Annotated in this window: 38 protein-coding genes (1 of these 38 cut by a window edge); 4 read left to right on the plus strand and 34 right to left on the minus strand. The window is 45.4% G+C overall.

The annotated features are described in order from the left end of the window. The 26 genes in view from gmd to ACTHMC_RS00485 are tightly spaced (at most 46 nt apart) and all read right to left on the minus strand, a layout consistent with a single transcriptional unit that may run on beyond the window. A protein-coding gene (gene gmd, locus ACTHMC_RS00360; protein WP_440409850.1) for a GDP-mannose 4,6-dehydratase crosses the window boundary here: on the minus strand, window positions 1-635 show its 5' portion. It extends 481 nt beyond the left edge of the window; only the first 635 of its 1116 coding nucleotides appear in the window; it begins with the start codon at window positions 633-635; the stop codon falls past the left edge of the window. A gap of 4 nt (window positions 636-639) precedes the next feature. Then, window positions 640-1386, minus strand: coding sequence for a glycosyltransferase family 2 protein (locus ACTHMC_RS00365; RefSeq protein ID WP_440409852.1), 747 nt, complete (start codon window positions 1384-1386; stop codon window positions 640-642). A 2-nt stretch (window positions 1387-1388) separates the two neighbouring features. Further along, window positions 1389-1952: a WcaF family extracellular polysaccharide biosynthesis acetyltransferase gene (locus ACTHMC_RS00370; protein WP_440409854.1), complete on the minus strand. Its 564-nt coding sequence runs from the start codon at window positions 1950-1952 to the stop codon at window positions 1389-1391. Further along, on the minus strand, window positions 1949-3109 hold the full coding sequence (locus tag ACTHMC_RS00375; protein WP_440409856.1) for a glycosyltransferase: 1161 nt from the start codon (window positions 3107-3109) through the stop codon (window positions 1949-1951). Before ACTHMC_RS00375 ends, ACTHMC_RS00370 begins: the two co-directional genes overlap by 4 nt. Before the next feature lie 8 nt (window positions 3110-3117). Continuing rightward, complete coding sequence (asnB, locus tag ACTHMC_RS00380) at window positions 3118-4980, minus strand: asparagine synthase (glutamine-hydrolyzing) (protein WP_440409858.1); 1863 nt, start codon at window positions 4978-4980, stop codon at window positions 3118-3120. Between the two features lie 17 nt (window positions 4981-4997). Next, a complete protein-coding gene (locus ACTHMC_RS00385; protein ID WP_440409860.1) occupies window positions 4998-6140 on the minus strand; it encodes a glycosyltransferase family 9 protein in 1143 nt (380 codons plus the stop codon). Between the two features lie 33 nt (window positions 6141-6173). After that, window positions 6174-8513 carry a glycosyl hydrolase family 28-related protein gene (locus ACTHMC_RS00390; protein ID WP_440409862.1) on the minus strand — a complete coding sequence of 780 codons (2340 nt, stop codon included), beginning with the start codon at window positions 8511-8513 and terminating at the stop codon, window positions 6174-6176. Continuing rightward, window positions 8510-9973: a hypothetical protein gene (locus ACTHMC_RS00395; protein ID WP_440409864.1), complete on the minus strand. Its 1464-nt coding sequence runs from the start codon at window positions 9971-9973 to the stop codon at window positions 8510-8512. The genes ACTHMC_RS00390 and ACTHMC_RS00395 overlap by 4 nt, the downstream gene beginning before the upstream one ends. 3 nt (window positions 9974-9976) lie before the next feature. Then, a complete protein-coding gene (locus ACTHMC_RS00400) occupies window positions 9977-11134 on the minus strand; it encodes a glycosyltransferase family 4 protein (protein WP_440409866.1) in 1158 nt (385 codons plus the stop codon). A 24-nt stretch (window positions 11135-11158) separates the two neighbouring features. Next, window positions 11159-12133, minus strand: coding sequence for an NAD-dependent epimerase/dehydratase family protein (locus ACTHMC_RS00405; RefSeq protein ID WP_440409868.1), 975 nt, complete (start codon window positions 12131-12133; stop codon window positions 11159-11161). Further along, window positions 12111-13382, minus strand: a complete 1272-nt coding sequence (locus ACTHMC_RS00410; protein WP_440409870.1) for a glycosyltransferase — start codon at window positions 13380-13382, stop codon at window positions 12111-12113. Before ACTHMC_RS00410 ends, ACTHMC_RS00405 begins: the two co-directional genes overlap by 23 nt. Then, a complete protein-coding gene (locus tag ACTHMC_RS00415; protein ID WP_440409871.1) occupies window positions 13379-14611 on the minus strand; it encodes a glycosyltransferase in 1233 nt (410 codons plus the stop codon). Before ACTHMC_RS00415 ends, ACTHMC_RS00410 begins: the two co-directional genes overlap by 4 nt. 14 nt (window positions 14612-14625) lie before the next feature. After that, complete coding sequence (locus ACTHMC_RS00420; RefSeq protein WP_440409873.1) at window positions 14626-16005, minus strand: glycosyltransferase; 1380 nt, start codon at window positions 16003-16005, stop codon at window positions 14626-14628. Window positions 16006-16016: 11 nt separating this feature from the next. Further along, complete coding sequence (wecB, locus tag ACTHMC_RS00425; RefSeq protein WP_440409874.1) at window positions 16017-17081, minus strand: non-hydrolyzing UDP-N-acetylglucosamine 2-epimerase; 1065 nt, start codon at window positions 17079-17081, stop codon at window positions 16017-16019. Window positions 17082-17092: 11 nt separating this feature from the next. Further along, window positions 17093-18310 (minus strand): N-acetyl sugar amidotransferase, encoded by a 1218-nt coding sequence (locus tag ACTHMC_RS00430; protein ID WP_440409875.1) that lies wholly within the window; start codon window positions 18308-18310, stop codon window positions 17093-17095. A gap of 10 nt (window positions 18311-18320) precedes the next feature. Further along, window positions 18321-19352 (minus strand): Gfo/Idh/MocA family protein, encoded by a 1032-nt coding sequence (locus tag ACTHMC_RS00435; RefSeq protein WP_440409877.1) that lies wholly within the window; start codon window positions 19350-19352, stop codon window positions 18321-18323. Beyond that, the gene (locus tag ACTHMC_RS00440; RefSeq protein WP_440409878.1) at window positions 19342-19923 is read right to left on the minus strand and encodes an acyltransferase; all 582 of its coding nucleotides are present in this window, start codon (window positions 19921-19923) and stop codon (window positions 19342-19344) included. Before ACTHMC_RS00440 ends, ACTHMC_RS00435 begins: the two co-directional genes overlap by 11 nt. Window positions 19924-19961: 38 nt before the next feature. After that, window positions 19962-21041, minus strand: a complete 1080-nt coding sequence (gene wecB / locus ACTHMC_RS00445; RefSeq protein ID WP_440409879.1) for a non-hydrolyzing UDP-N-acetylglucosamine 2-epimerase — start codon at window positions 21039-21041, stop codon at window positions 19962-19964. A 12-nt stretch (window positions 21042-21053) separates the two neighbouring features. After that, window positions 21054-21845: an AglZ/HisF2 family acetamidino modification protein gene (locus ACTHMC_RS00450; RefSeq protein ID WP_440409880.1), complete on the minus strand. Its 792-nt coding sequence runs from the start codon at window positions 21843-21845 to the stop codon at window positions 21054-21056. Window positions 21846-21853: 8 nt separating this feature from the next. Next, a complete protein-coding gene (gene hisH / locus ACTHMC_RS00455) occupies window positions 21854-22462 on the minus strand; it encodes an imidazole glycerol phosphate synthase subunit HisH (RefSeq protein WP_440409882.1) in 609 nt (202 codons plus the stop codon). Continuing rightward, a complete protein-coding gene (locus ACTHMC_RS00460; protein ID WP_440409883.1) occupies window positions 22459-23586 on the minus strand; it encodes a glycosyltransferase family 4 protein in 1128 nt (375 codons plus the stop codon). The genes hisH and ACTHMC_RS00460 overlap by 4 nt, the downstream gene beginning before the upstream one ends. 28 nt (window positions 23587-23614) lie before the next feature. Continuing rightward, entirely contained in the window at window positions 23615-24271 is a 657-nt protein-coding gene (locus ACTHMC_RS00465) for a class I SAM-dependent methyltransferase (protein ID WP_440409884.1), read from the minus strand. Next, window positions 24255-25553 carry an oligosaccharide flippase family protein gene (locus ACTHMC_RS00470; protein WP_440409885.1) on the minus strand — a complete coding sequence of 433 codons (1299 nt, stop codon included), beginning with the start codon at window positions 25551-25553 and terminating at the stop codon, window positions 24255-24257. The genes ACTHMC_RS00465 and ACTHMC_RS00470 overlap by 17 nt, the downstream gene beginning before the upstream one ends. A 46-nt stretch (window positions 25554-25599) precedes the next feature. After that, window positions 25600-27990: a GumC family protein gene (locus tag ACTHMC_RS00475; RefSeq protein ID WP_440409887.1), complete on the minus strand. Its 2391-nt coding sequence runs from the start codon at window positions 27988-27990 to the stop codon at window positions 25600-25602. Between the two features lie 46 nt (window positions 27991-28036). Beyond that, window positions 28037-28849, minus strand: coding sequence for a polysaccharide biosynthesis/export family protein (locus tag ACTHMC_RS00480; protein WP_440409888.1), 813 nt, complete (start codon window positions 28847-28849; stop codon window positions 28037-28039). Window positions 28850-28875: 26 nt separating this feature from the next. Then, the gene (locus ACTHMC_RS00485; protein ID WP_440409889.1) at window positions 28876-29388 is read right to left on the minus strand and encodes a UpxY family transcription antiterminator; all 513 of its coding nucleotides are present in this window, start codon (window positions 29386-29388) and stop codon (window positions 28876-28878) included. Between the two features lie 549 nt (window positions 29389-29937). Between ACTHMC_RS00485 and ACTHMC_RS00490 the strand changes: the two genes are divergently transcribed. Beyond that, window positions 29938-31119: an acyltransferase family protein gene (locus tag ACTHMC_RS00490; RefSeq protein ID WP_440409891.1), complete on the plus strand. Its 1182-nt coding sequence runs from the start codon at window positions 29938-29940 to the stop codon at window positions 31117-31119. Between the two features lie 86 nt (window positions 31120-31205). Here ACTHMC_RS00490 and ACTHMC_RS00495 read toward each other — a convergent pair whose 3' ends face one another. Further along, window positions 31206-32636, minus strand: a complete 1431-nt coding sequence (locus ACTHMC_RS00495; protein WP_440409893.1) for an RtcB family protein — start codon at window positions 32634-32636, stop codon at window positions 31206-31208. 105 nt (window positions 32637-32741) lie between these two features. Further along, window positions 32742-32876 carry a hypothetical protein gene (locus ACTHMC_RS00500; protein WP_440409895.1) on the minus strand — a complete coding sequence of 45 codons (135 nt, stop codon included), beginning with the start codon at window positions 32874-32876 and terminating at the stop codon, window positions 32742-32744. A gap of 699 nt (window positions 32877-33575) precedes the next feature. Here ACTHMC_RS00500 and ACTHMC_RS00505 point away from each other — a divergent pair. Together ACTHMC_RS00505 and ACTHMC_RS00510 are read left to right on the plus strand one after the other, a co-directional pair. Next, on the plus strand, window positions 33576-35069 hold the full coding sequence (locus ACTHMC_RS00505) for a TonB-dependent receptor (protein ID WP_440409896.1): 1494 nt from the start codon (window positions 33576-33578) through the stop codon (window positions 35067-35069). Then, window positions 35070-36356, plus strand: a complete 1287-nt coding sequence (locus tag ACTHMC_RS00510; RefSeq protein WP_440409913.1) for a TonB-dependent receptor plug domain-containing protein — start codon at window positions 35070-35072, stop codon at window positions 36354-36356. A 266-nt stretch (window positions 36357-36622) separates the two neighbouring features. On the opposite strand, the gene ACTHMC_RS00515 is transcribed toward ACTHMC_RS00510, so the two are convergent. The 5 genes from ACTHMC_RS00515 to ACTHMC_RS00535 all read right to left on the minus strand — a co-directional run bounded on the left by ACTHMC_RS00515 (window position 36623) and on the right by ACTHMC_RS00535 (window position 40062). After that, entirely contained in the window at window positions 36623-36898 is a 276-nt protein-coding gene (locus ACTHMC_RS00515) for a hypothetical protein (protein ID WP_440409898.1), read from the minus strand. A gap of 520 nt (window positions 36899-37418) precedes the next feature. Next, window positions 37419-38093 (minus strand): response regulator, encoded by a 675-nt coding sequence (locus ACTHMC_RS00520; RefSeq protein WP_440409900.1) that lies wholly within the window; start codon window positions 38091-38093, stop codon window positions 37419-37421. A 10-nt stretch (window positions 38094-38103) separates the two neighbouring features. Beyond that, window positions 38104-38850: a sensor histidine kinase gene (locus ACTHMC_RS00525; RefSeq protein ID WP_440409902.1), complete on the minus strand. Its 747-nt coding sequence runs from the start codon at window positions 38848-38850 to the stop codon at window positions 38104-38106. Beyond that, complete coding sequence (locus ACTHMC_RS00530; protein ID WP_440409904.1) at window positions 38811-39473, minus strand: hypothetical protein; 663 nt, start codon at window positions 39471-39473, stop codon at window positions 38811-38813. The genes ACTHMC_RS00525 and ACTHMC_RS00530 overlap by 40 nt, the downstream gene beginning before the upstream one ends. A 73-nt stretch (window positions 39474-39546) precedes the next feature. After that, window positions 39547-40062, minus strand: a complete 516-nt coding sequence (locus ACTHMC_RS00535; RefSeq protein WP_440409906.1) for a hypothetical protein — start codon at window positions 40060-40062, stop codon at window positions 39547-39549. A gap of 187 nt (window positions 40063-40249) precedes the next feature. Between ACTHMC_RS00535 and ACTHMC_RS00540 the strand changes: the two genes are divergently transcribed. Further along, entirely contained in the window at window positions 40250-40513 is a 264-nt protein-coding gene (locus ACTHMC_RS00540) for a hypothetical protein (RefSeq protein WP_440409908.1), read from the plus strand. A gap of 17 nt (window positions 40514-40530) precedes the next feature. Here the strand turns inward: ACTHMC_RS00540 and ACTHMC_RS00545 are convergent. Further along, window positions 40531-41090: SPL family radical SAM protein (locus ACTHMC_RS00545; protein WP_440409909.1), on the minus strand; the 560-nt coding region annotated here is incomplete at its 5' end.

A 41090-nucleotide genomic window follows, 5' to 3' on the forward strand; every position in this document is an offset into this window, starting at 1 on the left:
AATCCGAGTGCGATGCGGGCTGCGCCTCTGGTGATCTTTCTGGTAACGAAGGTTTCACCACGCAGCGGGGATTCGTGATTGAAAAGGATACCGTTCACAGCGTACATGCCATAGGCTTCGCGGTAGTTGACGGTGATCCAGTATGCATACAGTTTGGCAACGGCATACGGAGAACGCGGATAAAAAGGTGTTTTCTCTGATTGCGGCACTTCCTGCACCAGGCCGTAAAGCTCTGATGTTGAAGCCTGGTATACCCTGGTTTTCTTTGAAAGACCAAGCAATCTAACGGCTTCCAGTATGCGAAGTGTGCCAATACCATCAGCATTGGCTGTATATTCAGGTGTTTCAAAGCTCACGTGCACGTGGCTCATCGCTGCCAGGTTATAGATCTCATCAGGCTGTGTTTCCTGGATGATACGGATGAGATTGGTGCTATCGGTAAGATCACCATAATGCAGTTTCAGCTGCACGTTCTTTTCGTGTGGGTCCTGGTAAAGATGATCGATCCGCTCGGTATTGAAGAGGGAACTTCTTCTCTTCACGCCATGCACCATATAACCTTTTTTAAGCAACAGGTCTGTAAGGTAGGCTCCATCCTGCCCTGTAATACCTGTGATCAGCGCGACTTTTGACATACGTTTATCTAATTATGAATTGGAATATTTTCCTTACCGGCTTCAGCCAGATAGTAAAAAAATAAGGTTTCAGTTGATTGAGTTCCCAGGCCTGGCGGTCTTCCCTGTTAGCCCGGAACCTGTTTTTCAATGTGGCATTGCTCATACCTCCGGCGCGCATTTTTACCAGCACGTGCGGGATATAGGCAGCCTTCATTTTATGTTTCAGCAGCACACGCAGCATCAGCTCGTAATCTGCTGCGGAGCGCAGTGAGGTATTGAACAGACCAGCCTGTTCATATACTTTTCTTCTTACAAAAAAGGCAGGATGCGGCGGCATCCATCCGTAATAAAAACTGTTGGGCCTGAAACGGCCTGCTTTCCATTTGCGGGTGATCTTGTCAGTATTCTGCTGTTGCACATAATGCAGATCACCATACACGGCATCCACGGCGGGATCCTCAAAAGCAGCCATTACCAGGCTCAGCACCTTCGGGCTGCAATAGAAATCATCGGAATTGAGGATGCCTATCACATCACCTGAAGCAAGGCCAACTCCTTTGTTCATCGCATCATAAATGCCTTTGTCTTTTTCAGACAACACCTTACTGACATGCGGGAATTCGGAAACGATGCTCAGGGTATTGTCTTTCGACAAACCATCTACTATGATATGTTCAACATTGCCATAATCCTGCCTGGCAATACATTCGAGTGTATCGCGCACAGTGGCTGCACTGTTGTATGTTGCTGTGATAATGGAAATGGTCATAACTATGATTCAATAACTCTTTGCCTGACGGCTACTGCCGGATTTCCCTGATAGATTGTATAGGCTTCCAGTCCTTTGGTGGCAACTGACATGGCAGCCAGCACGGAATGCGACTGGCAGTGTATGCCCGGGCAAACAAGTGATTGTGCTCCTATCCAAACGCCGTCTTCCAGCGTGATGGGTTTCACCATCAGGTCAAAAGTGGATTTGGAATAATCATGATTGCCGGTAAGCAGCATGGCGCCCTGCGAGAGGCAGACATGTGCTCCGATGGAAACGTCGGTCAGGTTGTCTATCCAAACTTTTTCTCCGATCCATGAATGATCGCCCACGGTCAGTTTCCAGGGGTATTTGATATTCACTCCGGGCTTTACCACCACTCCCTTACCTAATTTCGCGCCAAACCATCTGAGAAGAAGTTTTTTCAGTCCTGATGATGGATTAAAGGGGTTGATGAAAAACAGCACATTGATAAAATACCAGCACAGCTGTTTGATCCGCGAAGCGCCGATGGTTGGTTTGAACCAGTCATTATTATATACTCCGAGATTGGTAACTCCCTTCATTTAAAAAGCATATGGTATTTCACTGAATAGTCAAAAGTAGCGATAAAGCTGTTGGCAAATGCATGTGCGCCTGCCGACCATTCATTATATTCATCATGGTCCATTGTCAGAAACCGTTGGAGGCTATCGCGGAAAGTTTCAGGCTTGTTCAGGCTGATATCAAAGCCTGCTTTGTATTGTTCCAGGTTTCTCCAGGGCGTTTGATCGCTGATCAGGATGGGTCTTCCTGCTGATAGTGCCTCAAATACGGCATGGCCGAAATTCTCTCCCAGGGTTGGCAGCACAAATAAATGATATTTCCTGAGGGTTGTAAATACTTCTTTGTGTTGCAGGGGGCCTTTGAATTCAACTTTGAAGCCTACGGGCAGTTTTGAGGCCATTTCTTTACACCGGCCTGTGTAAACGGGATCATCGGGTTCCCCGTATACATCCAGTTCCAGCCTGGAAGAAGCAGGCAGCTGCATCAGTTGCTCCAGCACAAAATGAAGGTTTTTCTTAGGATGCACCCTGGAGATGAATATCATTTTCAATGTACCCGGTTCTTTGCGCGTTGGCAACCATGGTTGTTCATCCACATTGGGAATATTTTCAGCCACCTGCACACGGGTAGCGGGGAAATAAGTGATGATATCCTGTGCTTCCTGCTTATCAGTTGCATGGAACCGGATCTTTTTTGTGATCCCGCTCCACCGGAACAATTGAAGGAAGAATTTTTTCTTCAACGCTTTCTGTTGCAAGGCTCCTGCATGCAACATTCCTCTAGGGGCCAGCACCACGCGGTCCAGTTTCTTTTTGCCTTTCAACACCAGCAGCGGTACCAGGGTATAAGACCTGGAGAACATGCTGTTGAAATAAACGGTATCCGGTTGCACCTGGTCTACCAGGTTTTCAATCCGGTTTCTGTTGATGGAGCCGGGGCTGCCATACCAGATATGTACGTCCTGCTCAGGGTTTACCCATTGATCAACACTTATACCAGGGTATGCCTGCTGATCTCCCAGGTCCCTGTCTGAAGTAATGATGTAAAATGAGAACTGGTCCTTAAGGCACTTCACGATATTACGGCATGACTGGATTGGCCCGCCGGCTTTGTAGCCGGGGTCATACCAATCGCAGAAAATAAGTATACGGTGTTTGACAGCGTGTACGGAACTCACGTAGAGGGTTAGTTGATATTATTCCTTTCCAGCCAGTATTCGAGTACAACAAATAACCAGATATCGATCCATCTGCAGGAGGGGTCTCCTTTAAGAAAACCTTTCCAGAGCTTTTGAAGCCCTTCAGGCCTGATGATCTGGCGCTGGCTGATCCGGTTTATATAAGTTTCGCAAAATGATCTTAATTCTGTTCTCATCCATTTTTCCCAGGGGAAAACAAAACCCTGTTTGCGCCTGTGCACTATCTCATCGGGGATCATTCCATTCAGAGACTCCACCATCAGGCTCTTTGGATAAGTGGGGTATTTGACATGATCCGGCACTCTCAGCAGAAATTCGATCAGGTCATAATCAAAGAACGGCTCTCTGATTTCAAGTGATACGGCCATGCTCATCTGATCGATATCCTTCAGCAAAGTATTCTGTGTATACCCCATCAGATCCGCCACGGTTATCTGGCTAAGGAGCGGCAATGTACTTAACTCATCCCGGAGGTTGAGCAGCCTGTCACCGATCAGGCAATCATAGGAATGACTGAAGGAGGTGGTCTTGCTTAATTGTCCGGGCGTAAGGATACGCCTGCATTCGGGATAAAAGTAGCTGACGGAACAATCGGGAGCATCTATCAGCCTGGCCAGTCTTTCCATTTTACCGGAAGACGATAGTTTGAGAATACCTCCCAGTGTTTTCCTGATCCAGGTTGTTTTATTCCAGACCCCATCCAGTTTCTGGGCTTTCAGGAATTGTTTGAAGAATGGATAACCTGCAAACAATTCATCACCACCTACGCCTGACAGCGCTACTTTCACGCCTGCCTGTCTGATGGCTTTTGAAACGATCCATGTATTGATCCCGTCACCACTGGGCATATCCACACTGTTGAGCGCCTCAGGTAGCTGATCTAGCAGGTCCCTGGGTTTCAGTATGATGGGGTGATGAGAGGTATTGTATTTTTTAGCCACCATTGCAGCAAATGGTGATTCATCAAATGCTGCATCTTCGAGGCCGATGGTAAAGGTTTCTACCGGTACTGAAGTCAGCCGGGCCATGATGGCCACAACTGCTGCCGAGTCGATTCCTCCGGAGAGCAATGCTCCTACCTGAACATCGCTGACCAGTCTTTTCTCCACTGCTCTGAACAGCAGGTCATGTATATTCTTTTTGGTAAGCTGCAGGTCTGCATGATTGAAATCGCTTTTTGCCGGCATTGGTTCCCAGTATCTGAACTTACTGATCCGTCCTTTACGGATGATCATTACAGATCCGGCATCCAGTTGAAAAACTCCTTTTATGATCGAGATGGGAACACCAATGGATTGAAAAGAAAGGTATTCCCAGAGTGCTGCCTTGTTAAGTTCTCCCGGGATAAGTCCCGAGTTCATCATTGCCCTCACCTCCGATGCAAAAACCATGAAATTCTTTCCGAAATACAGGTAGAGCGGCTTGACCCCCACCCTGTCCCTCGCCATGAAAAGCTCCTTTTCCTCAGTGTCCCAGATGGCAAAGGCAAACATGCCTTTCAGGTAGTGTACACAATCGGCCTTCCAGGTTATATATGCAGCAAGGATCACTTCTGTATCCGAGCAGGTCTGAAAGTTGAAATGCGGTAAGGAACTCCTGAGTTCTTTGAAATTGTAGATCTCCCCGTTAAAAACAATCACATACCGATTGTCTGTTGTAATCATTGGCTGCGCTGCCTGCTGCGACAGGTCTATTATAGAAAGGCGCCGGTGACCCAGTTGAATGTGCTCATCACTAAAACTACCGTTTCCGTCAGGCCCACGGTGTTCCATGGCCGCTGACATTTTTTCTATTCTCCATTTTTCAGGGGTCTGGGGTTGGTAGTGGAGAATACCAGCAATTCCGCACATAAGCTTATGTTGGTTGGTTAAGGGGATAACATAGCTTTCATTTGGGTTATGATTAAAGATGGTTTGATCTGTTGCATACAGATATTATTGCTGCAGTTTTCACTTAAGCAAAGTGAGCAGTGTATTCCGTAGGATCTATTGATTATGTTTTCGGGGGATTCGGGAGGGAACCATTTACCGGGGAAATCCCTTGAGCTGAAAATCGCAATTACCGGAGTCTTAACTGCATATGTCAGATGCATTGGTCCGGTGTCGTTGCTTACTACAAGTTTACATCTTTTTATCAATGCAGCACTTTGCAGCGGTGTCAATTTTCCGCAGAAATTGAAAATATTTTCATGGCTTTGTAAACGATTTGTTATTGCATTGTCTTCCGGTCCGCCGATCAGCAGAATATTGTATTTTGAGATCCAGGCCTGTATCACTTCGTTGAAGTATTCAACCGGCCATCTGTTCTGAGGCCGCTTGGCGCCTACTACCACAGCGATGCAATCCCTGGAGTTCTGAATGGCTTCATTGAATGCAGCACTCACATATTCATCATCCTGCTTCGTGATATTAAGGGCATATTCCCGCTCATCCACCTGAATATCATAGTCAGCCAGCAGCAGGGCCAGGCGATGGGTTTCGTTGGGGAAAAGCACATATTTTTCCTGCACCTGCCTGAAAAAAGGAACGGTTGACAATCTCCATCCGAATCCGTATTTGCAGATGAGCCTGAAAAAGAACAGGTCACGCAGGAGCCTCTTGAACGAAGAGCCTGTCTGCGGAAGCTGGATAACCAGGTCATATTTCCTTTTTCGCAGAACAGCAACTACGTCTTTCTTTGGCAGGTTCAGGTAATTGATGATCTCATCGTAACAGGAGGGATCCATCAGTTGTTCAAGCGACACGAGATTGGATCCACCCTGATTTACAAGGATATCTATCCTGGCATTTGGATAGTGCTTCCTGATAGCCAGCAGAGAAGGCAGTGCACAGATATTATCTCCGAGAGATCCTGTGCGGAAAACCAGGATATGGCGGGGTGACGTCTGCTTTCTGAACAGTACTTTTTCAAGTAGCCGTAAAACAGCATTACAACCATTGAGCCAGGTAAATACAAATATCAATCTGATCCTGGCGCCAGTAGGTATCTTTTTGTCTCGAATCAGTTTCATGGAACAGGGAAGAATTTTGACACTGGCTGTTTATCAGGGCTGCATTGAATAGGCAGTACGGAGATTTCCGAACGTGATCCTGCTGAAATAAAGGTTGGTCACTCCTGCAGGTTTGGTGGTATAGTACCTGGGTAACCAGTCTTTGGTATAGTTTGTCATTTTCTGCATCAATGCCCTGGTTGCAGCAGCATTGGCAACTTCTTTAACTGCATATGATTTTCCGTCTTTGTCTTGCGCCACCACTCCGATCATGCTAAAGCGCTTGCTGGTGGTGGGCCCGGCATTCTGAATATCCGGAGCAAAATTCATATAAAGGTTCATCAGCAGAACGTTTCCTGTTATTTTCTTCATGTCAACTGACAGGGTATTATCTACGTATGCATTCATCAGCAGGAAATTGCCGCTGAAATCCTTCAATTTGAGAATGGGGTTGGTGCCCCTGTCGTTATGAAGAACCCCCAGCCTCGCACAATCTATCACGATATTTCCGTTTCCACTTGCCTGGAAAGGAACGCCTTCTTTGAGTGAACCTTCATACCATGTATCCTTCACGAAGTAACTGGCTTTATTGCTTACGTTGAAGAAACCGAACTGACCGCCGAAAAGATGTACGGAAGAAGTTGCTTTGCCATTAAGGTGTGCAGCGCTGCCCGTCACCAGATCCCGGTAAGCATAATATGAATTCGTTTTCTGTACGTAAGCATTCATCAGCTTGTTCACATGCAGGGAGTTTTTGGCGGTAGGTGCACGCATCTGGTCAATGAAGATATGCGCGTCTTTCTGATCGGCATTCTCCAGCAGTATACCGTTATAGATCTCATCCTTTCCGGTTTCCCATCCGATCTGAATTTCTGTTATGCTTGCTGCTGAAGGCCCCTTCACTTTGAAAAAGTAATTATCCCGTAATGCAGGGGTTCCTCTCAGAACGGAAGCCCTGAAAAAGCCATCTCCTACTATCTGCACATCACTTCCTGCAGGTATGATGATGGTATTTGAAATATTGTATTTCCCCGCCGGAATATGAACTACAGGGCGTTTGCCTTTCCAGCGGTTTCCAGACGCTTCATTGATGATGGCCTGAATCTGCACATCGGTGGCATTGGCAGGCACTTCAAATACCTGGCGCTTTACCCTGGGATTGAAAGGGAGAAGGATCTCCGCCTGGAATTTCTTTTCGTCCAGCCCGGAAGATTGTTTACCAAAGCCATAATCCCCTACTGTATAATCATAAGAGGCTGACTGCACTTTGTTGATCCGGTACGGTTGGGGCATGTCGAAAAAATTGCCGATAGAAAAGATCTTGTATCCGTCTTTATTACAGATACCGTTCCGGGAAACTACATTCACGGCAATCTGAATGTCCTTGTTTCTGATGCGGTGAAAATAATTGTTGACGAGGGTCAGGTATCCGAAGTCGGAATATTCCACAGAAGCGTAGAGCGTATTTTTCACCACATTTCCTTCAAGTACCCTTTTAAAAGGATTACAGCTAAAACTGTCATCCATATAAAAGCATGCGGAGCTGTCTGAGTAACAGCCACGTATAGACGAATAATAACCATGCGAGTTGTATACATCTGCTTTTAAGGACCCTTTGAACCAGGATCTGTAAACGTATGCATTGCCGTACTTTATGTCTACACCTTTATTACAACCGGTGAACCGGCAATTCCAGATCCAGTAGTTGAGTGCATTGTACCCCTGGATGCCTATACCTGCGACACTGCAATTGTAAAAGTGGCAATTCCGCACAGATACTTCGGAGCAGGTAGCATCTTTTTGCACTTTGCCAAAGCTTCCACCTGCAATGCCCCTGGCCAATCCATCGTTAAAAATACATTCAGATATCTCCATGCCCTGCGGAGCATAGGCTGTGGATGAATTGTAATCAGAGGCCCAATGTATTCCGATACCATGTATATTCCTCTTATTGTTCGATCTGAATTGCAATCTTGATATCCTGAAATACGAGGAACCGTCGGCGTATAATATTGTGCCCCCGTCTGTTCCATCGAACAGCAGGATAGTTGCTTCAGGGTCTTCACCAGTGATTATAATTCCAGCCTTCTTTGTAAGTTTCAATGGTTTGGTGATCCTGTAAGTGCCTTTAGGAAAGTATACAACAGAATAAGAAGTATGAGCATTGGCGTTTATACCAAAACGCTCGTCGGTAAGATTGTCCAGAACATTCTGTATAGCCTTGGTATCATCTGTTCGGCCATTTCCTGTAGCGCCTGATTTTGTTACATCGGACCAACTATCAAAGGGGCCGTTGAACTCTCCTCCCGGGATTTGCCGGGCAACAGCATCGGGCAATGAACAGCAAATCATTGTTACCAGCGCTATCAGTCTGAATATTGGATTAGTTTTCATAGTGTAGATGACAGCGACTGTTTATTCATTCCATAAACATCGTGTTTTTTGATTATTCCAGATGTCAGATATCTGTTGATGACAGGGTATAAAGTAAAGATCATGGCCAGGTTCATAATGAAGCCGTTCTTTATGTTTCCAAGGATCACGATGATATCAGATTCAAAATACCCGATATTATACACAAAGGTCATAGTGATTGCGTAAACCATGATCAGGTTGATCTTTATACTCATCAGGAAACGGTAATACCAACCCACCAGAATGACGATGATGATAATTGGAATCATCATTCCTATTGGCCCGAAATCAATATAAGCATCTCCGTAATAGCCGATAGCCATGGAGGTGCCTTTTGACATCCCGGCAATTCTGTAACCTGTATATTTCGAAGTTTTTACTGAGGCATCATGAATTCCTTTGTCCGGATCGAGAAAACGAGGTACGATTACGAACCGAAGAGAACTGAGCATCAGTTCCCCGTCTTCATAAGGGGTAAGTTCCGGAATCCTGTCAACCACTTTGGAAAGAAAAAACACATATTGTATGCGATGAGCCAAAGAATACAATCCTTTCTGGAAATCTTTTCCATTAAAAGCGCCTGCCAGGTCGAGGATTTTTTTCAGGGCATCAGAAGATTCTACCTGAACCTGTTGTGCTCTTGTTCCTTCATTTACATAAGTCCTGTATTTGGGTTTTACCGCTGACCAAAAGACCAGAAGCGTAAACAGCAGGATCAGCAAGGGGGATAATTTCAGGATGGTACTCAGTTTTACCTGCCTGATAAAGGACAGGTAGCAGATGAGGCATATTATGATCACATCCTTGAAAGAAGAGAAGTACGTGAGAAAGCCTGTAATGAATTCAAAAAGGAGAATCAGAAGGATCAGCGTCTTTTTCTCCCCTCTGATAAAAAGGAGAATTACCAACATGATGGTGAACAGCATCTTTATTTTGGTAACGGTCAGGATGACCTGCGTCACCTCCCCGAAATTGATTGCCAGTTTGAACAAAAGCGGATATAAAGCCGCACTGACCACATACAGTATGATGAGCCTGTTCATGTTGATCCTGGAAGCAGCTTCTTTCAACTGATCGAGTGTATATAACTTTTGTTTTGCCAGTACTGCCTTCACTACAAAGACCTGCAACAATATCCCTGTAAAGCAGAGGATGATTGTTTTTTCGACACTGTTATTTCTGAATACTATTTCAAAACGATTACCGATAATATCTGCATACCAGATCCCGGCCATAACCTGCACCCATTGGTAAACAAACCAGAAAAAGATCACTGTAGGCTGGTAGCGTGTCCAGGTTGACCTGATAATGATGAATAAGGTAAACATCCCGTACAACGCCAGTAACGGATACTGGGAAAAAAGGCATAAGGCGGCCAGTACCAGGAAGAAGGCAATAATTCCGCTGGAGAGTCCTATTTTCTTGATTCCGATATCCAATTGTTAGCTTTTGGGGAGTTTTTTCAGAAATACTGTTTCCATAGCATCTACCTGCCGGTCAATCGACCAGTCCTTTATTATTTCAAAAGACATGGAGCCCATGCGGGAAACGATGTTCTTATCTTTCAATTGTACGATGCATTGCTTGAGGGCTTCCATGTTACCCGACGGAAAAACAAATCCGTTTTCCGGTTTCACCAGGTCCTCTGCACATCCAACCTTATCGCTTACCAGGATGGCCCGTTGGGATGCCATGGATTCATTTACGGCAAGCCCCCAGGTTTCACCTTTGGACGGCAAACAATAAACATCACCGAGCTTGTAAACGGCGGGCATCATGCTTTGGTTCTGGAAAGGCATGAAATGAATATTTTCAGCGCCGCTTGCTTTTTCTTTAAGCTCGTTCTCCAGGTGCCCGTTTCCTACCATCAGCAAATGAACGGAAGGATCATTCAACTCCAGTACCGCATCCACCAGAAGGCCGGGGTTTTTGGTATCCTGAAACTTGCCTGCAAAAAGAATCGTGAGCGTATTATCTGTCAGGTTCAACTTCTGCCGGGTTTCAGAAACAAACGCCTGCTGTTCTGCATTAAGCGTACTGAACCTGTTATTGTCAATAGAATGCGGTGCAAAAAAAAGCTGATCCTCATTGAGGCCGAATTCCCTGAAATATTCCCTGCTCCTGCTCCCAACATATAATGCCATATCAACATTGCCGTAGATGAATTTCAGCAATTGCTTTTTCACAAAGAATTTCAAGCCCTGGCCTTTGTTGAGCAGTGTGGAATCGCCGCGGAATATCACCGGTATTTTCGATTTGAAATGCCTCATTACAGCCAGATGGCTGTAATAGTTCCAACCATAAACCAGAACCATATCAGGTTCCCAGGCTTTGATCTTTTTTACCAGGTCCGGATTTCTGATAGCATAAAAGCTTTTTCCGGTCCTGCCTTCATTGGAAATGAATTCATATTCATAACCATCCAGTAAAGGAATATCCCAGTTGAACTTGCGGCCAAACCCCTTATCAAATCCTGCAGCCTCCTGCTCCCAGGTATAGAATACTTTCAGCTGAATATTACCTCTGGCCGAAAGCAACTGGAAAACCGGAACATAGTATTGAATAGGATGTGTAATTACTATTGCAAGTCTTTTGCCCATACGATTCTTTAAAACTTATGCTGTTCAGAGGGTAGACTTGTACCAGTCAATAGTGAGCTGAATTCCTTTCTGCATATTCACTCTGGGAACCCAGCCCAGTCTTTGATGTATCTTTTCAATATCGATCATTCTTCTGCGGATATTGTCGATATCCCTTTCCGGAATATTCTCCACTTCAACTCCCGGCACCACCATCCTGATCAGATCAACCAGCCTGGTAACGGAAGTTTCCACGGATGTGCCTACATTGAATACATCTCCGTAAGCCATCGGATGAACCGCAGATAATATAGTTGCATCAACTGCATCTGTAATAAAGGTATAGTCCCTTGTTTGTTCCCCATCTCCGAAAATAGAAAGTGATTGCCCGGTCAACGCATTGTGAACAAACTTGCCGAGCACTCCGCAGTAAGGGTTTCTGGGTGACTGGCCATACCCGAACACATTGGAGTACCTGACAACGGACACAGGAATATTGTAGTTTCTGTTATAAATGAGAGTGTATTGCTCTCCCAGTAATTTGGTAGCAGCATAATTGCTCAATACTCTTGTGGGATCTTCTTCCCGTACCGGCAGGCGTGAAGAACTGCCGTACACGGAGCAGGATGAAGTGTATACGAATCGCTCCAGTGCAGGGCTTGGGTTATGCCTGAAGTACTCAAGTATCTGGAGTGTACTCTGCGCATTCACCTGCATATCGGCAAGGGGATTGGAGCTTGATGCTGCAATCTGGATACAGGCCAGGTGAAAAACATAATGAACATCTTTAAAAAGAGGGAAGAGACGGTCAGTATCCAACACACTGATCTTATGAAATGCTACTTTATCTCTTACAGAAGCGATTGCTTCCTCAGAACTGTTGATACAATCGTCAATTACAATCACATCGCACTCATAATCTTCAACCAGGCTCTTCACCAGGTTATGTCCAACGAAGCCCAGGCCCCCGGTAACCATTACCTTTTTCTTTCTTATTTTATCGTAGTGTTGTTTGATCATGTATTGATTTTTGAATTGATTCAACAAATTTTTGAGTCATGCCCCTTGCCGTTTGCTGTTGAAACGCGGGGTGATCTTCCGGTACCGGCTCGAAGTCTGGCAGCTCCTTTACCATTTGAAGGAATTTTTCCCTGGCTGCATCTGTTCTGTCTGCCGGCATATTGCCTTCCACAGCTGTATATTCAACCACGTATGGATAATTCAGTTCCCGCAGGAATGCAGCCGGGAAAGAGTCTTTTTGCAGGAAAGCAAAGAAAGGCCTCCCGGAGGCGATCATACCCATGAGCTTGGATGCAGCATAATAAGGGGTAAGATCTCCTATGATGAGCAATATGTCTGCTTCCATCGTAAGTTCGAGTGCACGTCTGTAAGTTACCCTGTCAGGTATTTCAGTAATAAAATCTTCCGCTTTTGCCTTTTCGATCAGCTGCCTGATGCGTGGTTGCGCCAATCCGCTGCCAGCATAGCTTGTTCCGATAAATTCAACTTTCAACGGTTCTTGTTTATTGGCCAGCACCAGCGCCTGCAACAATGCATCTGCCACAGGTTCCATGGATTCGGAGAGCGCTCCTATATAACGTACAAGCTTAGTTGCTTTTGGGGTTTCCGTTCCGGAAGCACGTACTGCCCTGTAATCTCCCAGTTCCACGCCATATGGAAGAGCGGCCATGTTTTTGTCTGCAATAACGGGATACCGTTCAATAAGGTCATTCAGTATGCCTTGGGAAACTGCAATGATCAGCGAACTTCTTTTCACCACAAACCCCTCGAGTGCTTTGGCCACGTACTGACTCATACGGGCTTTGAAGCCCGGCTTGACAGTCTTTCTCGCCCAGGGATCGATAAAATCTATTCCATATGGAATCCCTGTTTTCCTCTTTATGAAAGGCGCCACGATCATTGTATACCAGGCCGGAACCGGATACAGCACAAAATCCGCTTTATATTCCTTTGCAGTTTTTTTGATGGTGGAGTACAGATATGGCATCATTCTTAAACCGATATCACCAATCTTGAATTTTCTTGTTTTCCGCTGATCGAGGCATTTGGTGATCACCAGGTCAAACTTATTACCTGCAAGCTCAACCATCCATGGATCTGATGCTTCTTCCCGGTAATAATGGTCTACAGTTATTACCACAGGATTCCACCCAAGATCGCGGAAATGGGTTACAAGCAACCTTACACGCTGTGAAGGCGGCATTGCCGATGGCGGAAAATGCGGAGCAACGATCAGAACTGTTTTCAATTCCCTGTTTTTTTGCGGATCATTGAATCCCATACCGGCTCATAATCATATTCCCAGTACAATTCCTTGTCCCTGGCTTTTTTTGCTGCCTGTTTGAACTGACCCAGCAAGGCTCTGTCAGTGTTAAGCTCATCGAGCTTCTTCGCCATATCCTCACTGTTACCTGTTTCATAGATCAGGCCCACATTGAATTCCCTGATCGTTTCAACGTGGCCGGGAAGATCGGGAACCACTACAGCAAGACCTGCATTGATGGAATCGAACATTTTGTTTGAAGAAGTAAGTCGCTGGTTCATCTGTCCATCCAGTTCACCGGTAGCTCCAACATCATATCTGATCAGTGAAGCAATGATATGATCCGGATCAGCAGGCTTCAGTATCGTTACTTTATCTGAGATCTTCAGGTCTTTCAGAATTGTATTCATCTGTTCGAGGCGGGCAGGTGTAATGTTCCCCTGAATATATAAATGCACGGGAGTTTTACAAAAAGAAATGGCCTTCACCACCGTCTGCAGGCCCCTGATATTCTCAGGAACAATTGTAAGCCCATGCCATACGATGCGCAAAGTCTTGTCTTCCTGAGCAGTTCCATCCACATTATGTTTTGAGGGTGTGTTTCTCACCCTGATAACATCCCTGTCATCCTTCCTGAAATCCTCTTTCAGTTTTTCCCGCATCACATTGGTAGTGGCAATCACTATATCTATGTCTTTGGCATAAGCAGCTTCCGCAGCAATCACCCAATCCCTGGCAACCACTGATGAAAAGTGGTACTGACCCACAAAATATTCCTGGGAATCATACACGATCCTGGCGCCTGTTTTCTTTTTGATCTCCACCGCCAGAGGCAATGTGTCAACCAGGTGAATGATTATATAATCGAATTTTTCATTTTTCAGTGCGGATGGGAAAAGCACGTAGCCTTTGTTCAGTACATGTTTGAAGAACAGGCGGCTTCTGAATCTTTTGAACATCTCAAATCCAAAACGGCTAACCAGACTTGAATATAACCAGTTGAACCTGCTCCCCTGGCTCCTCTTGGAGATATCAACTTCAACCAATCTCCATTTGCGTGAACCCTTCACTCCTTCCTGGATCTCTTTGGTGGTCAGCCCTGTCAATGTATTGTACACAGTAACTTCCGCTCCTTTTCCATGAAGAAAATCAGCCGCCTTGAGCAAACGGGGGTTGTAGCTGATCTCCGAAGGGCTAATAAGAAGGACTTTCATAATTATAATAAATTTCAATGATTGTGTTCAGCGGTATTTTGTTGTTCACCGGCAATCACATCCTGCATAATCGCCCACAATTTAGTAACAGCCTGCGGGGTGCCGAATTGTTTTAAATATTGCATATCCAGATTGGCAGAGTACCCGTTCAGGCAAAGCTGCTCCAGTGTATCGGTTGCATTTTCTATCTGATCGGGATCAGCAATTACGCCCAATCCGCTCTTACGGAGAAACTCTTCCTGAATGCCCGGTGTAACAAGCCCAAGTACAGGTTTTCCTGAACGCATATAGGTAAATAGTTTTGAAGGAAGGCAATAATGATCCTTTCCCATAACCTTTTCTGATGTGCCCAGCAGAAGATCGAATCCCTTTTCCAGCTCCAATACTTTCTGCCTTGGTTGAAATCCATGCAGAATAACATTTTCAGTCAGGCCAGCATCTGCCGCCATTTCTTTTAACCATGGCTGCGACTCACCTATATGATGAAAGAATATCCTGGATTTCCATTCTGGTCTTTTTTCAAACAACCTTTTAAGTGTCTGGAAGAAGAAGTAAGGCGAACGGTACAACCAGTCCTCTTTAACCGGAGTGTACTGCAGCATGCGATGCCCCTTTTTACGGTACCATGGCTGCAGCATCATCTTTCTGGCTTCGGGCGAATAATAGAAAGCCCCGGTATACCCTATATGATAAGCTTCCTTATCGCCAAGCGGAGAAGCCTTTACAGTCAGCGTTTCTGGCAATTCCTCATTGGAGGAATTGAATATGATATTGAATTTCGTTCCGGCTATCGATGGATGTGTTTCCTGAAAGATCTTTCCCAGTTGAGGGGTAACAGTAACAATGGATGTTGCCTGTTTGAACGCCTTTCGTTCCTGTTTCTTTTTTGCGAGATAATGGAAATAGCTGCCTACAGGCCCCATGGATAGTTTGGCCCATGCATCGCGCATATCAAGAACGAGAGGCAGGTTGAATTTTTTGGAAATATCTTCGGCAAGCCCGGCAGCGCTGAAAGGAGGAGCAGTTGCATACAAAGCTTCCGGTTTATATTTTTCAATGATCTGCGGCAGTCTGTTGAACAGGTTATCTCTCCAGGCCATTCCAAATCTGTCACTGGTAGAAAAATAAGTATAGTAAAATCTCTTTAGTTTTCCATCAGTATACTGTGAGATATCCTTGATGGGAATCCGGATCACAGTTGCTTCTTCAGGGACCAGCTGCAATAAATGATCGTCGTAATTACCATGGAGTTTCCGGAAGGTTTCATCTATTTCAAAAGTCAATATAACCGGATGGATACCTTTTTCAGACAGCCCCCTGATAAACCTGAGAGGACGGAATACCCCACCTGCATTAAGCGGCGGGAATTCCATAACCAGAAATAATACAGTCATCATTCAATGATTCAGGAATAATAAATACTTCTGATGATGGAGGCAATTTGTTCAGAGGCGGAACCATCGCCATAGAGGGGGTGCCAGGAACTTGCCTCTACTTCTGCAGTATAGGCTGCAGCAATTTTTTCTGTATCTGCCCCGGTGAGGATATTCCAGTTATGGTGCATTGTTTCCACCCATTCTGTTTCGGTCCTCAAGGTGATGCAGGGCTTTTTCAACCAGTAAGCTTCTTTTTGTAAACCACCAGAATCTGTCAGTACTTTCCGGCAATGGCTCAATGCGCAGAGCATTTCAAAGTATGAGAGTGGATCTGTAATATGGAGGTTGGCAGGAATGGAAATTTTGCTGATTTTTTCTCTAAGGCGTGGATGCAGTGGCCAGAGCACAGGCGCATCAATTTTACCTACCGCGCTGAGGATACTCAGAAGGTTCTCTTCATTATCGGTATTGACAGGTCTGTGCAGTGTCAAAAGATTAAAGTCAGATCCTTTAAATGGCAGTATTGATTCCAGGCTCACTTTACCGGCTGAATATTCACTGAAGATTTTCACCGCATCAAACATCACATCCCCCACATCATACACATGTGTGGTGATGCCTTCCTTTGCCAGTTGCTCTTTCCCTTTATCGGAGGAGCAGAACAGCACGGAAGACAGATGATCTGTAACAATCCTGTTGATCTCTTCCGGCATTGCCCTGTTGAAGCTTCTTAGGCCGGCTTCCACATGTATGATGGGTAATTGCAGTTTGGAAGCAACTACGGATCCAGCCAGGGTGGAGTTGGTGTCTCCATAAAGCAGTAATGCTTTGGGGGCAGTGCCGAGCGACTGAAGATACACTTCCATCTTCTCGATCATTTTGGCCGTTTGTGCCCCGTGAGAGCCGGAGCCGGCTTCGAGGTTCACATCCCACTGCGGCAATCCCAGTTCATCCCAGAATACAGCACTCATCCTGTTGTCATAATGCTGACCTGTATGGATCACTTTCTCATTTATGCCAGCCTCCCTGAGTGCTTTGGATACTACTGCTGCTTTAACAAATTGCGGCCTTGCTCCAATAACCGTAACGATCATCTGTGGATGTTTTATTTTTTTCTAACCAGGGATACTACTGGCGAAGCCATTTTGATAATCGACCAGTATAACCTGCGTTGAGCAGCATCGGTGCCAAATTCATCGTGGTTCCTGTTAGGCTGATTGATGATATCAACGAATTCTTCCAGGCCGAAACCGAGCTTTTTGCTCACGTATTCAAGATCTTCCATTATCAGGGAAAAGTCATACGGTGGCATAGCCAGTTCTTCCAGCGCCTGTGCTTTTGTTATCTGACCGGAAAAAATAAGATTGGAAAGATGGGCCTTCCTTTTATCTATTCCGAATTTCACAGGCAACACGTATCCCTGATAGAATCTTGTGAAGATATTTTCATAGTGCTTGCCTCCATAGTCTTTCCAGTCCAGTTCCCTGGCAAGCAAATCCTTCACATCTTTTTTATTGTAATCCACATACTCCAGTAATTCTGTGATGCGGATCTTTTTATATCCTGAATAATACCCGAATTGCCACACACCAAGAGAAGGCAATTCTTTCAGGGATGCATTCTCAAAACGGCGGTGAATATTTTTCAGGTTTACAAGATCAAACTTATTGTAGTTCCATGCAGAAGGAAGCACAGCTTCTGTTACCGTGTTCTTTCCGCTGAGGATATGGCGTATGCCGAATTTCGCTGCTGTTTTATAAAGGGAGCCGAAGATCATATGATCCGCAGGCACGTCCATATCAAGCACGGAGGCGCGATAATAGGAACGCTGCAGCTTCTTCATCTCTTCCCAGTTCATCACTATGGTATACAGGTTGAAACCGAGCTTCTTTATGATATTCTCGATATTCTGCACAGCCAGTTCAAGGTTCCAGCCATAATCGAAATGCACCACCAGCGGACGAAGCCCCTGTTCTTTCGCCAGCCAGGCCAGGTATGAGCTGTCTGCCCCGCCGCTTAAACCCAGGATGCAGTCATATTCCTTTCCTTTGCCTTCAGCTTTGATCATGGCAATGGCAGCTTCCAGCTTCTTCCTGCCAGCTTCTCCGGTGAAAACATTATTTGCTTCAGCCCTTTTATATTGATGGTAGTAATTGGAGATCCCGTCCTTGTCAAAAGTGATATTGGGATCGGCAATGGTGTCCATTACACTCACACTGCACTGCTGATAAGGTCTGTTGCCATTGATAGCAGGATCCTTCTTCAGCATTTCCTCATCATACCTGCGCAGTTTTGATGAAATATTCTGTGTAACGTTGTTCATACGTGTAAGTTTATAGTTGGTTGGCTTTGTGCGCGTAAATCTTTTCAATGATCTCCACCACTTTCAGGCCTTCCAGCGCATTGGTAGTAATGGGCCCCCGGCCTTTGAGCACTTCGATAACATTTTCGAAGATGAAATGGTGGTTTGCAGCCGACCCTTTATAAGGCCCGTAATCATTGGGAGGATTGGATGGGGGTAGTTCAGGCATCACATAATCTTTGATATTGCATACCTGCACTTCATTCATATACTGACCACCTACTTTCACCGTACCATTTTCTCCGATGATAGTGATACTGCTTTCCAGATTCTCATTCCAAACGGAAGTGGAATAATTGATGGTTCCGATACCGCCGTTCACGAAGTCAAAATTCACGAAACCAGAGTCTTCAAATTGAGTGAGGTGTGCGTGATTGAAACTATTGAACCTTCCCCTGATATTTTCAATATCCCCGAAAAGCCAGAACATGATATCGATAAAGTGGGAGAACTGCGTGAAAAGAGTTCCACCATCCAGGTCTTTGGTGCCATGCCAGTTATTACCTGTATAGTACCTGCCATCCCTGTTCCAGTAACAGTTGATCTGAACCATATAGATATCTCCCATGATCTTTCTGCGGAGGATATCTTTCAGCCAGACTGAAGGAGGGGAATACCTGTTCTGCATCACGCAGAATACCTGCTTGTGATGATGAAGGGCTTCATAAATGATCCTTTCACAACCGGCTTTTGTAAGAGCCATAGGTTTTTCGATCACCACATGCTTTCCGGCCTTTAAACCTTTGAGGGCATGCTCTTCGTGCAAACCATTGGGAGTTGCGATACAAAGAACATCATAATCGAGGTCTGCATTGAGCAGGTCTTCTACTGAATTGAAAAAAGGGACGGATGAATAGGCGTCAAGTTTCAATTGTTCTTTCGGAGAAACATCAGCCAGGGCAACCAGCTGACATTCTGCATTATTGGAGATCATTGCAGCGTGACGCTTTCCGATATGTCCGCAGCCTACTACTGCAAATTTTATGTGGCCGTTATTGTTCATGGTCAAGTTTGATTACGGTATTATTTTTCAATTGGTATTGTTGATTTGTTTCAGGGCAAACGGCAATGCCATCTGCGTTGAATGCAAGACGATGGCCATATTCACTGATCCAGCCGGCCTGCCTGGCCGGATTGCCGATCACCAGTGCATATGCGGGAACAGCTTTAGTAACAACAGCTCCTGCTCCGATGAAGGAAAACTCACCGATCTCATGTCCACAGACAATGGTGGCATTGGCACCGATGCTGGCCCCTCTCCGTACGATTGTTTCCCTGTACTGGTCTTTCCTGGCGATGGCGCTCCTTGGATTGATCACATTGGTAAACACCATGGATGGACCCAGGAATACATCATCCTCACATTTAACACCAGTATAAATTGATACGTTGTTCTGCACTTTTACATTATTACCCAGCACTACAGAAGGCGATACCACTACATTCTGACCGAGGTTACAGTTCTCACCAATCACACAATTGGGCATCACATGACTGAAATGCCAGATTTTAGTTCCTTTTCCGATCGTGCATCCTTCATCGATCACTGCAGTAGGATGAGCATAAAATTCCATCAGCTGTCTCCTTGAGAGTTTATTGAATTGTTTTTCTTTCAGTTTTGCAACAAAAGGTCAATAATCTGTTGCGATGTAGTGCCATCCCCGAATGGGTTGGCGCCACTGGTCATGGCAAGATAAGCTGCATCATCTTCCAGCAATTGTACTGACCGGCTAACGATTCTGTCTACTTCAGTTCCTACCAGTTCTCCAAAGCCGTTCTCCACAACTTCCGGTCTTTCCGTTACATTCCGGAGAATGAGTACGGGCTTTTTGAACGAAGGACATTCTTCCTGAATACCGCCAGAGTCGGACCACACGAGGTATGCATCGTTCAGTTGGTTGATCAGTTCAAAATAGTTCATGGGAGGCGTCAGGGTCAGTTGCGGCAAATCTCCGAGCTCTCTGTACACTACCTCTTTAACGTTGGGATTGGGATGAACAGGCCAGACAAAGTCCAGTTCAGGATATTCCGCGGCCATCCTTTTAACTGCTGTACATATATTCAGAATACCTGCTCCATAATTCTCTCTACGGTGAGCGGTGATCAATACTTTCCTTCTGGCGGGCGTGGAATTGACCATTCCTTTTTTCTTAACCAGTTGCACCATATCTACTATAGTATTACCGGTAACAAATACACGGTCTGGCGAAACGCCCTCTCTGAGAAGGTTCTGGGCCGCCTGTGCAGTGGGTGCAAAATTGTATCTGGCAAAAATAGAGATTAGTCTCCTGTTGAATTCTTCGGGGAATGGCTCCTCCAGGTTATAGCTACGTAGCCCGGCCTCGATATGTCCCACAGGTATTTTGTTGTAGAAACAAACGGTACCTACCGTTGCTACGGTAGAAGTATCGCCCTGCACCAGCACAACGTCCGGTTTCTCTTCTTTCAGCACAGGGTCAATCTTTGCAGTAACGTTCAGCATAATATCTGTCAACGACTGATTATGCTGCATTATATTTAAATTATAATGTGGCCTGATATTGAAATATCCTTCTATCTCTTCTACCATTTCCCTATGCTGTCCTGTACTTATCAGCACTAATTCGATAGCAGGATTCTGCTGCATCTGAAGGATCAATGGCACCAGTTTGATGATCTCAGGCCTCGTTCCGTATACAACGCTTATTTTCATAGTTATTTTCTGTTAGGCCCTTAAGTTGTTATCACTGAGTTTATTATAAAACTTCTCTTTCAACTCAGTCTGTGAAGGGTAGGAAATAAGTACCGCATTATGTGGTCTTTGAAAAACGAACATACTTCCGGCAGCAACTGCAGACGCCTGTCCTTCGGTTACCGCCAGCCTGAAGTCATCGATATTACCAGCTCCTCCACAGGCAATCACGGGAATGTCCAACGCTGCACTTACCCGTTTGAGTATGTCCAGATCATATCCCTTGTAGGTTCCATCCTTTTCAATGGCATTCAGTAATATTTCCCCCGCGCCAAGTTCTTCACATCGCTGGGCAAATGCTACAGGGTCAAGGTCTGTTGAGTGTGATCCATTATTGGTGTACACTCTGTACTTTCCCCAAAAATTCTTTTTTACATCGATGCTTACAGTTATGCTCTGTCTGCCGAAACGATCGGCGATCTGAGTAATAAGTTCAGGCGTGCTTACCGCCGATTTATTGATGATTACTTTTTCTATTCCGTTGAACAGGATTTCACGCACTTCTTCGATCTGCGTGATACCTCCTCCATATGCAAGCGGCATGAAGGCTTCTCCTGCAATCTCCCTGATCCACTGGATATTCGGTTTCCTTCTTTCCCGGGTGGCGCCGATATCTATGATTGCGAGTTCATCCACTTCTTTTTCGTTGAAGATCTTCACCGCATTGATGGGATCTCCTACGTAACGGTAGTTTTTGAAGTTTTCGCTTTTTACCAAACCGTTATTATGCAAAAGCAGTACAGGGATGACGCGGGTTCTTTTCATAATTGGGGTCAGTAGTGGTTGGCAAAATTGCTATAGAGTTTCATTCCGAACTTATGGCTCTTTTCCGGGTGGAACTGTACTCCCATAATGTTATCTTTCTTAACAGAAGCCGTAAAAGGGTATCCATAATCAGCAGTAGCAGTCACATATTCAGGGCTGCACAGCACATGATAGGAATGCACAAAATAAAATCTTGGTTCAATGATATCGGCATATAACTTTTCACCTTCTGCGGGTACAATATCGGTCCATGCCATATGCGGTACTTTGAGGCCCTTGATTTCGGGCTGGCGGAAACGCACCACTTCTCCTGCTATCCATCCCAGCCCCGGCTCTTTCCCTTCTTCACTTTTCTCCATCAGCATCTGCACACCCACACAAACACCGAGAACGGGTGTTTGCTGCCGCAGTACTTTATGTTGAAGTGTGTCAAAAAAAGGAGCATTCCTGATCTGCTTCATGCAATAATCGAAATGGCCAACTCCTGGCAAAATCAGCTTCTCACAGGCTTCTATAAGAGTAGGATCTGAAGTGATGGTTGCTTTCACCCCGATTTTCTTTAGCATATTGCCAATGGAAGTGATATTACCAATGCCATAATCCAGGATTGCAATCATCTGAATATATTGATAAGATTTAATTCTTGGGTTACCACCTGGTCAATGCCGCATTTCTCCCTGATGGAAGACGAAGCAGTATGAGACAGCTGCCTGTATAAGGCTGGTTGCTGATATAACAATTCGAGTGAACGGGCTACTTCATTTGCCGAATTGGTCAGCAATCCATTATGCCTGTTCTGTACAAATTCGGGGATAGCTGTACAATCCGTTGTCACTGGCACCAGCCCGCTCGACATGGCTTCGCACATTGAAACGCCCTGCGCGTCCTGCCTGGTGGGACAAAGGAAAACGCCGTATTCTTTATGCACTTCCGGTATCTCTGCATTAGGAAGAAACACGTTATTCAATTTAACGTTCGGGAACTGCTTCAATGGAGCAGTCAGTGAATCGAAGTCCTTTCCTTTACCGTACAGCGCTATATCAAGTTCCTTGAAGAATGGTTTACCTGAAAGGGCCATTAAAGCATCCACTGCAATATCATTGGCGTATTTCCTGGAATTGAAAGACCGGATGAGCAGGATCTTTTTCCTGGCGTCTTCATTTTTTTCCCGGTAGTTGAACAGTGAGGCATTGATGGGATTCGGGATCACGGTATAGTTCTTCACCTTTGCAAAAAAAGCATCAGTTTCACAAATGCTTTTCATCCATTCTGAAACAAAAATAAAATGAACCCTTTTGTTCTGATTGGAATAGTTGACCATCTTCCTGAATCCAACCATTTGCCTGAAGTTCGCCCTTACAAGATGGCGAAGGCTCTTCAACAGGTCCAGTGGCTTATAATTAAAAAGCCTGCGATACCAGCCCAGGGCTTCGTATCCATGTACCCAGATCACTACAGGAATATTTATCTTCTTTATAAATTCTTCGAGCCCGCGATGATAAAAATGCAGGTAAACTATATCCGGGCTGAATGTCTCAAACTGGTTGAAAACATCCTTCAGCAACGGTGCATGTTTTACAGAAACGCCCTCATAATTGTAGTCGGGCTGTTCCCTGAAAAAAGAAACCACCTGCACTTCGGCTCCCTGCCTTATGTACTCTTTGACCCTCGTATGCACAAATACATCTCCGTACAAATTGGAAGGGGAAGGATAATCAGTGTCCAGAACGAGAATTTTCACTGCCGGAAATTTAAGAGTTTGCCTGCCTTTATTTTTTCAGTCTGAAGAAGTAAAAGTTTGCCATGCTACCGCTTTCATCAGCATAGTTGGCAGGCGAATATTCATTTTCCAACTCTTTAAAGAGTTCCCATTTAGGCGCCAGGCGTGCAACATCATCAGTGAACTTCCTGTGAAATTCGTGCGACATTTCATTGGCTGGCGGGATATGAACATTTGAGGAATAGACAATAACATATTGTTTACCGGAAGCAAAGAGGTTGATCAGGTATTGATCATATACTTTCTGTTCTACCAGGTGGTACAACACATCCAGTGATAAGGAAAGATCACATTTCAGAAAACCAAACTTATCAGAAAAACATTCCTGATCATAAAGGAAAAAACTCTTGGATGGGTCGTTTTTGAATTTTTCAATACACTGCTTGATGACCGTGGCGGATACGTCCAGTCCAACATAATTCGGATAGGTTGCCAGGCTGGCCTGGTGGCCATCGCCGCAACCGAATTCGATCACAGTATTGATCTGGTTCTCCTTCACGAATTCATTCAGGATGCGTGCTTTGAAATCCGCCAGTTTACCGTAAGACCCGCTTCCGGAATTCCCACCTTTCTGATAACGGGATTCCCAGTAGTTCTTTGAATCGAACTGGTAATTGCGGATCATCCTTTTAAGTTTTGACAGCATAGCTTTTATTGTTTGTGAATCTATAACTTAAGTAAAACGTGATAAAGTAAAGTGCTGAATAGGATACAGAATAAATGATCAGTGAAACCATGTACGGCAGATTGAACCATTTGGCTGCAAAGAAAATAAGCAGCACGGTAGAAAGCAATACAATGTCGGAGATCAGCCCTATCCATTGTTTATTTGCTATATAAGTTACATAGGTAAGTGGACTTACTACAAACTTGAACATGAACAGGATTCCCAGTATCTGGGAAAACTGCCCGGCTTCGGCCCATCTCTCCCCAAAGAAAAATCCGAAGAGTTGTGGTCCCAGCAGCATGATAACGGCAAAAGGAAAGATTGCCAGCTTCAGCAAAGTTTTAAACACCTTCATAAATACTGGCCTGCAGGTTCCAGTCTGGTGAAAATCCTGAGCGGCCTTCTGCCTGAACACCTCACCTACTGAGGTAGATAACAATTGGGCAGGCAGTCCGAGCATCCTGTTACTGAGATTGAAAAAGCCAACAGCAGCAGTACCTGCGGTATGACTGAGCATCAGGATTGGAATCTGGTTTGAAAAATTGTTTATGAACTCTGATGGTAAACTGTATTTCGCAAAGTTTTTATGCTTTTTTACTATGCCGATCAATGCCTGACGTTCTTTTCTGATAGTAAGTCTCTTACCTGTCACATACCTGATGAAAAGCACCATTGCCGGTATTCCCTGCCCGAGCACCAACCCTACGATAAGTCCCATTGGGCTGGCAGTAAGCAGGCCGGCAGTAATAGAAAACGCAGGAGTTACAAAAGCCGTGGTCAGCCTGATAACGGCTATGGCCTTGAATTCTTTATTTCTGACAGCAAAAGCATACAAACCGTTACTGATTCCGGTAAACAAGATAGAAAGCGGTACCAGGTACAGCCAGTTCCTGATCTGTTCTGAACCTAGTATGCGGGCAATAGGTAAGCTGAAAAGCAGAATAGCAAGCAGAGATAACAAAGCCACACAGATGCCGATGATACCTGTAATGGTTACAGCCAGCTCAGCTTCATCATTGTCCGGCGCTGTTACTATGGCATTATGATACTGGAATGTACTCAATGCTCCTCCTAATCCGGAGATGAGCATGAAAAGTCCGAGCAATCCGTAATAATCAGGATGATAAATATGAGTCAACACGGGGGCTGTTACCAGAGAGATCCCTTGTGCAATGACTGTACCAGACGTGAGAATGAACGTACTTCTGGCAAATTCCGTCTTTAATATTTTCCTGGAAGCCAGTTTTAGCCGTGCAATCACTGCCGATAACATTTTCTGATATATAACTTGAATTTCACTTTTTTGATTACTTGCGTTTTCCACCGAACAAACGGCCGAACCAAAGCCAAACCCGCTTTAAACCTGTTGCGTTCTCACCTTCAAAATATCCGGGTTTGTTGCCATAGCCATAGCCGTAACCATATCCGTAGCCATAATGCCCACCATAACTGGCGCTCGATTTAATATCGTTGATGATAAGCGATATCCTCGGCATTTTTTGGTTCACGTATACCTGATTAATAAACTCGATCTGTTTTTTGAAAGTATAGCCCTGCCTGATGATGAACAGAGTACTGTCTACATGCTCACTCAAAATGATGCTGTCACTTACCAGTCCTACCGGAGCTGTATCCACGATCACGAAATCGAAGTTGGCACGAACATAATCGAACAGTTCTTTGATCTTGACATCCAGCAGCAACTCCGCCGGGTTGGGAGGCACAGGTCCGCAGGCAATTACATACAGATTTTCCGTGTTGGCCACTTTAATAGGAAGTGATTCCAGTGTGGCTGCTCCCACAATATAATTGGTGATACCAGTCTTGGGGGTGATTTTAAGTCCGTTAAGAATCTTCGGTTTGCGGATATCCAGCTCAAGAATCACCGTTTTTTTACCGGTCAGCGCCATTACTGCGCCGATATTGGTAGTAACGAATGATTTACCCTCACCGCTGAAAGAGGAGGTTACCAGTACAACAGGCTTATCGATCTTGTTGATGATATAGTTCATGTTTGTACGGATAATACGGAACTGCTCGCTGATAAAGCGCCTGTTCTTATCCGTTACTACCAGTACCTGCTCTTCATAAGAGTGGCCAACTTCGCCGATGATCGGAGCGTTGGTGATTTTTTCCACTTCCGATTTGGAAGTAACCTTGTCATTCAGGTATTCCCTCAATGCAATAAGGGCTATTGGCAGCGCCAAACCGATCAGCAAAGCTGTCAGATAGACCGTTCTTCTTTTGGGAAGAACAGGAATAGTGGACGGAACTGCTTTCTCTATCACCCTTGAATTGGAAATAGTGGAAGCTGCAGATATCGCCGTTTCTTCTTTCTTGGTGAGCAGGAAAATATAAAGTTCCTCTTTGATCTTTTGTTGCCTTTGAATATCGAGCAATTGCCTGGCCTTACCGGGAACAGATTTAATCAAGGCTTCAGCCTGCCTGCTTTTACCATAGAGGTCGTTCCTTGCAATCAGGTAGGTCTGACGGATGTTCCGGAGATTCTCAATGATATCTTGCCGGAGTTTTTCCATACTCACTTCGAGATTTATGATGATTGGGCTCTTCTCTGTTATCCCTGAACTGAGGCTGCTTTCTCTTCTTAGCGCCAGATCATTGTATTGGGTGATCAAAGTGGCCAGTGTAGGATCAGGGACAGTAAGGTTCGGAGGAACGATCTTGTGAAGACCATCAGGACTGCTCAGATAGCCGAGAATATAATCAACCACCTTGAGTTTCACTTCCTGCTCGGCAATCAGTTTATCTGTTTCTTCAAATTTGTTGAAGAAGAGATTGGATTGTTCCTGAATATCCAGCAACTGGTTTTGTTCACGGAAGTTCTTCAGATTTCCTTCTACCCTGTCAAGCTCCTGCCTGATCGAATCCGTTCTTTCATCGATGAACTTGAGGATGTTGAAAGCCATCTTATTGTTGTCCTCGATATTCCAGTAATCATACTCCTCCATCAGGGCATTGATGATGTCCATGCCCAGCTTCACATTGGCAGTGGAATAAGTTATGGTCAGGATGTTCGACTGATCATTGATCTGAGCAATATCCAGTCCGGCCCTGATATTATTGGCTACTTCTTCCGCAGGCTCCCAGCTGATTAAAAAGATCTTGCTGGTGAAGAACCGGAAACCATAGTTTGTTTTCATGATCCGGAATTCACCCACATTGTTTTCGAAGATCTCCCCAAATGACCTTGTTTCACTGCCATTATTGACGGTATACTGGTTGTCGTTAATTACATTAATCTCAAAGGAACAACTAGCAGAAGAATCCTTTATTTTGATAACATCCAGCATTAATGGGGAGTCTCTGTAGATCATGGATGTTTTGATCTTCCCTTTATTAAAGTAAGACTTCTGTAGCCCCAGCCTTTTCACCACTCTTGCCAGCATCGGCCTTGATTTGAGAATTTCCTTCTCATTGCTCAGGTTGGCGCCGGAATTGAACATGAGGATCTCATCGAATTTTTCGTTGCCACGAGGCATATTCTTATCATTCTTCACCAGCAATGCCCCCTTCACATTATAGATATCTGTAGAATACCTAAGCTTAAAATAAGCCAGGGATAACATAACAGCCAGGGATAAGAGAATCCAGGGAATGTATTTAAGATACTTCAATATGAATTCCCTTGGACTGAAAGAGAAGGCTTTCTCACCTGGCGACTGGAGTTGTGGTTCCATATTATCTGATAATAGAGCTATTAATTTGTTAGCTGAAGTCAATCACTTAGTTCCTGAAAAGCGTAATCACTACCGCCGCAGCCGTAATGATGCTGGTAAAAATGGAAACATTCCTGATAGTAACCTGATCGGTACCCTGCAGTTTGCGCTTGTTTTGGGCCACTATCACAACATCATTCTGCTGAAGGAAATAATAGGGAGATTCAAATATTGCAGCATCTGTCAGGTTGAGCCTCCCGAATTCGCGTTTGCCATTAATTTCCCGGATGATGGTCACATTATCTTTTATAGCCCAGTTAGACAGATCGCCTGCAAGGCCAAGCGCTTCAAGAATAGTTACTCTTTCAGCAGGAATGCTGTATACACCCGGACGGGTAACCTCACCGATAAGCGTTACTTTGAAATTATTGAAACGGATATCAAAAGCAGGATTGACGAGCAATCCTTTTTTATTGAATTCGTTGGTAAGCAAAACAGACAGTTGTTTTTTAGTAAGGCCTTCCGCCTTCTGTTTTCCAACTCCCGGCATCCTGATGTATCCTTCCTGATCAACCAGATAGCCGTCGCCCTTAGCTGCTCCTCCATCCGGAAGCGCCGAAGCAGCGCCGTTTTTTACGCCATCCTGTGGAAGGGCAAGTGAATTGCCCTGATTGTACAGCGCGGAAGCTGTAGGGTTATCGCTGAATACGGTGATCACCAATAGATCACCCTGCTGAATCAGTGGCTCAGGAATCTTTACCTGTGCATATCTGGTAGTATCAAAGGATGTTTCGAGATATTGAATTGGTTTCTTGGCTAAGCAGGAAGGGAATAACCAAATGCAGATCATTAACCCTGTTAACTGGACAATTAATTTCATGAAAGGCTGTTGTTATTTATTCTGGATCAACGCTTTGGCTTTTTGACCAAGGAGACCCTCGATTTATCAATATATGCTGTCAATGAATATCCGATACTTTCTATAATAACTTCCACCTTTTTCCTCAGCACCCTCACAACGGTGGCTTCCTTATCCATGAATGCACCGTTCTCGATATATACCACTGAGTTGGGTTCCAGGTTCAGCGGCCTTGCTTCCACGTCCTCATACTCATCCAGGAATTTCCGGATGGTCTCTATCTCTTTCTCTCCGATAGTGGCAGGCTTACCCAGCCAGTACACAAAATTCACTACACCGTTTACCATGCGCACGGGTGTTTTCTCACTCTCACTGCATTTTACAAATACGTAGGATTTGAAGAGCGGCTCCTCAACGATCTTGTACCGGTCGCTCCATTTACGACGCACTTTGTTCAATGGGCAATAGCTCTCAACACCTTTCTCTTGTAAAATACGATATACCTTCTTCTCCCATCTGGGTTTGGTGTATACCGCGTACCATTTTCTGGTTGAATTCATGAATACAGGTCGTTAGAAGATACAGCTTCGCCACCTCAGTTACAAGAAATGCTTATAACCAAATGGCTGTCAATAGAATAACAACAAATCCTTATTACAAGCCCATCATAACGCAATAAGGGTATTTTCCAGTATTAGCATACTGAAAATATACCCTTCACAATAAAATCGATTCAATTGAGTGGTAGGCTTATTGAATTTCACAGGAATTTGTTCCAAGATTAATGGCAGTAAAGCAAATGATGATTTACCAGCACCACCAGCCGTGTAAACACTTAAACGATCATCACTACTTAAACCGGAAAATACTTTCGACGCTTGCAAATATAAGGGATTTTTAATGTGTTTGCCATTCCGCTAAGAAGACTAACACATTATTTTTGAACCACAAATCCAATTTCCTCAGTCACAGATTTTCCTTCTATACAAATGCTCTGCCAGAAGCTTCTTTTTTAGGTACCAGTCACAATTTTCTCTGTACGGGCCGCTTTGCCCGCTAAAATCTTATCAATGGAATCATTATCTTTAATTCCCTGAAAATCTACTGTTTTGAACCAACGCTTCTATTCCCTCGACGTATTCCGTGGCGCTACAGTTGCGCTCATGATACTGGTAAACAACCCTGGCAGCTGGTCTCATTTGTATGGCCCCCTGGCCCACGCCCCCTGGCATGGTTGTACTCCTACAGACCTGGTATTTCCATTTTTTCTTTTCGCGGTCGGCAATGCCATGGCATTTGTACTACCCAGGCTGGAAGCAGCCGGTACGCCCGTTTTCCTGAAAAAAGTGTTTAAAAGAAGTATCATCATCTTCGCCATCGGCCTCTTCCTCAACTGGGCCCCTTTCCTGAAATGGAGTGACGGAGCCCTCGTATTCAGGCACTGGGTGGATCCGCAGAATCCGGAAAGCGGGGTCCGCATCCTCGGCGTATTGCAAAGGATCGCCATCAGCTACCTCCTGGCTTCACTGATCATCTACTTCCTGAAAATGAAAGGCGCCATCATAACCAGTTTATTAATTCTGATCGTTTACTGGTTCCTGACCGCCTACCTGGGTGCAGCGGCAGACCCTTACAGTCTCGATGGGTATTTTGGTACCCAGATAGATAAGAACATCCTGGGCGTTGCTCATATGTACAAAGGAGAAGGGGTTCCCTTCGATCCGGAGGGACTTACCAGTACCCTCACCAGCATCGTACAGGTGATCTTCGGATACCTGGCAGGCTCCTATATTCAGAAAAAAGGGAAGACATTCGAAATGGTCTGCGGCCTGTTCGTTGCCGGTTCCATCCTCATCTTTGTGGGATTTGCCTGGGACCTGGTATTTCCGATCAACAAGAAGATCTGGACCAGCTCTTATGTGATGTACACAACGGGGCTCGCCATCATGGTACTGTCTGTACTGATCTACTTCATTGAATTCAAAAACGCCAAAGGCAGCTGGAGTAAATTCTTTGATGTATTCGGAAAGAATGCCCTGTTTGTGTTTGCACTGAGTGGCTTTCTTCCAAAGCTATTGCCGCTTTTCCGTTGGGTGGATCATGTGGACGAAAAAGGAGCCAGTGTTTATACCAGCGCTTTCCCCTGGTTCTACAATCATATCTGCAAGCCGCTGACAGACTGGACGGACAACCCGAAGAACGGTTCATTGCTTTACGCGATCTGCATGATCGCATTTTACTGGCTGATCGTATTCTGGATGGATAAAAAGAAGATCTATATCAAAGTATAAATCCACACTCTACTCAATTAAAATAAAAATCCGGCCGGAATTGCTTCCGCCGGATTTTTCTTTCTAACCCAACTCTACAAGATTCTTTACTCTCCTTTCATCCATGGTTTGGGAGGCGTACCATCCATTTTCACGATCCTGGGATAGAAGGCGCCTACTGTATCCACCAGGTGGTTCTGGGCCTTCATTACCTGTTCGATATCCTTGTATGCATGCGGCGCTTCATCAAGTCCTCCTCCGATCAGTTTCACACCATGTTTTGCCAGCATTTCATTCAAAGAATTCTGCGTGATTGAATTCATAGCTGCTGTCCGGCTCATCTTCCTTCCCGCACCGTGCGATGCTGATGCCAGTGATGCGGCCTCACCTTTTCCTTTCACGATGAAACCAGGTGCAGTCATAGATCCCGGAATGATGCCGAGCACATCCTTTCCTGCCGGTGTTGCACCTTTCCGGTGTACAATCAATTCCTGTCCATCTATAATTTCCTTCCATGCAAAGTTGTGGTGGTTTTCCACCATCGTGATGGGCTGACGGCCCAGCTCCTTTGCTATTTTAGCGTGAATGGCATGGTGGCATGCTGATGCATAATCACCAGCCAGGTTCATTGCCAGCCAGTACTCCATTCCTTCGGCTTCGTTCAGGTCCAGCCAGGCCAGGTTGGCTGCTTCTTTCGGAAGCATCCTTTTTTCCTTAGCCACTTTTGTATATTGCTGAGCAATGCTTGCTCCCAGTCCTCTTGATCCGGAGTGCGACAACAATCCGAGATAAGTTCCTGCTTCCAGATTCAGCACTTCATCCTTTTCTTTGATTTCCACAATACCGAATTCAACAAAGTGGTTTCCGGAACCGGAAGACCCCAGTTGCCTTGCAGCTTTGTTCTGCAATTGTTTCAGTACTGCGATCTCATCAAAAAGTTTGTTATCGATCACCGCATGCTCAGAAGGTTTCAGGAACTGCTGTCCGCTACCGAAGAGTGTGTTATCGTTCAGAACAGTAGTGAAATAATGTTCACGCTGTTTCATAGTTTTAGGATCGATATCGAAAACAGACAAACACATCCGGCATCCGATATCCACACCAACACCGTATGGTATCACGGCGTTGGACGTGGCAAGTACTCCTCCTATCGGTAATCCATAACCGGAGTGGGCATCCGGCATCAATGCGCCACTTACAGACACAGGCAGTTTTGCCGCCTGGTCCATCTGCATCAAAGCCCCCTGCTCAATGAACTGTGAACCGAAGATGTTCACAGGAACACCTTCCCTGTTCAACACAATCATTTCACCGTTTATTTCCTCTTTAGGGATCAATTGTTGTGCGATCAATCCGAGAACTGCGTCGTTCTCATATTCAACAGGTGCTTTCAATATTTTCTGTAGTATGTCCATAACTTCCTCCTGACTGGAATGCTTGTATTCCTTTTGCATGATATTCATTGCGATGCTGATCACCGGACCTTCCGGGTAACCTATCTGCCTGAGGTCTTTACCTCTTAATTTCAACTTTGCCATTTCTGTTTGTTTTTTGATGTGGATGGAAATCCACCATGCTCCGTGACTTCGTCTTCCTGCTTTTCCACATCATCATAGTTTGTTTCAAATCCGGTTCCAGCATAACTATCGCAGGCTGAAAGCGGCGGGGTGAAGTGGTTCCTTGTGTTCATCAATTTCCACTTTCTTCTTTTTTACTTTCCTGCTCTCCATCACAGATGTGATGAGTGACACAAGCAGGGCGAATAATACAAATTTCATGTTGGTCTCCTTTTCGTTTCGTCATTGTTTTGGAATTAAGGCGGACCATTATTTCCGGGCGGAGGTCTGGGAACTAAAAAAGCCCGGTCGGTATGGTCCGGCCGGGCTTCTGGTATCCTTTTCAGCTTACTATTGCTGTACTGATCCGTAGTCTCCCGACCTGTTCCGTTTGTTAAAGTATTTGCTACTGCCATCAAAACGCAAACGGTACTGCATACAACCCATTGGGCGCATGCCTGTTACCTCCGGCTGCGATGTGCACCGGGTAACGGTTCCGTATGAATGCATTGCGTTGATTAGCATAACTGTTCAGTTTTATTGAATACAGAAAAACAAAAAACCCCGCAGTTGCTGCGGGGCTTATATTGTAAGGATCTTTTCGATCCGGCTATGCTGCAGCATAACAAGCCCCGCGGATGGCATCACTCGGATAGAGTGCAAACCACTTCACTGTTTCAATATGTTGCATCTTGCGGGACATGTTTTAAAATGTTTGTGATGCAAAATTGAAACTATTTTCTTATTCGTGCCAACTTTTTCTCAATAATTTTTAAAAAATATTTTTTGCGGGCTGCCGCTGTCGTAGAATTACCCCTATAGGAATTGGGCGGCAAAATGATTAGATTTAGAGTAAACACGCCACGTATGCCCACAACCAAAACCTTTTTAATAACACTACTTGTTATTAGTCACCTCTCCATGTTCGCACAAAAGCGAAGCATCACCGGCACCATCACAGATTCACAAACAGGCGAAGCACTCAGCGGAGTATCCGTTAGGATCCGTGGCTCCGCCAACGGCACATTCACCAATCAGCAAGGGAAATATAACATACAGGCACAACCGAATGATGTACTGGAGTTCACCATGATCGCTTACAGAACTTTCAACATTACAGTGAGTGAACAAACCAATATTGACGTTAAGCTTGAACGAATCACCACAGAACTGGAACAGATCATTCTCGTTGGCTCACGCCGCTCGGGGAGAGTAAAGATGGAAACACCCGTTCCGGTTGATGTTGTGAATGTAGGGCAGGTTTCATTGCCCACTTCCAGGATGGACCTCACTGCCATCATGAACTATGCAGCACCTTCACTCAACTACAACAAACAGAGTGGCAGTGATGGCGCAGACCATATTGACCTGGCCACGCTCCGCGGACTGGGTCCGGATCAGACCCTGGTGCTGATCAATGGAAAGCGCCGCCACCAGACAGCCTTTGTTGCCGTATTCGGAACAAGAGGCCGTGGTAATTCCGGCACTGACCTCAGCGCCATACCCATCGGCGCTATCGACCGCGTGGAGATCCTGCGCGATGGCGCTTCCGCGCAATACGGTTCCGATGCCATTGCCGGTGTGATCAATATCATTCTCAAAAAAGATGTGAACAAATTCACAGGCAATATCGGGTATGCGGGGTACTATGATAAAAAGTACAACCCGCATTTCAAATCCGGTTACAATATGTATGAGCATGATGGAGCCGTCGATGGAAATTCCATCGCCTTCAATGGAAACTATGGTTTCCCGGTTGGCAGGAAAGGAGGATTCATCAATATCACGGGAAACTTCCTCAGCATCGGCAAAACATTCAGACAGGCCATGGACACCAGCTCCGGCAGCAAGGATTATATGATCGATAATACAGTCCGTCGCGCGCATGGAGACGGATCCATCGTTTCCGGAGGCGGCTTCTTCAATGCAGAGATCCCCATCGGCACATCCAGATCCACCTTCTATTCATTCGGAGGATATAATTACAAATCAACCGATGCTTATGCCTTCACCAGGAACTTCTCAGCAAGGCCTGAAAGGTTCGTCACCACTGATGATTTCGATTTCATCGATGTTCCGGGAGTCATTAAAACAGACAGGACCGGAGAACGGTATTATAACCCCCATATACAAACGAAAGTTCGGGACTACTTTTTTGCAGCAGGGGTCAGAGGCGTTACTTCCGATAACTGGAACTGGGATTTCAGTAATGTGACGGGAGATAACAACTTCCATTACTACGGAGATAAAACCTTCAATGCTTCTTCTGACAATATCAATAAAACACATTTCGATGACGGAGGGTTCAGCTTCCTGCAAAACACCACTAACCTGAGCTTCAGCAAAGAAGTGCCAGGCATCATGAATGGCTTCAGCATTGCGCTGGGCGCGGAATTGAGGTATGAACTGTACTAGCTGTTTGCAGGGGAAGAGGCATCTTTCAATAACTTCAATCCAACCAAATCATTCGGCACGCCACCCGACCTCACCTATGTTGCAGCAGGTGCGCAAGGCTTTCCCGGGTTCCAGCCAGGTGACGAAGTGAACGACAACCGTTCCACTATCGGAGCCTATGCAGATGCGGAACTGGACATAACAAAACGATTCCTGGTAGGTCTTGCCGTACGTTTTGAAAACTATAGTGATTTCGGATTCACGCATAACTACAAACTCGCCACCAGGGTTAAGCTCTCCGGCAATTTCAATCTTCGCGGATCCGTAAGCACAGGATTCAGAGCACCTTCCCTCCAGCAGATCAATTTCAGTTCCAGCTTTACCACAGTGCAGGGAGGAACTATTGCGGAAGTGAAGATCGCGCCCAACTACAGCCCGATAACCAAAGCAGCCGGCATCCCTGAATTGAAGCAGGAGAAATCCGTGAATGCCAGTATCGGCTTCACCTGGAAACCCACCCCCGAGCTCGGTATCACAATCGATGGCTATTGGGTCCGTATCAAAGACAGAGTGGTATTGTCAGGGCAATTCAGTCGTGATGATGATCTGGATCCCGCGCTCATATCAGCCATGAACCAGCTGAATGTAAGCCTCGCTCAATTCTTTGCCAATGCAGTGAACACTACCAACAGGGGAGTTGACATTGTAATCGAGTACAATAAGAAATTAGGAAAAGGTAGTTTGCGCGCATTGCTCACGGGCAATATCCAATCGATGGATATCGACAAGATCAATGTACCTGCCAGGCTCAATGCCAGTGCGGACCTGGCAGCCACCTTCCTCACGGAACGTGAGCAGCAGTTCATTCTCTCATCAGCTCCCAAAACCAAGTTCGGTTTGAACCTGGAATACAATGTTGGAAAGTTTACAGCAGGCACCAGGCTTACGTACTTCGGAAAGATTGAAATACTGGGTTATGGCGATGGTACATCCGATGATTTTACGGGAGGCTTCCACCGCGGGGACCTGTACGCGTATGTACCTGCAGATGATGATGGACGCCCGGTGAAAGATAAATATGTGTACGGAGGCAAGCTGGTGAATGATCTTTACTTTGGGTATAAGCTGTCGGAAAATCTGAGTGCGTTTATCGGTGCGGATAATTTATTTAATGTTCATCCTGACCTGGGGATTGCGCCTGGTGCGCGTTTCTGGGCATTCAACAATGAGACTGGCGGGCCATGGGATGCAGTGCAGATGGGCGGAAATGGGATCAGGTTATTTGCGAGGTTAGGATTTACGTTTTAGAAGTAAGTAGCAATTCAGGCTCCGGGTTAGTAAAATATAATAACAAGTGGCTGTTCATTAGTTGAGCAGCTGCTTGTTTTATTACATGCATGCAGCAGCCAGTAATTTTTTTATGAGGCCGGGCTTCTTGTTTATTTCCAACAATGCGGTCCGGATCTTATCAGTTTTTTCCTGTGACAAAAAAGGAGGAACGATATCTTTGATGTCTATTTTTAATAGTTTACTAATGGCAATCAGATCAGGAAGTGTAAAAGGCCGTATACCATTCATGAGCTCAGACATATGCGTTTTACTCTTATGGCCAAGAATATATCCCAGTTCTTCTGCGTCAGATCTAAGGCTTTCACCTTATTACGGATAATTGATTTTCGTTTCTCCAGAAAGGCTCTTTCTTCTTCCGCAATTTGCTCAGCTTTATCACTCTCTTCCATCTGGTCATCAGATACGGCATTTACATCAGACCAGTACAATTTTTCATAGGCAATCAAAATCTTTCGAAGCTTTTTGCGAAGGACTTTAAAATGAGGGCTTTCCTCCGACATCAACCGGAGTTTTCGTTCGGCAATCATGGCCCTCTCGAAATCCAGCTCATTATCTACAAAACCTTTTCAATAAGTTTTTCTATATCGAATTGCGCTTTCATTTCTAAATATGTTTATGATCTTTAAGCCACTTGTTAATAAGTGCTTTATTATTTTTAAATAGCCTCTCGTATTGATCATGCGACCCTGCCCAGATTATAGTTGCTTCACCTTCTTCTTCAAACTTTATCAGTACGAGCTTGCGATGTACATGTATGTTGAAAAAGTAGCATCCAATGCTATGTACACAATCTGCATCTCTTCTTATATTTTTAAGAGTTGTTGACCTTAAATCTATCCTTTTCTGAAAACGGCTTTATTATTTGCATTGCTCTGAAAACAAAACAATACAAAAACCACACGCAATGCGTGCAGCATCAGCATCAGGCTCTTTGGGTAAGTTTAATGTCTTTTCTGGTTAGAAGCGTGAACGTTGTCCCCTCCGTAACAATGGGAAACAAACATTATCCGGTGGATCATCTCAGATCTTTTCCGGTACGTAGAGATTATTCTTGATAGCGTAGATAATGATCCCGGCTGTATTCTTCACGTCCATTTTTTCCAGGATCTTCATGCGCAGTCCTTCCACGGTGCGCACGCTGAGGAAGATTCTTTCGCCTATTTGTTTACTGGTAAGACCATCACAAATAAAACGGACGATCTCCAGTTCCCGCTCATTGAATTCGGGTTTGATATGATTTCTGTGGGGATTGAATTTGCTCTTGGCCACCATCTCTGCGAGCTTATGACTGGTATGGCGGCAGTAGTAAGGTTGCTGCTCATACACTGATTTGATGGCGTCTACGATTTCATTTTTGTCTGCGTTTTTCAGCAGGTAACCTTTTGCTCCTGCTTCCAGCATATCGATGATCAGGTCTTCTTCATCAAACATGGTGAGCGCAATGATACCAACCTGCGGATAGTGTTCCACCAGGTGGCGTGTAGCAGCGGCGCCATCCATGCGAGGCATCTTTACATCACTGATCACGATATCAGGCTGAAGGCTTTTTACCTGTTCAATCAGTTCGCGGCCATCACCTGCTTCACCCACGAGCTGGATATCCGGCTGCTTCTGCAGCATGATGCGCATGCCATCGCGGAAGATCTCGTGATCATCGGCGATCACCACTTTGATATTGCCGTGTATTTTGCTCATAAAACAGGATTCAGCAAGGAATTTCAAAAGTGTACATGGTACCTTTACCGGGCTCGGACTGGCAGCTCAATTCAGCGCCCATCACTTCTGCCCTACTCTGCAAGTTACGAAGTCCCAGACCCGGATTGTCTTTTATTTTCGAAAAATAATCGAATCCCTTTCCATTATCGGCTGTCATCAGCAACAGCCTGTTCTCCTCCTTCATCATTTTGATGAGAAGGATGGTAGCCCCGGCATGTTTGATGGTATTGTGCACTATCTCCTGGATGATACGGTAGATATTGATCTCCTTCTGTTGGGGGATATCGATGGCTTGTTCACAGATGTATTTCACCTGCAGGCCGCTTGCCTGGCTGGCATGGTCCACAAACTCTGCAATGGCTTTCTGAAGACCTTTGCGTACCGGGGTGTTCGGCATGAGGTTATTGGAAATCTCGCGCAGTTTGGAAATGATACTGTCTATATGCGTGCTGGACTTCATAATGGTAAGTGCATCAGTATCATTGGCAGCATCGATGCTGTTGATCTGGAGTTTTACGGCAGAAAGCAGTGGCCCCAGTTCATCGTGCAGGTCGGACGCAATGCGGGTGCGTTCCTTTTCCAGCGTATCGATCTCCGCCTGGATCTTTTCCTTATGTAAACGGAGGCTCCTTCGCTGATAGCGAATGATAGTAATGATAAAGTAGATGAGCACAGAACCCACTACCCCAACCACCATCAAAAGGGCATCATAAAGTTTTGCTTCCGGGGTATCCATAAGATCGCTACTGCATACAAGAAGTTAGCCAAAATATTCGAATAGACATTGATTTCCTGGAGATTTTGCCTGAATGGTTTGGTAACATATCTGAACAAATTCAGGTTGACCATACAAACGAGAATGAAGAAGGTATAAAAGATGATGATGGCAATACAGATCCAGAATTTCGGATTCCGGAAGATATTGCCCCTGTCGTTCACCACGGCTTTGTTGAAGGTATTTACACTGAATGCGATGAGGATGGCCGGATAGAAAACCCTGAACCCGAAATTGGGTATATGAATATTCTGCAGTACCAGTGTGATGATCACCCAGGCTACGATGCCGATACCCAGGAAAGAAAAGAAGACCGTCCGGTTGCCATTGAACAATCGCCAGTTATGAAAGAGCCAGGTGAAGAGGCAGTAATCCAGTATCGAGAATGTGTTTATCACTACCGTGAAGTTCCTGGGATCTGCCGACAGGAAGAACAGGCGGGCAGTGATCTCCACGAGTAATACCAGGAAGATCCGATAGAGAAAGGGATAGTAAGCCCGGTCTGCTTTTCGGAATCTTACTATCCCAATCACTACAGCGAACACAATACTGAGACTCAAAACAAAACGGACTGTATCATTCATTCAGCAAAGGTCGAGAGGATGATTGATTGGATTGCTGCTATCGGAAATATCGTATCAGTTAGGATCATTAAGATCAGCGGCCATCACCAGGGCCATTGAGGCAGGGAGGATCGCACTGGCCATATTCTGCGCCACCTTTGCCACCGGGAGGAGCTTTGGTTGCAACTGCATTTCCGTTGTCGGTATAGAGGTCGTTGCCTTTGGCATCCACGCCAACGAGGATCATGCGGAACTCATCCCTCCTGCCGCTTTTATCTTTCGCCACACCGTAGTAGATACGCATACCTACACAATTGGGGTCCTTCAGGATCTCCAGCAGCGCTTTCTTGTTGAAGGCTTCGCTGTTTGGGATGAAGATATTCGGGGCCAGTCTTTTCAGGGTATCACGGTCAGCGGCAAAATCGCCACGGAAACCTTTGATGTTATCTACGGAAATGAAGTGATCGATTTTAGCCAGATCGGAAGTGTCCTTTGGATGAGGGATCCATACGCCTTCTTCCTTGGGGCCTCCTGTACAGGAGTTGAGCAGTAGCACTGCTGCGGTGCCGATCAACGTGAATAAACTGGCTTTTTTCGGGATGAGTGCCATACAAAAACGTGTTTTATAGGTTAAATAGAATCTTAAAGATATTCGTAAACGGTTTCCGGGCAATAAGTACATCTACTGATTCTGACCTCATACACTACTGGCAATAAAGGGTATTTTAACGGTTGTTCCGCACTATGGATTATAGGAAATTTGAGGGGTCATCCTCTTATCAATCAAACAGTCTGTTATGCGCCACCAACTACCGGTAACGGGCAACGGAATGCTTCCATCCGCCATGCCCGCCGGAAAGAAGCCGAATATCACACCGATACTCGGTGACTCACTGGAAGTAATAGAATTGTACCACCGCGAGAAAGCGCAGGTATTGGAGAAAAGCCTTCAGCAGCTGAACCTGCTGGAAAATGCCAAGGAGATTGCATTCATATGCCGGGAGGTAATGGTCATACGCGAGAAGATCGCATCAATTCTGAAGAGGAAATTCAAATCATAAACAGGTGTTCCTTTCCCTTAAAACAACTTCATCTGTTCGCCGGGCCTGCGGAACTGGGTACAATCCAGTTCCCACCGCCCTTCGTTGATCCCGAATTTTTTGCACCAGGTATGAAATTGCCGGTTGATGAGTTCTGCCAGCGGACCTTCGCCACGCATGCGCGTGCCAAAGCGGCTATCGTTCACCTGCCCGTTATGCCCCTGTTCAATGAAGTGCCAGACCTTATCGGCCCGGTCGGGGTAATTTTTATAAAGCCAGTCGTGGAATAAGATCTTAACTGCCCCATTCAGTCTCACGAAAGTATAGGCAGCAAAAACGGCCCCTTCCTCCGAAGCGGCTTTCAGGATATTATGCATTTCCTGATCGTTGAGCCCCGGGATCATGGGGCCTAACATAACACCCATGCGCACGCCGGCATCTGTCAATTCCCGGATCACACGCATCCGCTGCCGGGCTGTGGTGGTCCTGGGTTCCATCTTTCGCCGCAGCTCCTCATCAAACGTGGTCACTGAAACCAACGCAGAAACGAGGTTTCTGGCAGCTAACTGCTGCAGCACATCCTTGTCACGCAGAATGC

The organism is Pseudobacter sp., from assembly GCF_051955275.1.
Classification (GTDB): domain Bacteria; phylum Bacteroidota; class Bacteroidia; order Chitinophagales; family Chitinophagaceae; genus Pseudobacter.

Coding starts and splice junctions, on each gene's coding strand:
- ACTHMC_RS00390 (WP_440409862.1), bottom strand. CDS start 8,513: ATGAAAACTAATCCAATATTCAGACTGATAGCGCTGGTAACAATGATT.
- ACTHMC_RS00475 (WP_440409887.1), bottom strand. CDS start 27,990: ATGGAACCACAACTCCAGTCGCCAGGTGAGAAAGCCTTCTCTTTCAGT.
- ACTHMC_RS00405 (WP_440409868.1), bottom strand. CDS start 12,133: ATGATCAAACAACACTACGATAAAATAAGAAAGAAAAAGGTAATGGTT.
- ACTHMC_RS00540 (WP_440409908.1), top strand. CDS start 40,250: ATGCGCCACCAACTACCGGTAACGGGCAACGGAATGCTTCCATCCGCC.
- ACTHMC_RS00365 (WP_440409852.1), bottom strand. CDS start 1,386: ATGACCATTTCCATTATCACAGCAACATACAACAGTGCAGCCACTGTG.
- ACTHMC_RS00485 (WP_440409889.1), bottom strand. CDS start 29,388: ATGAATTCAACCAGAAAATGGTACGCGGTATACACCAAACCCAGATGG.
- hisH (WP_440409882.1), bottom strand. CDS start 22,462: ATGATTGCAATCCTGGATTATGGCATTGGTAATATCACTTCCATTGGC.
- ACTHMC_RS00400 (WP_440409866.1), bottom strand. CDS start 11,134: ATGGGCAAAAGACTTGCAATAGTAATTACACATCCTATTCAATACTAT.
- ACTHMC_RS00440 (WP_440409878.1), bottom strand. CDS start 19,923: ATGGAATTTTATGCTCATCCTACTGCAGTGATCGATGAAGGATGCACG.
- ACTHMC_RS00415 (WP_440409871.1), bottom strand. CDS start 14,611: ATGAAAGTCCTTCTTATTAGCCCTTCGGAGATCAGCTACAACCCCCGT.
- ACTHMC_RS00385 (WP_440409860.1), bottom strand. CDS start 6,140: ATGAAACTGATTCGAGACAAAAAGATACCTACTGGCGCCAGGATCAGA.
- wecB (WP_440409879.1), bottom strand. CDS start 21,041: ATGAAAATAAGCGTTGTATACGGAACGAGGCCTGAGATCATCAAACTG.
- ACTHMC_RS00370 (WP_440409854.1), bottom strand. CDS start 1,952: ATGAAGGGAGTTACCAATCTCGGAGTATATAATAATGACTGGTTCAAA.
- ACTHMC_RS00530 (WP_440409904.1), bottom strand. CDS start 39,473: ATGAATGATACAGTCCGTTTTGTTTTGAGTCTCAGTATTGTGTTCGCT.
- asnB (WP_440409858.1), bottom strand. CDS start 4,980: ATGTGCGGAATTGCTGGTATTCTCCACTACCAACCCCAGACCCCTGAA.
- ACTHMC_RS00495 (WP_440409893.1), bottom strand. CDS start 32,636: ATGGCAAAGTTGAAATTAAGAGGTAAAGACCTCAGGCAGATAGGTTAC.
- ACTHMC_RS00535 (WP_440409906.1), bottom strand. CDS start 40,062: ATGGCACTCATCCCGAAAAAAGCCAGTTTATTCACGTTGATCGGCACC.
- ACTHMC_RS00520 (WP_440409900.1), bottom strand. CDS start 38,093: ATGAGCAAAATACACGGCAATATCAAAGTGGTGATCGCCGATGATCAC.
- ACTHMC_RS00420 (WP_440409873.1), bottom strand. CDS start 16,005: ATGACTGTATTATTTCTGGTTATGGAATTCCCGCCGCTTAATGCAGGT.
- wecB (WP_440409874.1), bottom strand. CDS start 17,081: ATGATCGTTACGGTTATTGGAGCAAGGCCGCAATTTGTTAAAGCAGCA.
- ACTHMC_RS00465 (WP_440409884.1), bottom strand. CDS start 24,271: ATGCTGTCAAAACTTAAAAGGATGATCCGCAATTACCAGTTCGATTCA.
- ACTHMC_RS00505 (WP_440409896.1), top strand. CDS start 33,576: ATGTTCGCACAAAAGCGAAGCATCACCGGCACCATCACAGATTCACAA.
- ACTHMC_RS00430 (WP_440409875.1), bottom strand. CDS start 18,310: ATGAACAACGTTACACAGAATATTTCATCAAAACTGCGCAGGTATGAT.
- ACTHMC_RS00450 (WP_440409880.1), bottom strand. CDS start 21,845: ATGAAAAGAACCCGCGTCATCCCTGTACTGCTTTTGCATAATAACGGT.
- ACTHMC_RS00500 (WP_440409895.1), bottom strand. CDS start 32,876: ATGAAATTTGTATTATTCGCCCTGCTTGTGTCACTCATCACATCTGTG.
- ACTHMC_RS00525 (WP_440409902.1), bottom strand. CDS start 38,850: ATGGATACCCCGGAAGCAAAACTTTATGATGCCCTTTTGATGGTGGTT.
- ACTHMC_RS00435 (WP_440409877.1), bottom strand. CDS start 19,352: ATGAACAATAACGGCCACATAAAATTTGCAGTAGTAGGCTGCGGACAT.
- ACTHMC_RS00515 (WP_440409898.1), bottom strand. CDS start 36,898: ATGTCGGAGGAAAGCCCTCATTTTAAAGTCCTTCGCAAAAAGCTTCGA.
- ACTHMC_RS00480 (WP_440409888.1), bottom strand. CDS start 28,849: ATGAAATTAATTGTCCAGTTAACAGGGTTAATGATCTGCATTTGGTTA.